This is a genomic window from Mycobacterium sp. shizuoka-1 (genome assembly GCF_002723835.1).
Lineage (GTDB): Bacteria > Actinomycetota > Actinomycetes > Mycobacteriales > Mycobacteriaceae > Mycobacterium.
Genome location: NZ_BEWG01000093.1, coordinates 1 through 56,247 on the forward strand (window position 1 = coordinate 1; position 56,247 = coordinate 56,247).

At 67.9% G+C, this 56,247-nt stretch carries 54 protein-coding genes, 1 tRNA gene and 1 pseudogene; 31 read left to right on the forward strand and 25 right to left on the reverse strand.

Annotation, left to right across the window (positions count from 1 at the left end):
• Positions 1–303 (reverse strand): annotated as a pseudogene (locus MSZK_RS23870) (SRPBCC family protein); the annotation flags it as partial.
• The gene (locus MSZK_RS23875) at positions 300–1,988 is read right to left on the reverse strand and encodes a thiamine pyrophosphate-binding protein (protein ID WP_099251020.1); all 1,689 of its coding nucleotides are present in this window, start codon (positions 1,986–1,988) and stop codon (positions 300–302) included. The gene MSZK_RS23875 and the pseudogene MSZK_RS23870, both read right to left, overlap by 4 nt.
• Before the next feature lie 803 nt (positions 1,989–2,791).
• On the opposite strand from MSZK_RS23875, the gene MSZK_RS23880 reads away from it, so the two are divergent.
• From MSZK_RS23880 to MSZK_RS23925, 10 genes are all read left to right on the forward strand, one after another.
• Positions 2,792–3,661: an ABC transporter permease gene (locus MSZK_RS23880; RefSeq protein WP_099251062.1), complete on the forward strand. Its 870-nt coding sequence runs from the start codon at positions 2,792–2,794 to the stop codon at positions 3,659–3,661.
• Positions 3,661–4,530 (forward strand): ABC transporter permease, encoded by an 870-nt coding sequence (locus tag MSZK_RS23885; protein ID WP_099251021.1) that lies wholly within the window; start codon positions 3,661–3,663, stop codon positions 4,528–4,530. The genes MSZK_RS23880 and MSZK_RS23885 overlap by 1 nt, the downstream gene beginning before the upstream one ends.
• A 3-nt stretch (positions 4,531–4,533) precedes the next feature.
• On the forward strand, positions 4,534–5,574 hold the full coding sequence (locus MSZK_RS23890) for an MlaD family protein (RefSeq protein ID WP_099251022.1): 1,041 nt from the start codon (positions 4,534–4,536) through the stop codon (positions 5,572–5,574).
• Positions 5,571–6,581 carry an MlaD family protein gene (locus tag MSZK_RS23895; protein ID WP_099251023.1) on the forward strand — a complete coding sequence of 337 codons (1,011 nt, stop codon included), beginning with the start codon at positions 5,571–5,573 and terminating at the stop codon, positions 6,579–6,581. The genes MSZK_RS23890 and MSZK_RS23895 overlap by 4 nt, the downstream gene beginning before the upstream one ends.
• Entirely contained in the window at positions 6,578–7,621 is a 1,044-nt protein-coding gene (locus MSZK_RS23900; protein WP_099251063.1) for an MlaD family protein, read from the forward strand. Before MSZK_RS23895 ends, MSZK_RS23900 begins: the two co-directional genes overlap by 4 nt.
• A gap of 1 nt (position 7,622) precedes the next feature.
• Positions 7,623–8,786, forward strand: coding sequence for an MlaD family protein (locus tag MSZK_RS23905; RefSeq protein WP_099251024.1), 1,164 nt, complete (start codon positions 7,623–7,625; stop codon positions 8,784–8,786).
• A complete protein-coding gene (locus tag MSZK_RS23910) occupies positions 8,783–9,823 on the forward strand; it encodes an MlaD family protein (protein ID WP_099251025.1) in 1,041 nt (346 codons plus the stop codon). Before MSZK_RS23905 ends, MSZK_RS23910 begins: the two co-directional genes overlap by 4 nt.
• Positions 9,820–10,785 (forward strand): MlaD family protein, encoded by a 966-nt coding sequence (locus MSZK_RS23915; protein ID WP_099251026.1) that lies wholly within the window; start codon positions 9,820–9,822, stop codon positions 10,783–10,785. The genes MSZK_RS23910 and MSZK_RS23915 overlap by 4 nt, the downstream gene beginning before the upstream one ends.
• 29 nt (positions 10,786–10,814) lie before the next feature.
• Positions 10,815–11,525, forward strand: coding sequence for a hypothetical protein (locus tag MSZK_RS23920; RefSeq protein ID WP_233211488.1), 711 nt, complete (start codon positions 10,815–10,817; stop codon positions 11,523–11,525).
• 117 nt (positions 11,526–11,642) lie between these two features.
• A complete protein-coding gene (locus MSZK_RS23925) occupies positions 11,643–12,383 on the forward strand; it encodes a hypothetical protein (protein ID WP_099251064.1) in 741 nt (246 codons plus the stop codon).
• Between the two features lies 1 nt (position 12,384).
• Here the strand turns inward: MSZK_RS23925 and MSZK_RS23930 are convergent, their stop codons facing one another.
• Complete coding sequence (locus MSZK_RS23930; RefSeq protein WP_099251027.1) at positions 12,385–12,753, reverse strand: hypothetical protein; 369 nt, start codon at positions 12,751–12,753, stop codon at positions 12,385–12,387.
• Between the two features lie 119 nt (positions 12,754–12,872).
• On the opposite strand from MSZK_RS23930, the gene MSZK_RS23935 reads away from it, so the two are divergent.
• The 3 genes from MSZK_RS23935 (at position 12,873) to MSZK_RS23945 (ending at position 16,696) form a co-directional block, all read left to right on the forward strand.
• Positions 12,873–13,778, forward strand: a complete 906-nt coding sequence (locus MSZK_RS23935; protein WP_099251028.1) for an MBL fold metallo-hydrolase — start codon at positions 12,873–12,875, stop codon at positions 13,776–13,778.
• A gap of 87 nt (positions 13,779–13,865) precedes the next feature.
• Complete coding sequence (htpG, locus tag MSZK_RS23940) at positions 13,866–15,791, forward strand: molecular chaperone HtpG (protein ID WP_099251029.1); 1,926 nt, start codon at positions 13,866–13,868, stop codon at positions 15,789–15,791.
• Positions 15,792–15,868: 77 nt separating this feature from the next.
• Positions 15,869–16,696 (forward strand): hypothetical protein, encoded by an 828-nt coding sequence (locus MSZK_RS23945; RefSeq protein ID WP_233211490.1) that lies wholly within the window; start codon positions 15,869–15,871, stop codon positions 16,694–16,696.
• Between the two features lie 15 nt (positions 16,697–16,711).
• Here the strand turns inward: MSZK_RS23945 and MSZK_RS23950 are convergent, their stop codons facing one another.
• Positions 16,712–16,999 carry a DUF4873 domain-containing protein gene (locus MSZK_RS23950; protein WP_099251066.1) on the reverse strand — a complete coding sequence of 96 codons (288 nt, stop codon included), beginning with the start codon at positions 16,997–16,999 and terminating at the stop codon, positions 16,712–16,714.
• Complete coding sequence (locus MSZK_RS23955) at positions 16,996–17,907, reverse strand: diiron oxygenase (RefSeq protein ID WP_099251030.1); 912 nt, start codon at positions 17,905–17,907, stop codon at positions 16,996–16,998. The genes MSZK_RS23950 and MSZK_RS23955 overlap by 4 nt, the downstream gene beginning before the upstream one ends.
• Positions 17,908–18,002: 95 nt before the next feature.
• Here MSZK_RS23955 and MSZK_RS23960 point away from each other — a divergent pair, with 95 nt between their 5' ends.
• A complete protein-coding gene (locus tag MSZK_RS23960) occupies positions 18,003–18,635 on the forward strand; it encodes a TetR/AcrR family transcriptional regulator (protein WP_099251031.1) in 633 nt (210 codons plus the stop codon).
• Between the two features lies 1 nt (position 18,636).
• On the opposite strand, the gene MSZK_RS23965 is transcribed toward MSZK_RS23960, so the two are convergent.
• Positions 18,637–18,996 (reverse strand): Rv2640c family ArsR-like transcriptional regulator, encoded by a 360-nt coding sequence (locus MSZK_RS23965; protein ID WP_099251032.1) that lies wholly within the window; start codon positions 18,994–18,996, stop codon positions 18,637–18,639.
• A 100-nt stretch (positions 18,997–19,096) separates the two neighbouring features.
• Here MSZK_RS23965 and MSZK_RS23970 point away from each other — a divergent pair, with 100 nt between their 5' ends.
• Complete coding sequence (locus MSZK_RS23970; protein ID WP_099251033.1) at positions 19,097–19,570, forward strand: ArsI/CadI family heavy metal resistance metalloenzyme; 474 nt, start codon at positions 19,097–19,099, stop codon at positions 19,568–19,570.
• Positions 19,571–19,616: 46 nt separating this feature from the next.
• Here MSZK_RS23970 and MSZK_RS23975 read toward each other — a convergent pair whose 3' ends face one another.
• The 3 genes from MSZK_RS23975 to MSZK_RS23985 all read right to left on the reverse strand — a co-directional run bounded on the left by MSZK_RS23975 (position 19,617) and on the right by MSZK_RS23985 (position 21,876).
• On the reverse strand, positions 19,617–19,943 hold the full coding sequence (locus MSZK_RS23975) for a nuclear transport factor 2 family protein (RefSeq protein ID WP_099251034.1): 327 nt from the start codon (positions 19,941–19,943) through the stop codon (positions 19,617–19,619).
• Between the two features lie 8 nt (positions 19,944–19,951).
• Positions 19,952–21,178, reverse strand: a complete 1,227-nt coding sequence (locus MSZK_RS23980) for a cytochrome P450 (RefSeq protein ID WP_099251035.1) — start codon at positions 21,176–21,178, stop codon at positions 19,952–19,954.
• A 98-nt stretch (positions 21,179–21,276) separates the two neighbouring features.
• Complete coding sequence (locus MSZK_RS23985) at positions 21,277–21,876, reverse strand: chloramphenicol phosphotransferase CPT family protein (protein WP_199203462.1); 600 nt, start codon at positions 21,874–21,876, stop codon at positions 21,277–21,279.
• 167 nt (positions 21,877–22,043) lie between these two features.
• Here MSZK_RS23985 and MSZK_RS32150 point away from each other — a divergent pair, with 167 nt between their 5' ends.
• Genes MSZK_RS32150 through MSZK_RS33215 form a run of 4 tightly spaced genes read left to right on the forward strand, consistent with a single transcriptional unit; the run spans position 22,044 to position 24,511 of the window.
• On the forward strand, positions 22,044–22,331 hold the full coding sequence (locus tag MSZK_RS32150; protein WP_142389995.1) for a hypothetical protein: 288 nt from the start codon (positions 22,044–22,046) through the stop codon (positions 22,329–22,331).
• Positions 22,332–22,366: 35 nt separating this feature from the next.
• Positions 22,367–23,473 carry a hypothetical protein gene (locus MSZK_RS23990; protein WP_233211491.1) on the forward strand — a complete coding sequence of 369 codons (1,107 nt, stop codon included), beginning with the start codon at positions 22,367–22,369 and terminating at the stop codon, positions 23,471–23,473.
• Between the two features lie 13 nt (positions 23,474–23,486).
• Positions 23,487–24,107, forward strand: coding sequence for a hypothetical protein (locus tag MSZK_RS33210; RefSeq protein WP_233211492.1), 621 nt, complete (start codon positions 23,487–23,489; stop codon positions 24,105–24,107).
• The gene (locus tag MSZK_RS33215; RefSeq protein WP_233211493.1) at positions 24,104–24,511 is read left to right on the forward strand and encodes a hypothetical protein; all 408 of its coding nucleotides are present in this window, start codon (positions 24,104–24,106) and stop codon (positions 24,509–24,511) included. Before MSZK_RS33210 ends, MSZK_RS33215 begins: the two co-directional genes overlap by 4 nt.
• A 195-nt stretch (positions 24,512–24,706) precedes the next feature.
• Here the strand turns inward: MSZK_RS33215 and MSZK_RS24000 are convergent, their stop codons facing one another.
• From MSZK_RS24000 to MSZK_RS24010, 3 genes are all read right to left on the reverse strand, one after another.
• The gene (locus MSZK_RS24000; RefSeq protein ID WP_142389996.1) at positions 24,707–26,347 is read right to left on the reverse strand and encodes a hypothetical protein; all 1,641 of its coding nucleotides are present in this window, start codon (positions 26,345–26,347) and stop codon (positions 24,707–24,709) included.
• A gap of 336 nt (positions 26,348–26,683) precedes the next feature.
• Positions 26,684–26,881 carry a hypothetical protein gene (locus MSZK_RS24005; RefSeq protein WP_142389997.1) on the reverse strand — a complete coding sequence of 66 codons (198 nt, stop codon included), beginning with the start codon at positions 26,879–26,881 and terminating at the stop codon, positions 26,684–26,686.
• A gap of 166 nt (positions 26,882–27,047) precedes the next feature.
• A tRNA-Met gene (locus tag MSZK_RS24010) sits at positions 27,048–27,121 on the reverse strand.
• 137 nt (positions 27,122–27,258) lie between these two features.
• Here MSZK_RS24010 and MSZK_RS24015 point away from each other — a divergent pair.
• Entirely contained in the window at positions 27,259–27,891 is a 633-nt protein-coding gene (locus MSZK_RS24015) for a hypothetical protein (protein ID WP_142389998.1), read from the forward strand.
• On the opposite strand, the gene MSZK_RS24020 is transcribed toward MSZK_RS24015, so the two are convergent.
• The 3 genes from MSZK_RS24020 to MSZK_RS24030 form a co-directional block, all read right to left on the reverse strand.
• The gene (locus MSZK_RS24020; RefSeq protein WP_099251040.1) at positions 27,888–28,799 is read right to left on the reverse strand and encodes a ribonuclease Z; all 912 of its coding nucleotides are present in this window, start codon (positions 28,797–28,799) and stop codon (positions 27,888–27,890) included. The genes MSZK_RS24015 and MSZK_RS24020 overlap by 4 nt on opposite strands.
• 20 nt (positions 28,800–28,819) lie before the next feature.
• A complete protein-coding gene (locus MSZK_RS24025; protein WP_099251041.1) occupies positions 28,820–31,822 on the reverse strand; it encodes a UPF0182 family protein in 3,003 nt (1,000 codons plus the stop codon).
• Between the two features lie 99 nt (positions 31,823–31,921).
• Positions 31,922–32,944 carry a PDZ domain-containing protein gene (locus MSZK_RS24030; RefSeq protein ID WP_099251042.1) on the reverse strand — a complete coding sequence of 341 codons (1,023 nt, stop codon included), beginning with the start codon at positions 32,942–32,944 and terminating at the stop codon, positions 31,922–31,924.
• A gap of 132 nt (positions 32,945–33,076) precedes the next feature.
• Here MSZK_RS24030 and MSZK_RS24035 point away from each other — a divergent pair, with 132 nt between their 5' ends.
• From MSZK_RS24035 to MSZK_RS24045, 3 genes are all read left to right on the forward strand, one after another.
• Positions 33,077–34,438, forward strand: coding sequence for a zinc-dependent metalloprotease (locus tag MSZK_RS24035; RefSeq protein WP_099251043.1), 1,362 nt, complete (start codon positions 33,077–33,079; stop codon positions 34,436–34,438).
• A gap of 65 nt (positions 34,439–34,503) precedes the next feature.
• Positions 34,504–35,307 carry a TOMM precursor leader peptide-binding protein gene (locus MSZK_RS24040; protein WP_099251068.1) on the forward strand — a complete coding sequence of 268 codons (804 nt, stop codon included), beginning with the start codon at positions 34,504–34,506 and terminating at the stop codon, positions 35,305–35,307.
• Entirely contained in the window at positions 35,301–36,677 is a 1,377-nt protein-coding gene (locus tag MSZK_RS24045; protein ID WP_099251044.1) for an AarF/ABC1/UbiB kinase family protein, read from the forward strand. The genes MSZK_RS24040 and MSZK_RS24045 overlap by 7 nt, the downstream gene beginning before the upstream one ends.
• A 20-nt stretch (positions 36,678–36,697) precedes the next feature.
• Here the strand turns inward: MSZK_RS24045 and MSZK_RS24050 are convergent, their stop codons facing one another.
• Both MSZK_RS24050 and MSZK_RS24055 read right to left on the reverse strand, forming a co-directional pair.
• Complete coding sequence (locus MSZK_RS24050) at positions 36,698–36,967, reverse strand: WhiB family transcriptional regulator (protein ID WP_099251045.1); 270 nt, start codon at positions 36,965–36,967, stop codon at positions 36,698–36,700.
• A gap of 139 nt (positions 36,968–37,106) precedes the next feature.
• The gene (locus MSZK_RS24055) at positions 37,107–37,295 is read right to left on the reverse strand and encodes a hypothetical protein (RefSeq protein ID WP_099251046.1); all 189 of its coding nucleotides are present in this window, start codon (positions 37,293–37,295) and stop codon (positions 37,107–37,109) included.
• Positions 37,296–37,495: 200 nt separating this feature from the next.
• Here MSZK_RS24055 and tpx point away from each other — a divergent pair, with 200 nt between their 5' ends.
• The 4 genes from tpx to MSZK_RS24075 all read left to right on the forward strand — a co-directional run bounded on the left by tpx (position 37,496) and on the right by MSZK_RS24075 (position 40,500).
• Complete coding sequence (gene tpx / locus MSZK_RS24060) at positions 37,496–37,990, forward strand: thiol peroxidase (protein ID WP_099251069.1); 495 nt, start codon at positions 37,496–37,498, stop codon at positions 37,988–37,990.
• A gap of 25 nt (positions 37,991–38,015) precedes the next feature.
• Complete coding sequence (locus MSZK_RS24065) at positions 38,016–39,488, forward strand: DUF1254 domain-containing protein (RefSeq protein WP_099251047.1); 1,473 nt, start codon at positions 38,016–38,018, stop codon at positions 39,486–39,488.
• 79 nt (positions 39,489–39,567) lie between these two features.
• Positions 39,568–39,993, forward strand: coding sequence for a hypothetical protein (locus tag MSZK_RS24070; RefSeq protein WP_099251048.1), 426 nt, complete (start codon positions 39,568–39,570; stop codon positions 39,991–39,993).
• 75 nt (positions 39,994–40,068) lie between these two features.
• A complete protein-coding gene (locus MSZK_RS24075) occupies positions 40,069–40,500 on the forward strand; it encodes a hypothetical protein (protein WP_099251049.1) in 432 nt (143 codons plus the stop codon).
• A 9-nt stretch (positions 40,501–40,509) separates the two neighbouring features.
• Here MSZK_RS24075 and MSZK_RS24080 read toward each other — a convergent pair whose 3' ends face one another.
• Positions 40,510–42,612: an ATP-dependent DNA helicase UvrD2 gene (locus MSZK_RS24080; protein WP_199203463.1), complete on the reverse strand. Its 2,103-nt coding sequence runs from the start codon at positions 42,610–42,612 to the stop codon at positions 40,510–40,512.
• A gap of 62 nt (positions 42,613–42,674) precedes the next feature.
• Between MSZK_RS24080 and MSZK_RS24085 the strand changes: the two genes are divergently transcribed.
• Positions 42,675–42,926: a mycoredoxin gene (locus MSZK_RS24085; RefSeq protein WP_099251051.1), complete on the forward strand. Its 252-nt coding sequence runs from the start codon at positions 42,675–42,677 to the stop codon at positions 42,924–42,926.
• A 72-nt stretch (positions 42,927–42,998) separates the two neighbouring features.
• On the opposite strand, the gene nudC is transcribed toward MSZK_RS24085, so the two are convergent.
• Together nudC and MSZK_RS24095 are read right to left on the reverse strand one after the other, a co-directional pair.
• A complete protein-coding gene (gene nudC / locus MSZK_RS24090) occupies positions 42,999–43,916 on the reverse strand; it encodes an NAD(+) diphosphatase (protein ID WP_199203464.1) in 918 nt (305 codons plus the stop codon).
• A 5-nt stretch (positions 43,917–43,921) separates the two neighbouring features.
• A complete protein-coding gene (locus MSZK_RS24095; protein WP_099251053.1) occupies positions 43,922–44,995 on the reverse strand; it encodes a TrkA family potassium uptake protein in 1,074 nt (357 codons plus the stop codon).
• Between the two features lie 72 nt (positions 44,996–45,067).
• On the opposite strand from MSZK_RS24095, the gene MSZK_RS24100 reads away from it, so the two are divergent.
• Positions 45,068–45,478, forward strand: coding sequence for a hypothetical protein (locus MSZK_RS24100; protein WP_099251054.1), 411 nt, complete (start codon positions 45,068–45,070; stop codon positions 45,476–45,478).
• On the opposite strand, the gene MSZK_RS24105 is transcribed toward MSZK_RS24100, so the two are convergent.
• Positions 45,453–48,683, reverse strand: coding sequence for an ATP-dependent DNA helicase (locus tag MSZK_RS24105; protein ID WP_099251070.1), 3,231 nt, complete (start codon positions 48,681–48,683; stop codon positions 45,453–45,455). The two genes, MSZK_RS24100 and MSZK_RS24105, sit on opposite strands and share 26 nt — an antisense overlap.
• Positions 48,680–51,808, reverse strand: coding sequence for an ATP-dependent DNA helicase (locus tag MSZK_RS24110; protein WP_099251055.1), 3,129 nt, complete (start codon positions 51,806–51,808; stop codon positions 48,680–48,682). Before MSZK_RS24110 ends, MSZK_RS24105 begins: the two co-directional genes overlap by 4 nt.
• A 47-nt stretch (positions 51,809–51,855) precedes the next feature.
• Between MSZK_RS24110 and MSZK_RS24115 the strand changes: the two genes are divergently transcribed.
• A complete protein-coding gene (locus MSZK_RS24115) occupies positions 51,856–52,653 on the forward strand; it encodes an alpha/beta fold hydrolase (RefSeq protein WP_099251056.1) in 798 nt (265 codons plus the stop codon).
• 2 nt (positions 52,654–52,655) lie between these two features.
• Positions 52,656–52,952 (forward strand): MGMT family protein, encoded by a 297-nt coding sequence (locus MSZK_RS24120; RefSeq protein WP_099251057.1) that lies wholly within the window; start codon positions 52,656–52,658, stop codon positions 52,950–52,952.
• On the opposite strand, the gene MSZK_RS24125 is transcribed toward MSZK_RS24120, so the two are convergent.
• The 3 genes from MSZK_RS24125 to MSZK_RS24135 all read right to left on the reverse strand — a co-directional run bounded on the left by MSZK_RS24125 (position 52,949) and on the right by MSZK_RS24135 (position 56,235).
• The gene (locus MSZK_RS24125; RefSeq protein ID WP_099251058.1) at positions 52,949–53,803 is read right to left on the reverse strand and encodes a TIGR02569 family protein; all 855 of its coding nucleotides are present in this window, start codon (positions 53,801–53,803) and stop codon (positions 52,949–52,951) included. The genes MSZK_RS24120 and MSZK_RS24125 overlap by 4 nt on opposite strands.
• 36 nt (positions 53,804–53,839) lie before the next feature.
• Positions 53,840–55,006, reverse strand: a complete 1,167-nt coding sequence (gene moeZ / locus MSZK_RS24130) for an adenylyltransferase/sulfurtransferase MoeZ (protein WP_199203466.1) — start codon at positions 55,004–55,006, stop codon at positions 53,840–53,842.
• A gap of 191 nt (positions 55,007–55,197) precedes the next feature.
• Positions 55,198–56,235, reverse strand: a complete 1,038-nt coding sequence (locus MSZK_RS24135; protein ID WP_099251060.1) for a DUF3152 domain-containing protein — start codon at positions 56,233–56,235, stop codon at positions 55,198–55,200.
• Between the last annotated feature and the right edge of the window lie 12 nt (positions 56,236–56,247).

Genomic DNA, 56,247 nt, shown 5'->3' on the forward strand with positions numbered 1-56,247 from the left:
GTCGTAGGCCAGCCAGAGGCCGTCCTCGTCGGTGGGGGTGAACCCGCGCAGACTGTAGGTCCACTCCTCCAGCGAGCGGGTGTCGGCCAGGTAGTCGAACAGCTCGTCGGGTGGGCAGTCCACGTAATCGTGGACGGTGCAGTATTCGCCGAACACCTCGTCGTGCGGATACACGGCGTGGATCATCTCCATGAGCACCGGGGTGGCCTTTTCGCGGGGCGACGTCTCGATCCGCATCAGTCCCGGAATCGGGTCGGCGCCGCCATGGTGAGCGGTGATGTCCTCGAGCGCGGGCAAGGTCATGCGTGTTCCCTCGAATCTGACTGGGTTGACGGGTCGAGAAAGGCTGTGAACGGCGGGATTTCGTCGGCGGAGCATTCCACCGCGACCACCGACGGTCCCTCGACGTCCACTGCGGACCGCAGCGCCGCGCCCAGGTCGCCGAGGTCGGTGACGTCGACCGCCGGCAGTCCGGGGAACATCGCGGCCAGGCCGGCACCGAGCCGGCTGGGGCCGAACCGGTTGTAGCTGTACCGGTCACCGAAGAACTGCTGCTCGCGGGTGACGCACATGGCGTGGGCGTGGTTGTCGAACAGCACGAACGTCACCGAAAGCCGATGGTGCAGCGCGGTGTGGATCTCCATGCCGTGCATGTAGAACGACCCGTCGCCGGCGACGACGACGGTGCGGCGACCGCGCGCGAAGGCCGTCCCGATGCCGCCGCCGAAGCTGTAGCCCATTCCGCCCATGCCGAGGGCGACGAGGAATCGGCCGTCGGGTCGGGCCGGCAGCCAGTGGATGGCGGCCGCGCCGACGTTGCCCGCGTCGACGACGATGTCGGTGCCGTCCGGCAGCACGGCGTCCAGCGTGAGCATGGCGTCCCGATAGCGCACCCCCGCACCCTCATGCGGCGGGGGCGACAGTTCGCCTCGCACCGGCTGCGGAGCCGGCGTCCGGTTCGGCGGTGCGCCGTCGGTCACCGCCACGGCCAACTCGGCCAGCGCGGTGCGGAGGTCATGGCTTTCGACGTGCACCGTTGGCAGATACGGAGCCTCGGCTCCGATCGACGCCAGCGGCACGGCACCCAGCGCCGCATCCAGCCCGCCACGTGCCATCAACGGAAGCCGGGTGCCGACCACAAGACACAGCGCGCTGTCGGCCAGCGCTTCAGCCACTGCCGGATGGCCCATCACCCCGGCCACGCCGAGCGTCTCGCCGGTCACATCCTTCGCGTCGGGCACGGTGGCCACATTCGCGCACAGGACCGTCCGCAGCATCTCCAGTTCGGCGCGGGCGTCGTCGCGAGCCACCTGGTCGCCGGCAAGAATCGTCACCGGTCCGTCGGTGTCGCGCAGCCGTTGTGCCAGTGCCGTGAGGTCGCCTGTCGCGCGGTGAGCGTCCTCGAGCACGTCGTCGATCACGGAATCGAGGACGGCCTGCTGAATGTCCTTGGGCAGCAACAGCACCGCTGGACCGCCGATCCTGGTCGCGGCCGAGATCGCCCGCGGCAGTGCGGTCAGGATCTCGTCCGGGGTCGTCACCCGAGCGCAGAAGACCGACACAGCGGCGAACAGCGCGTCGCCGGGCAGCGACCCGGCGCTGCCGCTGGTGTCCTGGAACGACCCGAGGCCGTCCGCGGCGGTCGACGGCTGCCCGATGAGCGCCAGCACCGGGACCCGGCTGGCGAACGACTCCCCCAGTCCCGGAATGGTGTTCAGCGCGCCGCCGCCGGATGTCGCGGCGACGACGCCGAGGCCGGTGCCGGCGCGGCTGTAGGCGTCGGCCATGGCCGCCGCGGAGAACTCGTGCTTAGCCACCACCGCGGTGATGTCCGGGCAGCTGTGGGCCGCGTCGTAGAGCTCCTCGATATTGGCGCCGTCGACACCGAAGAGATACCGCACGCCTCGCCGGGCCAGGTGCTCGATGACGTGATCGACTACTCGCGGGCGCCCACCCGATGCGCCGTTGGGCTCAGGGCTGACCGGCATGTCGTCCGGGCGCGGTCGGCCCCGGCACGTACCCGCACGCAGCGCTCGCCATGACCCCCGCCTAGTCGGTCTAACTTGCCGAAACCCTAATCCAGCGCCGCGCCTGTTCGCCGGGCTTTGGCGATCTGCCGGATTACCGCACCGGATCGTAGCGGTATTTGCCCAGACCGGGCGTCGGCCCGGCGTGCGCGAAATGTGAGCACGGCGATGCGCGATCACCCGACCCGACGGCGGTGCCCGGGCGGGTGCGCGCCGCCGCGATCCGGGTGGCGGTTCGATGTTCAGCTGGGTCGGCGCGTCACACTGTCAATTTTCCTGTACATCCCGTGGCCGCCGGCAAGCCGAGCACAGCGACTTCGCTGGGCTACTGGACGCGAAGCGGTGCTGATCGGAGCGAAGTTACGACGCGAGATACGGCCCGTCCCGCGTCCGTGCACGTTATTGACCCCGCCGCAACTGTCGACCCACTACGGCGGAGGCCGAACCGCGCCGGCAGACCTTGACGTTCATTTGTGGCGTACATCACACTGAACTTCTTTCCGTGAACATGCGCCTGCCGCCGCTGGTACAACGCACGTACTCGTACCGCTGGTAAACGCACGACATCCAAGCTCGAAATTTGCTGGGGGGAAGAAGCTTGCCGGCGACAAAGGAGGTGCCTGCCGTTGACCGCAGGTGTCCATGACGCGACTGCGGCCCAAGCAGCGACCGATCCCCACGGCGACGGTCTCGACTGCGTCGACGTCGACGCGAGCATCGCCACCGACGGCCTCACCGACTCCCCGGACGCGCCGGTTTCGACCATGCCCGAAGATGCCGAGCCGAACGCGGCGACGACGTCGACCGGCCGCGAGGTCGTCGGCATCCTGGGCAGGCCGGTCAGGCATGTGCTCGGCCAGATGGATTCCTCACTGCAGACGCTGGGCCGGTTCTTCGGTCTGGGTGCGCAGGCGTTCGGCTTTCTGCTCACCGACCTGATCCGGCTGCGCCACCCGTGGCGGGACACCATCAACCAGGCCTGGTTCATCATCAGCGTCACGGCCATCCCGGCGTTACTGGTGTCGATCCCCTTCGGGGTGATCGTGGCGGTGCAGGTGGGCAACTTCATCCAGCAGGTCGGCGCCTCGTCGGTCTCCGGTGCGGCCGGCGGCCTCGGCGTGATCCGGCAGGGCGCGCCCATGGTGGCCGCGTTGCTGCTCGGCGGCGCGGCCGGTTCGGCGGTCGCCACCGACCTCGGCGCCCGCACCATTCGCGAAGAGGTCGACGCGCTCCGTGTGATGGGCGTCGACCCGGTCCAGCGACTGGTGACGCCACGACTGGCGGCCATCGTGTTCGTCGCGCCGGTGCTGTGCGCCTTCATCATCTTCATGGGGCTGGCGGCGGGCTACGCGATCAACGTCGGCTTCCAGTCCGGCACTCCGGGCAGTTACATCGCCTCGTTCGCGTCGTTCGCCAGCGTCAGCGATGTCGTCGTCGCCATGGGGAAAACCTGGCTGTTCGGCGTGGTCGTGATTCTGGTGGCCTGCCAGCGCGGCCTGGAGGCCAGCGGCGGCGCGCGCGGAGTCGCCGATGCCGTGAACGCCTCGGTGGTCATCGGCGTGGTCGCGGTGTTCGTGCTCAACCTCATCATCACGCAGGGCGTGTCGATGTCCATGCCGCTGAGGATGGGCTGATGGCCAGGGTCGCCGCGCCGTCGCGCTATGTCCCCGGCGTCATCCGGGCACCGCTGTGGGTCGCCGAGCGGGGCGACTCGGTGTTCCAGCGCCTGGGACATCAGGTCAGCTTCCTGGCCCAGGTGCTCGGCGCCATCCCCCACACGCTCAAGCACTACCGGCATCAGACGGGCGTGCTACTCGTCGACGTGATGTGGGGTAACGGGTCGGTGATCGTCGGTGGCGGCACCATCGGCGTGCTGGTGTTCATGGGCGCGGCGGTCGGCGGGTCGGTGGGCATCGAAGGGTACAGCGCTCTGGACATGGTCGGGATGGGTCCGCTGACCGGATTCGTCTCCGCCTACGCCAACACCCGGGAGATGGCGCCGATGATCGCCGGGATCGGCTTCGCCGCCCAGGCCGGCTGCCGGATGACGGCCGAGATCGGGGCCATGCGTATCTCCGAGGAGATCGACGCACTCGAGGCGCTGGGCATCCGGTCGATCCCCTTCGTGGTCACCACCCGGGTGATCGCCGGGATGCTGACCATCATCCCGCTGTATGTGGTGACGCTGGCGTTGAGCTATGTGTCCTGCGCGCTGGTGGTCAACGTGCTGCACGGACAGTCCTCGGGCACCTACTACCACTACTTCGACTCGTTCATCCAGCCCTCAGACGTGGTGTTTTCGGTGCTCAAGGCAGTCATCTTCGTGACGCTGATCATCGCCATCCACGGCTACCAGGGCTATTACGCGGTCGGTGGCCCCGAAGGCGTCGGGCGGGCCTCGGGTCGGGCCATCCGGGCCAGCATCGTCACCGTGGTCGCCGCCGACATGGTGCTCACGCTCATGTTCTGGGGCAACAGCCCCGGGATTCGGATCTCGGGATAGGGCATGCCGGTAGTTGCCGATCAAGGAGGGCGGACCCCCAGCTCGCGCGCATTGCGAATCCGGGGTCTGATCGCCGCCGTGGTGCTGCTCGTCGCGGGCACCGTGCTGTACCAGCTGGGTACCGGCGGTTATGCCGACACCTTCAAGCTGACGGTGATGGCCGACACGCTGGGTGAGGGTCTGACACCGGGCGCCGAGGTGAAGTTCCGCGGCCTGACCATCGGATCGGTGAAGACCCTGCAATCGGCGGGCTTCAACAAACAGAAGATCACCCTGGAACTCGAGCCGCGCCAGGCTGCCGCACTGGCCGCCGACACGACCGCGAACTTCATGTCGTCCAACACCTTTGGCCTGGCGGCGGTCGAGTTGGTCAGCAGCGGATCCGGACCCCGGCTGCGGCCGGACCAGACGCTGATGGTGGACCCGAACGTGCGCTCGGCGTCCATCACCGGGCTGCTGCGCCAAGGCCAGAAGTTCGGCAGGATCATGGACTCGCCCGACATCGACCACATGATTGCGATCGTGCGCAAGCACGCCGACCTCACCGAGCCGGTCACCCGGTCCTATTTCGACCTGATCAAGATGGTCACCGACTCCCAGAAAGTGCCGTTCTCACAGTCGCTTTCGGTGCTCGCGTCGGTGGTCAACGGGGTCAGTGACGCAGTACCCCTGGTCAGCCTCGCCTACGACCTGCTCAACGGAATGGAATTCCTGGCGCACCCCGACGGGGTGGACCGGATGAACCTGATCATGGACCAGCTGTCGCAACTGCTGTTCACCACCGACGGAATCTTCGCCAAGCACATGACCTGGCTGGTCCCGCTGTTCGGCGGCACGATGAGCGTCCTGCTGCCGTTCTCGTACATGTACGGCAGCATGTCACCGGCCTACGACCGGATCTCGGGCCTGCTCGACCGCACCAGCACGGCGTTTCCGATCATCAACGGCAAGGTCCGCCTGAATCTCGAACTCACCCTGGACACCATGCCCGGGCTGGCGGCCGCGTTGCCGGCCGAAGCCCCGGCTCCCGGTGGTGGCCGATGAGAAGCGTCACGAAATCGGTGGTGTGGCTGACGATCTTCACCGCGGTGGCCGTGGTGTGCACCCTGATCGTGCTGACGGCCCTGCGCAGCCCGGTGACCGGGGCGCTGTCGCGCTACACCGCGACGTTCTCCGATGTGTCGGGGCTCTACGTCGGCGACGACGTCCGCATCTCCGGTGTGCAGGTCGGCAAGGTAGCGACCATCCGCCTCGACGGACGCGTCGCGAAGGTGGACTTCACCGCCCAGACCGACCATCCGGTGTACACCAACACCGTCGCCGCGGTGCGCTACCAGACCCTGATCGGTCAGCGCTACGTGGAACTCGTCCAACCGGCCAAACCGGACAACACGCTGCCGGACGGCGGCACCCTGCCGATCGGGCAGACGATCCCGTCCTTCGATGTCGCCAAGCTGTTCAACGGATTCCAGCCGATCTTCCAAACCCTGGATCCGGCCCAGTTCAACCTGCTTGGCGAGAACCTGCTGCGGCTGATCCAGGGCGACGAATCCGGCATCGGCCCGTTCCTGCACGACCTGGACGAGATCTCCAAGCTCGCGGTCGACCGGCAGCTGGTGATCACCACGATGATCCGCAACCTCAGCGCGATCTCGGTGGACCTGGGCGGTAAATCGGGGCAACTGTTCGAGCTCATCGCTCAGCTCAACGACGTGCTGGCGAAATTCGGCTCCAAGGCCGAGGAGTTCCGCGCCGCCTTGGACAGCGGACTTCCGGTGTTGCGCAGCACCACCCACGTCATGCAGTACTTCGAGCGCACCTTCGACGGGACGACCGGCCCGCTGTTCGACCTGAGCAGCCGGATGTGGCCGCAGACCCCGACGATCATCGCCGGTCTGTCCCTCGCGCCGTCGTTGATCCAGGGCATGCGGAACTGGCTGGTCGACGAAGAACCGGCCACCCCGACGTTTTCCTGCTCGCGCGGCGAAGTCACCCTGCCCGGGATCGGCCAGGTGTCGTTCGCGCAACAGAACCTGGTGCTGTGCCGATGACCGGACGCGGCGATCGACTCAGCACACTGCGCGCCAGGATCGGCGGCCGGCACAACTCGCTCGACGAACGCGCCACCGCAATGCGCAACCGCCGAAACGGCATCATCGGCGTGTTCGTCATCATCGCGTCGCTGGCCGGCACCGCGATGGCCTACCTGAACCCGTCCAACGAAGCCCCCTACGTCGCGCACATGCCCAACTCGGCCGGTCTGCGCGCCGGCGACCAGGTTCGAGTCGCAGGCATCGCGGTCGGCAAGGTCACCAGCGTTCGCCTGGACGGCGCCCTGGTCGAGATGAGGTTCGACGTCGACAACGCGGTGAAGGTGGGTGCGGACTCGACGCTGAACATCAAGCTGCTGACCCCGCTGGGCGGCCACTACGTGGCGCTCGACCCCAAGGGCACCCAACCGCTGGGCCGCAACGGGATTCCCCCTCAGCGGGTGACCCTGCCGTTCGAGGTCAACGACATCATCCAGGCCGCCACCCCGGTGGTCAAAGAAGTCGACGGCCAGGTCATCCACGACACGTTCGCCGAGGTCGCCAACGCCGCCAACCGGTATCCGGATGCGGTGCGCAACCTGCTCCAGTCGGCGGACAAACTGACCGAGTCGATGAGCAGATCCACCGTGGACTTCCACCGCGGCCTGGACTTCGTCAACGACGGCCTGCGCGCCATGACCGCCGGGCGCGCACAGCTCATCACGTTGTTCGAGCAGTTCGACATCCTCGGCAAGATGTACACCTCGAAGGCCGTCGACATCGTCGAGTTCTTCAGTCTCATCAAGGAATTGACCCGGGTGCTGGACCGGCTCACCATGTGGTACGGCAAGGACGTCATGCCCATCGCCGAGGGCATCGAAGACATCAGTGACACGCTGGCGGCCCATCCCGAGCGCTGGGGCATGGCGCTGGACGGGCTGGGGCAGACACTCAACATCGTGGGTCCGATGCTCAGCGGCAACGGCGTCACCTTCGACCAGCACAACCGGCTGGTCCCCGGCCAGGACCTGTGCCTGCCCAACCTGATGAAGACCTGCTGACATGGCAGCGGCATCGGGTATCGGCGCGCGGCTGCGGTCGCGCCGGGTCATCGTGCTGGTGGTGGCCAGCGTCGCCGTGCTGGCGGTCGCGGTGGTCGTCGGGGTGAAGGTCCTGACCCCCAAGATCAACCCGACCAAGGCGATGTGCGCCGAATTCACTGACGCGGTCGGGCTTTACCCCGGCAACAAGGTCGCGCTGCTGGGCATCGAGATCGGCTCGATGAACGCGATCGTCAACAAGGCCGACCACGTCGAGGTCGACTTCACCGTTCCCGCCGATCTGGTGCTGCCCGCCGACGTCGGGGCAGTCACCTACTCGCAATCGATCGTCACCGACCGCCACATCGAACTGACCAAGCCCTACACCGGGGGCCCGAAGTTCACCGGACCGGGCTGCATCAAACTCAAGTCGACCAAGACCCCGATCAGTGTCAGCGAGACATTCGCGGCCGTCGGCAGTCTCACCGACGCCATCCTGGGATCCGAGCCCGGCCAGGACCCGTCCAAGGCGCCCGGTGTGCAGGCCATCAACGACAGCCTGAGCGCGGCGAGCAACTCGCTGAAAGGCACCGGGCCCGGCATCAACAGGACCATGCGCAATCTGGTCACCATGCTCGCCGACCCGTACAAGGCCGACTCCGACTACCGGCAGCTGTTCGAGAACGGCGAGATCCTGTCCTCGGACTTCCTGAGGAACTGGGACAGCTTCGCCTCGGTCATCCGAACCCTGCCGGTCACCACCCAGTTGATGGAGGGCCTGTCGGACAATTTCGGCGCGGCGATGGCCTACGTCTCGCACCTGCTGCCGACCCTGATCGAGGCGCTCAACCGATTCGGTCCCCGGTGGTACGAGAAGTTCGACGCCCGGTTCGGCGGGCTGCGCGACCTGCTGAACCGGCACATCCCGGCCATCACCGCGATGATCAACTCGTGGCCCCAGTTCAGCAACTGGATCGCCGACATCTACGAACCCGCCTGGGGCACACACAATGTCACCTACATCCCGCCGCAGGTGTCGATCGCGCCGACCCAGGCCGGCGCCATCTGCCAGGGCCTGACGGAGCGCAACATCCCCGGTGCCGCGGCGGCGTGCGCGTCGGGTACCCCCACCGACCCGATCACCCTCGGTCTGACCAACCTGGTGCTGGGAGCGGCGCTGCCATGACCCGACTCCGCGTGCTCTGCGCACTCCTGGCCACCATGACCGTCGGCTTCACGGCGGCGTGCTCGCTGGATCCGACCCGGCTGCCGGTGCCGGGCGCCTACACCCCGCGGCACTCCTACGACATCAAGATCGAGTTCGCCAGCGTGCTCAACCTGCCGGCCCGGGCCAAGGTGGACGCCGGCGGGGTGCAGATCGGCGTGCTCGACCGCGTGCAACTGGAGGGCACCACCGCGGTCACCTATGTCGAGATCGCCGGCGACACCAAGCTTCCCGTCAACACCCGCGCCGAATTGCGCCAGGCCACCCCGCTGGGCGACATCTACATCGCGCTGCTGCCGCCCGACGACAGGTCCGGGCCGATCCTGCGCGACGGCGACACCATCCCGCTGCGCAACACCGCGCCGGCCGACAACGTCGAAGACCTGCTGCGGTCGATGTCGAACCTGGTGGCCGGCGGCGCGATCGGCACGCTGCAGACCACCGTGGTCAACGTCAACAAGGCGTTCCCGCAGGACCCCGGCGAGCTGACCCGCATGCAGCGCTCGGTGGCCGGCGTGCTCAACGACCTGGCCGCCAACCAGGACACCATCGACCAGATGCTCGACGGGATGGAGAACATCACGTCGGGGTTCGCGGCCAACACCGAGGTGTTCAACCGCCTGCTCGCCGAGGGGCCGGCCAAACTGCAGGGGTTGTCGGCGGTCACGCTGGCGATCCTCAACGTGGTCAACGCCTCTCAGGATGTCGGCAAGCTCGGCGGGGATCTGATCAATCCGATCGCCGGTGACCTGATGCAGATCCTGTCCTACATCACGCCGATGATCCACACCATGGCGACCGTGGACACCACGATTCCGGTGATCGCCGACAAGTTCGTCGCGCTGCTGCGCTACAAGCTGCTGGGGTGGTTCCGCGACGGCGGCCCCAAGTACACCATCACCGAACTGCACGCCCCCACCGGACGCGAGGGCGTGGATCCGGCGGACAAGGCCGACGCGGCGGTGCAGGCGATGCAGACGATGGGACTGGTGCCATGAAATTCAGTGCCCGCACCACGCTGGCCATCCTGGTGGTGATGACACTGGCCGGCGCGGCGTACATGTCGTTCGGGGTCCTCGACATCGGCCCGACCAAGAAGATCACCCGACTCACACTGTTGCTCAACTCTTCTGGCGGGCTGATGCCGACGTCGGAGGTGACGATGCGCGGCATCAAGGTGGGCCGGGTGAGCGGGATCCAGACCACCAATACCGGCCTGGCGGTGTCGATCGACGTCGACAGCCAGCACCAGGTGCCCGCCGACAGCGCGATCAGCGTGGAGAACCTGTCCGCCGCCGGCGAGCAGTACATCGACTTCCGGCCCAGCGTGATCGCGCCGCCGTATTTCGCCGACGGGGCGGTGATCCCCGCGGACCGGGTGGCGCCGATCGTGACCGCGAGCGATCTGCTCACCAAGGCGAATGTGTTGTTCACCGCGCTCAACCTGGATCAGATCCAAGGCATCATCAACGACATGTCGCAGGCCTTCGCCGGTAACGACGAGACCATCGACTCCCTGGCCGTCACTGCCGGGCTGACCGCCAAGGTGATTCGCGACGACAAGGAGATCCTGGCCACCCTGTTCGGCAATGTCTCGCAATTCACCACCAACCTGGGCGATCTCAATGCCGGTCAGATCATCAGCGAGACCGGCAAGATCCTGCCCGAGTCGGTGCCGGCCTTCTTGGCGCTGATCCACGAGATCGAGATCTTGTCGCACACCGGAATCGGCGTCATCGGACCGCAGGACCCGGCCGGAATCCTGGTCGCCAAACTCGGCGAATGGCTCGACATGCTGGCCGGCCCGCTGGGTACCTTCGCCACCATCTTGGCGCCCGCGATGGCGCCGTTGCACGACGTTAAGGTGGACGCCGGGCACTGGCTGGACTTCTGGGAGTCCACCTTCAACGACACCGGCGGCGTTCGGGTGCAGCTCAACGTACCGGAGTGGCATCAGTGACCGCGCCCAACACCGAGGAAAGATCTGACATGACCGATTCACCTGCGGGCGACGAGGACACGGTCGAGGCCACGCCCGACGACACCGCACCCGCGGCCGATGCGACGGACGAGCCGCGGCACTGGGCCAAGAGCCGTGGGCTCTGGGTGGCTCTCCTGGTGGCGGCACTGGTGATCGGCGGCGGGGTGTTCGGGTTCGTCAAGTACCGGCAGGTGAGCGACCAGCTGGCCCAGCTGCGCCAGGCCCAGGCCGACCGCGCGGCCGCCGCCCAGCTGGCCAGGGACTACGCGATGAAATCGCTGACCTACACCTTCGAAGATCCCGACGCGTTCTTCCGCGCCGTCGAAGACGGTGTGTCGCAGCAGCTCAAGGACAAGTACGTCAACGCCACCGACCTGCTCAAGGCGGTCATGCTGCAGGCGCAGGTCAGTTCCAGCGGCGAGGTGCTGGCCACCGATCCCGTGCTGCAGCCCGACGGCTCCTACGAGGTGGTGGTGTCGGCGCACCAGACCACCCGCAACTTGCAGAACCCGACGCCCAAGGTGTCGATCATCCTGCTGCGGGTGACGGTGAACAAGGTCGGGGACGGCTGGCAGGTCACCGACATCGGGCCCAAGACGGGTACCAAGGCCCCCGAAGAGCAACAGCTGCCGGGAGCCGCTCCCCCGGCGCCCAGCGGTGGGCCCGGCGCGGGTCCGGCGCCCGCGCCCGCTCCCACCAAGCCCGCGCCGCGTCCGTGACGGCTCGCTGCGGTGCCGAGTGTGGGTGATATGCACGAAAATCAGCCGGAATCCGTGCATAGCACCCACACTCGGCGCGCGGCCGGGCGCTGGCCCGCGCTGGCCGGCGTCCTGGCGATGGTCGCGGCGGCTGCGGTTGTCGCCCCAGCGGCCGCGGATACCACGCTGCCGCCGTGTCCTCAATCGAATCCGGTGATCACGCCGACCGGCACGTCGCCGCTGGTGGACTGTTCGCTGCATTCCGGCGATCTCGATTTCGCCGTCGAGTACTGGAGTGTGCCGGAATTGCCGCGCCCGAGGGCGGTCAAGGTCACCGTGACCGACCCGACGGGGGCGGTGGTACAGACCATCGACGAGCTGCTGGAGCCGTCGACACCCGGCGGCGTCGGGCTGCAGGACGTCGACGGCGACGGCCGCGACGAGCTGATCATCCCGATCTCGCAGAACCTGCTCAACGGCGCCAACGCCAACACCCGGTTCGCAGTGTGGCGCGCACACGGCGACAGCCGGCACTACGAGCGCACCCAAATGGTCGGGCAGGCCGCCTATCCCAGCGGCGACGGGTATCTGGTGACCAACGGTGGCGGGCCGGCCAGCCGGGACCTCACGTTCTATCTGCCCACGGGCGCGGGGTACACGCTGGTCGTGGTGTTGACCATCGAGGTGCTGGAGGCCGATCCGGCGACCCATCGCGTGTTGACGGTCAATTGCCGGGCCCACCAGGAGGACGGCCTGCACGCGATCGACATGGGCATCCGCCAGGCCGAAGACTACTTCTGCAATTCGCCTGCCGCCAAAGCTATTTGGCCCGATGCAGAGCGCGTGCAGATCAAGCGCTGGGGTGTGTTCGGAAACTGAGCTACGGGGCGCAGTAGTCGCGAACCGCCACCAGCAGAGCCCGAGCCTTGGCGAGGTCGCTGGCGAGGCGCTGCGGGGTCGCGGGCCGGTACGGGTCATTGTTGTCGATCTGCGACGCCACCATGTTCGACCGGATCCGTAGATCGATCCCGGGCGGGCTGCTGAGGTTGTGCAGCGGACTCAGCGGCGCCCGAACCTGCGCGGCGACCCACGGCGGCGTGCCGGTCGGGGCGATGGTGTCGAACACGGCTTCCAGCTTGTCGGCGGCCGGCAACAGCAACGCGCAGTCGTCGTCACGGGCCGCGGCCACCGGCGCTGAGACCAGCAGGACCGTGGCGGCCGCGAGCAGCACGCTGAGTATGTGACGCATCGGCTCTACCTTCGCATCGCGCCGACGCTCCCGTGGTCGTCTTGGTGCAGCTGCCGGGATGAGTTTTCCCGCGACCCCGCGTTTGGGTCGGAGAACATTCCGGAGTCAGGAGAGCAGACATGAGCGTGGACAACATTTCCCGGTTGGGCAGCGACGAACTGGTGCCGTCGCGTTATGCGGTAGCCGTCGGCGACATCGACGTGCTGGTGATCAGCGACGGGGTGCTGCCGATCACGGCCTCGACGTTGGGCACCAACGTGACCTCGGCGGACCTCACCGGCTGGCTGGACGAGCAGTTCCTGCCCCGGGACGTCGTCGACTGGCCACTCAACGTGGTGGTGGTGCGCACCGGCGGCCGGACGATCCTGGTCGACGCGGGACTGGGCGTGGAGTTTCCGGATTTCCCCCGGGCCGGGCAGACCGTGCAGCGGTTGGCGGCGGCCGGGATCGACCCGGCTTCGGTCACCGACGTGGTGCTCACCCATCTGCACATGGACCACATCGGTGGACTGCTCACCGACGGGCTCAAGGCCCGGCTGCGCCCGGATCTGCGGATCCACCTGGCGGCCGCGGAGGCGGAGTTCTGGGAGGCGCCCGATTTCTCCCGCACCGTGATGCCGCAGCCGATACCGGAGGTGTTGCGGCGCACCGCCACCCAGTTCCTCGGCGACTACCGCGGCAACCTGCGGCCGTTCGAGACCGAGTACGAGGTGGCACCGGGTGTGCTGGTCAGCCGCACCGGCGGTCACACCCCCGGGCACAGCATCGTCCGGCTGGAATCGCGCGGCGACCGGCTGACCTTCGCCGGTGACGCAGTGTTCGCTCCCGGGTTCGACAATCCCGAGTGGCAGAACGGCTTTGAGCACGATCCGCAGGAGGCGGCCCGGGTACGGGTGGAGCTGCTGCGCGAGGTGGCGGTGACCGGCGCGTCGCTGGTGGCCACTCACCTGCCGTTCCCGTCGGTGTGCCGGGTGGCCGCCGTCGGCGACGCCTTCCGGTGTGTGCCGAGCGTCTGGGACTACTGATCGCCCCACCCTTGCGGTGAAGCCCATTCGGGCAGATCGCTATGATCCCTGCCGGCATCAACTGTCGTCTGCTCGAATGGATTCACCATGACTGAACACGTCGAACATCTGGAGTTCCAGGCCGAGGCCCGCCAGTTGCTGGACCTGATGGTCCACTCCGTGTACTCGAACAAGGACTCCTTCCTGCGGGAGCTGGTCTCGAACGCCTCCGATGCGCTGGACAAGCTGCGCCTCGAGGCGTTCCGGAACAAAGACCTCGAGGTCGACACGTCGGATCTGCACATCGAGATCGACATCGACAAGGCCGCCCGGACCCTGACGATCCGCGACAACGGGATCGGAATGACCCGCGACGAGGTCGTCGGCCTGATCGGCACGCTGGCCAAATCCGGCACCGCCGAGCTGCGCCAGCAGCTCAGGGAGGCCCAGAACACTGCCGCGTCCGAGGAGCTGATCGGCCAGTTCGGGATCGGCTTCTACTCGTCGTTCATGGTGGCCGACAAGGTCACCCTGCTGACGCGCAAGGCGGGCGAGAGTTCGGCGACCCGCTGGGAGTCCAGCGGCGACGGCACCTACACCGTGGCCGCGGTCGACGACGCGCCACAGGGCACCTCGGTGACGTTGCATCTCAAGCCGGAGGATACCGAGGACGAGCTGCACGACTACACCGCGGAGTGGAAGATCCGGTCGCTGGTCAAGCAGTACTCGGACTTCATCTCCTGGCCGATCCGGATGCAGGTCGAACGCCGCAGCCCGGCCACCGAGGAGGGCGGCGAGGAGCAGGTCACGGTCGAGACCGAGACCGTCAACTCGATGAAGGCCCTGTGGACCAGGCCCAAAGACGAGGTCAGCCACGAGGAGTACGTCGAGTTCTACAAGCACATCGCGCACGCCTGGGACGACCCGCTGGAGGTCATCCCGATGAAGGCGGAGGGCACCTTCGAGTACCAGGCGCTGCTGTTCATCCCGTCGCACGCGCCGTTCGACCTGTTCCAGCAGGACGCCCGGGTGGGTGTGCAGCTGTATGTCCGGCGGGTGTTCATCATGGCCGACTGCGAGGAGCTGCTGCCGCCGTACCTGCGGTTCGTCAAGGGCGTGGTCGACGCGGCCGACATGTCGCTCAACGTGTCTCGCGAGATCTTGCAGCAGGACCGCCAGATCAAGGCGATCCGGCGGCGACTCACCAAGAAGGTGCTCTCCACGATCACCGAGATGCAGAAGGACCGGCCGGACGACTACCGCACGTTCTGGGGGCAGTTCGGCCGGGTTGTCAAGGAGGGCCTGCTCTCCGATGCCGACAACAAGGACACGCTGCTGGCGGTCTCGTCGTTCGCCTCGACGCACAGCGACGAGGAACCCACCACGCTGGCCGGGTATGTCGAGCGCATGAAGGACGGCCAGGAGCAGATCTTCTACGCCACCGGCGAATCGCGTCAGCAGCTGCTCAGCTCACCGCACCTGGAGGCGTTCAAAGCCAAGGGTTATGAGGTGCTGCTGCTCACCGATCCGGTCGACGAGGTGTGGGTCGACATGGTGCCCGAGTTCGACGGCAAGCGGCTGCAGTCGGTGGCCAAGGGCGAGGTGGATCTGTCCGGCGAGGAGGACACCAGCGAGGCCGAACGCTCGCAGCTGGAACAGGAATTCGCCGGTCTACTCCAGTGGCTGAAGGAGACGCTGTCCGATCAGGTGAAGGAGGTGCGGCTGTCGACCCGGCTCACCGAGTCGCCCGCCTGCCTGATCACCGACAGCTTCGGCATCACCCCGGCTTTGGCGCGCATGCTGCAAGCGTCCGGGCAGACGATCCCCGCAGAAAAGCGGATCCTGGAGCTGAACCCGGGCCATCCGCTGATCGCCGGCTTGCGGGCCGGGTTCGATTCCCGGGGCGGTGACGCGGCACTGGCCGAGACGGCTGAGTTGCTCTACGGCACAGCGCTTCTGGCCGAAGGTGGCACGCTGGAGGATCCGGCGAAGTTCGCCGGCCTGCTGGCAGAGCGGTTGGCCCGGACGCTGTAGGTCTCGGGGCCACCGCCCGGCGCTGGGCCGACAGTTCTGGCACAGTAACCGTGGGAGGTCGGTATGGGATACCTGGCATGACGAACGATGGCGCTTTCCCGGGCGGCCCGTTGCAGTGGATCCTGCTGCCGTTCCAGCTGACGGCATACAGTTGGTGGCTTCGGATAATCAACCTTCGGACCCGGCAACCCGTCGTCGGCACCTGCGACGCCGATGTGTCGCTGGCAAGTCACGGGCTGCGGGTTCACACGGCGTGGAAGACGATCGAGACGATCGGCCGTGGAGCCGAACGGCCTCGCCGGTTGATCCTGTGGTTGTCCGACGAAGCCACGGTCAAGAAGCCGCCCCGCACGCTGCGCCGGCTGGTGCGGCGCGGCCTCGAGATCAACCACTGCGGGGATTTCGGTCCGCACAACAAGTACTTTCCCTACGTCACGGCGGACGAACCGACGCGCACTCTGGTCACCGCCGATGACGACGTCTATTACCCGCGGAATTGGCTGTCGCAGTTGGTGGCCGCGCATCGCGCCGGTGAGGTCACCGCTTATCGCGCGCGGATCCGCTCCGACGCGCCCTATTCACAGTGGCCGATGTGCCAGACCGACGAACCCTCGGATCGAGTGTTCGCAACCGGCGTCTCCGGCGTCGCGTATCCGCCGGAACTGTTGTCTGTGCTGCGGCGTCGCGGCGACGGGTTCCTCGCGGTGTGTCCGCATGCGGACGACGTGTGGCTGCATTTCGCGGCGGTGGCCAGCGGAATTCCGGTACGCCAGGTGTCGACCTCGCCAGCGAATTGGTGGCCGCAACTGGCAGTGGCCGCCATCGGATTGTGGCCCCAGAACGTGATGAACCATGCCAACGACGAGGTCATCGAGCCCACCCGCCGCGCGTGGTCGCACGGGTAGCGAGTATGAGACTGGTCAGCTTGGCAGCAGGTCGTACGGCGGTGAGCCGACGCCGCTGACCATGAGCTGGCCCGACGGGATCTTCTCGACGAGTCGCACTGCGGCGCTGCGGCTTCCGATCCGCAGTTCGGCCGTCCGGCCGGCTTCGAGGTCGTCGGGCGCGCCGTAGGCCAGACCCTGCCAGTGGTAGCGGCCGTCGATCGGGCTGAGATGGCCTGCGAGGCGGACTCGCACCGGGCAGCACCTCCCGGCGACGTCCAGTTCGGCGGCGCCGTCGAACACCCCGCGCTCGTCGATGCTCACAGGAAGCCGCTTCGCGTCCACATCCGCCGGCTGATCCGGTTCATCAAGCCGATCTCTTCGAGGAACGCCGCCAGCGGCGCGAACCCAAGGCGCATGGTCTCGTGGAAGTGCGGATTGGCGCGGGCCTGGCGGCGGGCTTCCCGGCCGTCGAGTCCGGCCCGCCGGTACACCGCGCTATTGGTGAACAGGTAGCGGTAGAACGGGCCGCCAGCGCCGTGCACCGTGGCGAGCAGAAATCGGTTGCGGCGCCGCATCATCGGGACGTCGCGGCGCGCGCCGTCGCGGGCGAACTGGATGTGGCGCGCCTCTTCGGTGACGTGGATGCGCATGATGCGGCGCACGATCGGCTGCAGGTCGGGATCGTCGAGGATCTGGCGCTGCAGGGCGTCGAAGATCTCCTCGCCGACCAGAGCGGCGATCCACAGCACCTGCTTTTGGAACACCAGCGGCAGCGCGTTGATGATGGTCCGCTGAAGTCGGTTGGGCTGGAATGGTTTACCGTCGACGGCTGCGATGGCGCGACCGAACATGACCATGTGGCGGGTCTCGTCACCGAGTTCGGTCAGCGAGTAGTGGGTGGACGCCGACCGGACGTCGGCGTGCATGAGGCCGCGCAGCAATGCCTGATTGAGGATGTTCTCGAACCACACGCCGGCCGACAGCAGGTTGATGAACTCCTGGCGCGACAGTTCGATCTGCTGCTCGCGAGTCATCGCCGCCCACATCGGCGTGCCGTACAGCGACACCACCTGAGGCGGCAGGAAGAACGTGTCGGGCTGGACCGGCGCATCCCAGTCGATGTCGACGACCGGCGCGTAGGACTTGCGGGCCGACCCCTTGAGCAGGCGATCGGAGAATTCCTCGCGAGTCGGTGGCGTCGCCGTCCGCGTCGATGCAACCGTGGCCATGAGAAGCCTCCTGTGGTGTCAGAGCCAGTGAAACCGAAGATACATTCCGAGTTCGTTTGTATCAATAGCGGTTATGCAGGCTCTACACTGCAGCCATGAAGTACAGCGGCCTGCTCGCCAAGGCGGTGCAGCGGTTCGGGTCGCCGAGCGTGGAGGGCAACGCCGAGCGGATCCTCGACGCGGCGCTCAAGCAGTTCGAACTGTTCGGGATCCGCCGCTCGACCGTGGAGGACATCACCCGAAGGTCCGGGCTGGCCCGGGTGACGCTGTATCGCACGTTTGCGAACAAGGACGCGATCGTCGAGGCGGTGCTGCTGCGGGAGCTGGAGAAGTTCCTGTCGGACCTGGCCGCCGAGGCCGGCAGCTACGCCGAGGCCGAAGACAAGCTGGTCGAGGGGTTCGTGTTCACGCTCAACACCATGCAGGGCCACGCGTTGCTGCAGCGGTTGCTGGCCACCGAGCCCGAGACGGTGTTGCCGTTCCTGACCGTCGAGGGCGACGGCGTGGTGCAGACGGCGTCGTCATTCCTGGCGCATCAGCTCGCGGTCGCCCTGCCGGACGACAAGCGCACCCAGCTCGAGCTTCTCGAGGTCGCCGAGGTGACCGTGCGGGTGATCGTGTCGTTCGTGCTGACCCCCTCGCAGAACGTCGCACTGGGCGACGACGACGCCGCACGGTCGTTCGCCCGGCGGTATCTGGTGCCGCCACTGCTGGGGCTGACGGGCTAACTCAGCTGCAGCAGTTGGGATTCAGCACGAGACACAGCGCGGCCAGCGCATCGCTGTGCGCCCGGTGGTACACGTTCATTCCGCGCCGATCCGACTCGACGAGACCCGCGCGCCGCAGCTGGCCCAGGTGGTGGCTGACAGTCGACTCGGTCAACCCCAGTGCCGTCGCGAGCTCGCCGCTGTTCTCCTCCCCCGTCGTCGAGCTGAACAGATAGGACATGATCTTGACCCGCGCCGGGTCGGCAAGTGCCTTGAGCCGCAACGCCACCGCGAGCGCGTCGTCGTCGCTCATCGGGCCTGCGGCGACCGGGGCACAGCACACCGGGGCCGAGATGTCGATCGTCGGCAGCGACTTGGGCATGATCCGATCCTGCCATGGATATTGACATATATCAAAAAGGTGGCATGGTGGCGGTAGCGCGCTACTTCGATATATGTCTCACACGTAGAGAGGAATCCCCATGTCCCGCGTACAGCTTGCCCTCAACGTCGACGACCTCGACGAGGCCATCGCCTTCTACTCCAAGCTCTTCAACACCGCGCCGGCCAAGGTGAAGGAGGGGTACGCCAACTTCGCGGTCGCCGAGCCGCCGCTGAAGCTGGTGCTCCTGCAGAACCCGGGCAAGGGCGGCACCATCAATCACCTCGGGGTCGAGGTGGGCTCGAGCGACGAGGTACACGCCGAGATCGCCCGACTGGCGGGCGCGGGCCTGTTCACCGAGGAAGAGATGAACACGACGTGCTGCTTCGCGACGCAGGACAAGGTCTGGGTGACCGGTCCGGCCGGCGAAAAGTGGGAGGTCTACACCGTGCTGGCGGACTCGGACACGTTCGGCGTCAGCCCCGCGCACACCGAGGGCGGCACCGCCGATGGTGGCGTCTGCTGCGGCGGCTCGGCCGCCGACGAGCCCGCCGCCACCACCTCCTGCTGCTGACCGAACGGCGCTGACGTCGTTCATCCACTGTTCGCGTGGGCGTGAGCTAGCGGTAGTAGATGTCCAGCCGCTCGATGACGCCGTCAGCCACGGTGAACACGTCGACGGCATAGACATACTTGCCCGGCTCGCCCAGCGGACTACTGGCGCGGATCTGGATGATCTGCGCGTCCTGATCCGCGAACTGCCGCTCGATCACGGTCACCGCCTGTCCGGCGAACACGATCGACGTGTAGAAACCCGAGATCTCCTCGGTACCCGAGTAGGTCCCGGTGGGGTGCGCGAGGGTCGCCGTAGGCGCGAAAAGGGCCATGAGAGTGGCGATGTCAGCGCGGTTGACGGCGTCGATGTACTGCTCGGCGATGGTGGTCATGTCTTCTTTCAGCGTGGGTCGATCGTCACGGGCATGTGCCGCACTCCGGCGTGTTTGTTGCTGCGGACATATTCGATCGGACCGGTCAGGGTGATCGTGTCGACGCGATCGAGCAGGGCGTCGAAGATCACCCGCATCTCGATGCGCGCCAGCGTGGCGCCGAGGCAGAAGTGCACTCCCCTGCCGAACGTCAAATGCGGATTCGGGTTTCGCTCGATGTCGAAGGTGTAGGGGTCGGCGAAGACGCGCTCGTCACGGTTGGCGGAGGCCCACCACAGGCTCACCTTGTCCCCGGCGGCGATGCGCTGGCCGTGCAGCTCGACGTCGCGGGTGGCGGTGCGGCGGTTGTACGGGGTCGACGACGCCCACCGCAGCATCTCTTCGACGGCGGTCGGCAGCAGGTCGCGGTTGTCGCGCAGGCGCGCCCAAGCGTCCGGATGTTCACTGAGCGCGGACATTCCGATCGCGATCGAGTTGCGGGTGGTCTCGCTGCCGGCGGCGATGATCAGGCTGAGGAACAGGCGCTGCTCGTTTTCGCTGAGGGGCTCGCCGTCGACCTCCGCGCGGGTGATCACCGAGAGCAGGTCGTCGGCGGGGTGGGCACGCTTGCGTTCCAGCAGTGCCGTGCCGTAGGCGAACATCTGGGCTTGTGCCGCGACCACGCGGTCGTTGACCTCGCCGACCTCGCGGTCTTCGTAGTCCAGGGTGACGTTGGCCCAGTTCATCAGCTCGTGGCGGTCCTCCTGTGGCACGCCGGCCAGCTGGGCGACGGCCTGCAGCGGCAGCTCGGCGGCGACGTCGACCAGGAAATCGCACTCCCGCTTGGCAATTGCGGCGTCAACGATGCCGGCCGCGCGCGCCTGCAGGTCCTCCTCGATCACCCGCAGGGCGCGTGGTGTGGTGCTGGGGGTCAGCAGTTTGCGGATTTTGGCATGCCGTGGATCGTCCATCATGTTCAGCAGCGCGCCGACGGCGAAACCCATCGGCATGTCCTCCAGCGTGGTACCGCCGCCGTCACGGTTGCCGCCGGTTTCCGAAGAGAACGTCTCGTTGTCGGTGGCCGCGGCGACGATGTCGGCGTAGCGACTGAGCACCCAGAAGCCCTCGCCGCCCGGGGTGTGTGCGGTGGGCGGGTGAAACCACACCGGCGATTCACGGCGCAGCTCGTCGAAGACGTGGTGCGGGAATCCGGTGGTGAACCGGTTCAGGTCGGTGAGGTCGACGTCGTCGTGCATAGGACTGGCACCTCCCCTGGCGCGGGTTTTGGACATCATGACCATACAGTCGTCGGTGAGTGTCGGGTCGGGGGTTCAGGGGGCGGGCCTACGGAAAGTCACGACGTGACGGTGCCGTCCCCTGAATCTGCCACGCCCCGCAGAGTGTCGAAGGCGCGGACGGCCGGCGGCGGATGCCGGAGCAGGTAGCCGCGGATTCGCGCCGAACACTCCTCAACGGATTCGATGCTGGTGTCGACCTCGACGTCGTAGGTTGCGTGGGCGTGGACACGCGCGAGCTGGTCGACGGCGGAGCCGGGCACTCGATCGCCACGTGCCGCTTCGCGGCGCTCCAGCTCGCCCCGATCGCAGTGGACCCCGACACAGACCACGTCGATGCCGACTGTCACCGTCAGTAGATCGGCCAGTCGCCACGGTTCGCTCAAGACATGATCCATCACGATGTCGTTGCCCGCCATCGCCATTCCGGCAACTGCACGATGGAATCCGGCTCGGGTGCGGCGCAGCACCGCACTCAGGGCGTCGGCATCGAGTTCGTGGGTCCGGGCTTCTGAGCGCATCGCCCCGAACATGTCGACGCTCATGTGGAACCACGGGCTCGGGAAGTCAGCCAACAGCTGTCGAGCGATCGTGGACTTACCCGAACTGGTGACACCGTTGAGCAGGATCACCTGCCCCGGTGCCGGAGGTTCTGCCACTCCACCATGGTGCACCGCGCGGCTGGCCTCACGGCCGGCAGCAGCTCCACTGGCTCGTCGATGTCGAAGTCGCGCGGGCCGACCGCCAGCCCAACGCAGTAAACCCGACGTCATGGCCGTCGACGCGTGAATACCGGAGCCGCGGGAGCCGCTCATATACTCGCGTCGTGGACGCCATGAACGTCGACCCGATCGCACTCCGAGCGCTCGCCGCGACCTGCCAGGGCTGGTCCGCTCAGTTGGCAGCAACGTCAGCGCCGGGCTCGTCAGCCATAGCGTCGCAGGCGAGCGCGGCAGCGCTTGCCGCCGTGCACGCAGATACTCGGCTCGCATCGGCTAGTTTCTCGGCGCGGATGCAGTCGACCGCCGCCAAGGTGGTAGCACGCTGCGCCGAATACTCCTCAAACGACGAGGCGTCTGCGTCGCGTCTGACCACCCTGGCCGCGGACCTGTAGTGCCTCCGAGCGGCCCGATTCCTACGCTTTCCGCGGTGCGCGGATGGGATACCACTCATCTCACCGAAGCCGCGAGCCACTGGACGAAGACCGCCACCATATGGGAAGACACCTTCACGCAGCTCTCGCAATCGATCAACAACCCTGGCGGAACGCCGTGGCTTGGCCACGCTGCCGACGCAGCCCAGCACCGCGCGTATACCGACCGACTGGCGGTCATCCGCGCCGCCGATCAGTTGCACAGCGCGTCAGCGGCCGCACGTACGGGAGCTGACGAGATCCGCTCGGCCAAGGAGGCAGCACTTTCGGCGGTGGAGCGTGCGGAACAAGCCGGTTTTGCTGTCGGAGAAGACTTCTCAATTCGCAGTCGCAAGACTGGCAGTCCCGCCATGTTGGCTGCCCGGCAGGCGCAAGTAGTGACACTCGGCGCCGACATTCGTGCTCGTGTTAGCGAGCTCATTGCCGCTGACCAACATGCTGCCGGCAAGATCGCAGCGGCAGCGGAGGGGCTCGACGGCGTCAATTTCACCGATCGCGATGCCACGCCGGAAATCCAGAAGCCATCGATTCAAATGGTCGATAACCATGAAGGTCGGGACCAATCACCTCAACCACCAGCGCGAGGCTTACCCCCCGAGGGTGTGCAACCACCGGTCGAAGGCCCGCTCACACCGGGACCCGCCAGCCGCCCCAGCGAAGCTGGGAAGGGCGGCCAAAGCCTATGGGACAAGGACGGCGGGGAGTGGCGCTACTTCCCCGGGGACAAATGGCACAACCCGCACTGGGATTACAACGGACACGCGAACCCAAAATCGCCATGGGACAACATCCCCATCGATGACCTGCCGCCCCGGATTGTTGAGGCACCGCCGATTATCTCTGGCTTGCCGCCATGGCTGCTGAGCCCCGCAACGCCTGGGGTTCCCGGGCAACCACAGAACCCTCTTTTGACGCCGTTCCCTGGTGCAACGATGCCCAGCCCCGCGCCCGCTCCTGCCCCGGCCCCTGGAGCGGGACTCATGCCGCACATTGAGATTGGTGCTCCCAGCTCGGGCGATCTGCAAACCGCCAGCGGTGAAACGGCGATGGTCGGCGGTGGCGCCCTACTGTTGTTGATCATCGGAGCGATGGCACTGGCATGAGTAGTGACTCGCGATGAACTTCTCCTTTGGAACCAACACGGCGTCGTCATTGGCGGAGGTGCTAGCGGGATGTGTTGGGGACGTCGAACTTGTCCCACCGGAACATTTGCCACTGTGGCTGCCGGATCTCGGTGTACCCCGCCTATGGGTAGCGACCGCCCCCAACGGAACTGTCACGCGAATGCTGCTGCGTGGAATTCGCAGCGAAGAACGCTGGGACGCTTGCGAAGTCATCAATCTGTACCGAATCGCGGGAGCCATTCCCGCGCCTCTTGTGCATGAACAAATCGCTCGAACATTACGCGACAGCGGCGCACGGGCGATCCAGAGCCATCGTGTCGACGTTGCGGCGCAGTACAACGTCGTCGCTGCACAAGCCGCCGGGTTGCTCTCGATCAAAGACGGCGTCCTGCGCTGTCAATACACCGATTTCGCTGTGAACACCGCATCCGGCGGCGCACTCATCGAGCAGATAATTCTTGTTGCAGGCAAAGCATTTCCGCTCCTGGAAAATGAGCTGACAGCTCTTTCTACCGAGTTGCAACGTGCACTACTAGCCAGCATCGATCGAGCGTCCCCATCCGACGCACGATCTCAGATACCTACGAGTCGGCCCAGCCAGGGAGAGCCATGAGCGTCGTGCGCGTCAACTTCCTTCCAGAGTTCCACTTCGGTGACGACGCAGTGCTCCTAACCGTCGACGGCGACGGCCTCAAGACCTTCATGTCGGCCTTGGAACAGGCAATGCGCACTGACTCATCGCAGCTTCTCCACGACGGCGTCGAGCACCAGTTCCACATCGAACCCGGCACAGCAAGCGCCGAGCTAAGTCCCGGGCGGGTGGTGTGGCGTCTCGACGCGGCCAAAGCGGCTGAGATCGCCGACGACTTGGCTGCGCTGAGCGCCCCACGTGACGGTGGCAAGACAGCCGGCCATTTCTACGTCGACATGACCACACCCGCGGACACTCTTGTCATATCCCGGGACGAGTACACCGACATCACCTATCCGTGGGTGTCGCCACCGCAGACACTTTGATTACGAACAGCCGCGGAAGCATAAGGGCCGTTCTCGCTAGTAACCGGGAACAGGATTCGAACTTGCGACCTCTGGGCTACGAGCCGTCATCTCGATAGTTTGCTACATCCGTTAAGTCTCACTGGCGCAGGCAAAGGCTATTGACATTCCGGACCGTTTCAGGGCGACTCGGTATCTTGGCGTCGGTCAAGATACTCACAGCTGAAAGCTATGGGCCTTGCCACTTGCGCGACGCTTTACGGCAGGGCGTCCGACGCCCAAGTAGTTCACCTGCGCCACCCGCACATCGGCTCGGATTGCGGAGACATACATAACCTTTGACAGCGCAGCCACGCCCTCGTCTCCGCTCCGAGCCCGGGCAGCACGACCTGCACGGTCAGAGGCGTCCATCGGCCGGTCGAGATGCGGCACGAGGACGCGCAACCCGCTTCCGGTCTCTAACGGCTCTTGCCACGCCAGAGGCCGACCAAATTTCGCGACCGCGATGAGGAACTTTTCGTCAAACAGGTCGGAGCCTGGTGATGAACACCCAATGAGAAAGCGGGCGTAAAGAGCGTGTTCAGGATAGTGGTCGTCACCCTCATATCTGTCGTCAGTGATGGGTGTGCCGTCCGTCTCGCGGCCGACAAGTCGACGCAACTTGGGAGTGCCAGGATCCCTGCCGCCAAGAGTGAAGACTGAAATCGGGACTTGGTCTGTGCCGATTAGCGCGGTGTGCCAGATGGTCCAGGTACTGAGGTGTACCTCGCTCCAAGCCTTCGCAAGAAAGTCCACAATGAACCCGATAATCGCGTTAGCAGCCGCCGTGATCAGCCCAAGGAGCGGATGGACGAGCGCCAAAGGGATGTGTGCCGCAGCTAGAGCATTGTGAACGCGCTGCTCCGACCGCTTGATCAACGCACCGACGTGGTCCTCCAGTTTGTGGTGCTGGCGCCGCAGCAAACGAGGCATTTTCGTTAAGATCCCCGCCTCGGGTCCTTCAACCAAGTGAAGCGCGTAACCCCATCCCGATAGTCCCGCATCGAGACCCATTGCGTCTCTACCTATTACGCCATAGAACGGTGAGGGGGTCTGCTCAGACAAACTGACCCGGTACCCTCCACCATCCCCTAGCTGCCCGACAGAATCCATGTCATTTCGGACCCGACCCTCGAACGAGGATTCGGCCGACCCGGTGTATGTCAATTCATGCACTCCGAGATGGGTACCTCCCGCAACCCACCGATGGCCACGACGTGCGCAGTAAATAGGAACCCGTCCGCCCAAGACATCCGGCTGCTCTAGCGAGCAAATGGCCGTCCAGCGAGGGACTGCGCCCGCCGCGACAGCCTGCCTCACCTGATCCTGCATCTGGCCGTACTGCGCGCCACCGTTCCGCTTAGCTACGTGTGGTGAATCGACGAACGCCTTGATGATTTTGTCCACGAACGCCATCGGTTGTGGATCGTCCGGTTCAGAGTTAGCGAACCCCTGTAGCACGTCGTCAAAGGCATCAGACATCTGCAGCGCAAACGCCTCAGACGTGAACGGAAGAGCGCCAGTACTCAGAGTCTGCGCAACTTCATCAAATCCACGATCAGACAGGCCGAGAACATCGCCGAGGCCACTCACCAAGGAGGGGACCTCCGCCTCCAGAGCAGCGCGAACGACGTGCTCACCCATCACCATAAGGCCTGCAATGTCTTGGTCGCTGTCGGCAACAACGTCGGCTATTGCCAACCAACCCTCGAGTGGAGGCGCGAATATGGGGACGGAGCCGACTAGGCCGCGCCTTAGGTCGACAGGGTTGGCTGCAGCATCCCGCGCGGCCGCAGGCTCATTTTCACTTACGGTCACCTTGCCTCCTCCAGGACGCTCTTGCCGACTCGGAGGCGCTTTCACCGAAAGTCGAACAGCTTCCTCCGGTATCGCTTCTGCGGAATCCACATCGGCGATGTGCTCATCGAAGCCGCGCGCCCCCAAACTCCAGCCCTCGACTCACGTCAACCAACTACGGAATCGGATGAGCTCCAGTAAGCGTGGTCACCAACATTGATTGAGAGCCTGAGAAATCTCCTGATACGTCAATAGTAGAAGTGCGGATGGTGACCCACACAGGTAATGGACCACTCGAAGTATTCACATGGCATCCGGGGGCTACTCGCAGCCCGATGCTGAACCTAGGCGTCGTCCTCACCCGTTGATGACAGCGGCAAACCGGCAGTCGAGCAAGCCGACCCAGCAACCCGCATCGACACCCACAACCGCGTCCGCACCGACCGCGTCGACCAAACCGGATCCATCACCCTGCGCGTCAACGGCCGCCTGCACCACATCGGCATCGGCCGCCACCACTACCGAACCCGCGTCCTGATCCTGGCCCAAGACCACCACATCACCGTCATCAACGCCGCCACCGGAGAAGTCCTCCGCGACTTCACCCTCGACCCCACCAGGGACTACCAACCCACCGGCGCCCCCAAAGGCCCCAAACGGAAAAAGCCCTGAACCCAAAGTAGGTTCAGAGCTATTCCGATGTCTTGCGACATCACACTAGTAGCGGGGACAGGATTCGAACCTGCGACCTCTGGGTTATGAGCCCAGCGAGCTACCGAGCTGCTCCACCCCGCGTCGGTGAACGCAACGTTACCGGGCGTCGAGCAGAGCTTCCAAATCGGCAGCTCAGAGGCACAATCGCGGGTCAGGTTGGTCACACGAGATGGCTATTGGCTTGCTTCTCGCGGCCAAAGTCGACAGGCTCGATGGAGATGACAAGACAACACGCCACCCGCTGCGCCGCGATCGCGATGATCGCCGCCGTCGCCTTGGGCGCCACCGGCTGCGACAACGAATCCGGTGTCAGCCCAACCAAACCCGCTGCGACGATTCCCGCGCTGCCCGGCGTGTCCACCACCACGACAACAACCAAGCCGGCCGCCGCAGCCGTCGACTACACCCGGCTGCTGCTGCAGGCCGGCGACATCTCCACCACCGGCGACGCCTACGTGGCCGCGCCGCCGACCGCCAACCCCGACAGCCGCCCCGGCGCCGAGGTGCTCTTCGTCAACCAGGAGCAGACCAAGGCCGTCAGCATCCTGCTGGTGGCCCTCGACGACCCCGCCGCCGGCCCGTCCGCACTGGCCGAGGCCCAGGCCGGCCTTGCCAAATCGGTGACGCCCGGCCCGCCGCGGCCCTCCATCGTCGGCACCGGCGGCACCGTGGTCTCCGGCAACTCCCCCGACGCCACCAAGTCGGTGACCGTGCTGCTGTTCACCCAGGGCGCAACCCTGGCCCGCATCGAGTTCGACGGACTACCCGGCCAGCCGGCCGCCGCCGACTTCGTCACCAACGTCGGGCAGAAGCAGGCCATCGCGCTGCGCGTCGGCCTGCCCACCCCCTAACGCCGCGGCGGCACCGGCACCCGCATCAGATCCTGCGCCACCACGATCTCGCCGCTGAACTCCGCGGCCGCTTCCGCCAAGTACCGGTCCGCGGCGTCGGGATAGCGCTGCGAGAAGTGCGTCAGCACCAGCGTGCGCACCCCGCACTCGGCGGCCACCCGGGCCGCCTGCCGAGCCGTCAGGTGCCCGTAGCGCTGCGCCAGATCCTCGTCCTGGGCCAGGAACGTCGCCTCGATCACCAACAGGTCCGCGCCGTCGGCCAGCTCGTACACCCCGTCGCACAGCCGGGTGTCCATCACGAACGCGAACCGCTGGCCCGGCCGCGGCTCGCTGACCTCCGCCACGTCGACCACCCGCTCCCCCACCCGCAGCGACCCGGACCGGTCGAGCTGGCCGACGGCCGGCCCGCTGATCCCGAAGCGCGACAACAACTCCGGCACGAACCGCCGGCCATCGGGCTCGACCAGCCGGTAGCCGAACACCTCGGTCGAATGCTCCAACGCAGCAGCTTCGAGCACGCCGAACGCGCCCCGCGCGACAACGCCACCGGCCGCGATCGGCTCCTCCCGCACGTCGGCGGTGTCGTAGAACACCGACGCATGCCGCAGCCGATCGAAGTACTGCTGACCGGAGGCTGGAAAGTGCGCGACCAGAGGGTGGGCCACCCGGTCCAGCGACGCCCGCTGGATGACACCGGGCACGCCGAGGCAATGGTCACCGTGAAAGTGCGTCAGGCACAACCGGTTCACCGCGCTGGCAGCCACCCCGGCCAGCACCATCTGGCGCTGGGTGCCCTCACCCGGGTCGAACAGCAACCCCTCGTCGTCCCAGCGCAGCAGGTAGCCGTTGTGGTTGCGGTAGCGGGTGGGCACCTGGCTGGCGGTACCGAGCACCACCAACTCACGCATGACCGCTGACCGCTACTCGGCTATTTGGTGGCCTCGTACTTCTTCATCGCATCGTCGAGGCGCTGCAGCGCATCGCCGTACTCGGCGAAGTTGCCGCTGCGTTGCGCTTCCTGCACCGCACCCAGGGCGGTCTCGACATCCTGTAGCGCGGCCGCTTTAGGTCCGGACAGGCTCGTCGGCACGCCCGGGTTTGCGGGCACCGCCGCGATCGGCGTCGGAACTTCCGGTGCGCTGCCCGGCGCCGGGGCGGGCGCTGCCGCCGGCGGGCGACTGCCCGGCGGCTGACCGCCCGGCGGCGTCGCCGGCGCCGGACCGGTGGCCGTCGCTCCCGCTCCCGCACCGAAGATGCCGTCGAGCGCGGTACTCACCGTCGGGCCGTAGCCGACCTTGTCGTTGTACATCATCGCCACCCGGATCAACCGCGGATACGACGACGCCGCGTCACTGCTGCCCGGCGAGGCATACACCGGCGATACATAGATCAGCCCGCCCTGCCCGACCGGCAGGGTCAGCAGATTGCCCCACCGTATTCGGTTCTGATTGTCCCGGCCGATGACGCCGAGATCCTGGCTCACCGCGGTGTCGGTGCTGATCGCGTTGAACGCCAGCTTCGGACCGTTGACCTGACCGGGGATCGTCAGCACCGTGATCCGGCCGTAGGTGTCGGGATCGGAACTCGCGCTGATGTAGGCCGCGAGGAAGTCGCGGCGGAACCGGTTCATCGCACTGGTCAACTGGAACGACGCCGAATTGTCGTTACGCGCCAGATCTTTGGCCACGATGTAGTACGGCGGCTGGTAGCTGCTGGCTGTCGGGTTCGGATCCAGCGGCACGTCCCAGAAATCCGACGTGGAGAAGAACGTCACCGGATCGTCGACGTGATACTTGGCCAGCAGCATGCGCTGCACCTTGAACAGATCCTCCGGATACCGCAGGTGCGCAGCCAGATCCGGGGTGATCTCACTCTTCGGCTTCACCGTGCCCGGGAACACCTTCATCCACGCCTGCAGCACCGGATCGCTCTCGTCCTGGGCATACAGCGTCACGGTGCCGTCATAGGCGTCGACGGTGGCCTTGACCGAGTTACGGATATAGGACACCTGCTTGTCCGGCGCCAACCGGTTGACCGCCACCTCGTTGGAGTCGGCGGTGGCCGACGACAGCGACGTCAACTCCGAGTACGGGTAGTTGTCCAGCGTGGTGTAGCCGTCGATGACCCACACCATCTTCTTGTTCACGATCGCCGGATACACCGTGCTGTCGGTGGTCAGCCAGGGCGCCACCGCCTCGACCCGCTCGGCCGGATCACGGTTGAACAGGATCTTGCTGTTGGAGCCGATCACGTTGGAGAACAAGAAGTTCCGCTCGGCGAACTTGGCGGCGAACACGGTGCGGGCCAGCCAGTTGCCGATCGGCACCCCGCCGCTGCCGGTGTAGGTGTAGTTCTTGGTCTCGGTGTTGGTCTCGTAGTCGTATTCGCGGTCGTTGCCGTTCTTGCCGACGATCGCGTAGTCGGCCGAGGTGTTGGAGATGACCGGACCGAAGTAGACGCGCGGCTGATCCAACGGAGCCGGCCCGGGCGAGACGACGCTGCCGTTGGCGCCGACCACGCTGGCCAGGAACTCCGGGTAGCCGCCGTTCTGGTTGGGATCGTTGGCGATTCCGCGCACCGTGTTGGCCGGCGAGGCGATGAAGCCGTTGCCGTGGGTGTAGACCGTGTGCCGGTTGATCCAGTCCCGCTGGTTGTCGATCAGCCGGTCCGGGTTGAGTTCACGGGCGGCGACGACATAGTCGCGCAGCTCGCCGTCGGGACCCGCGTAACGGTCGATCGACAGCTGGTCGGGGAAGTAATAGAAGTTCTTGCCCTGCTGGAACTGGGTGAACGCCGGGCTGATGATCGTCGGGTCGAGCACCCGGATGTTCGAGGTGGTCGCCCGGTCGGCGGCCACCTGCTGCGCGGTGGTCGGGGCGGTGCCGCTGTAATCCCGATAGGTGACGTGGTCGTTGGTCAGGCCGTAGGCCTGTCTCGTCGCGGCGATACTGCGACTGATGTATTCGCTTTCCTTCTGCGCCGCATTCGGTTTGACACTGATCTGCTCGACGACCAACGGCCAGCCCGCCCCCACGATCAGCGAGCTCAGCAGCAGCAGCACCAGGCCGATCGCCGGAATGCGCAAGTCGCGCAGCACCAGCGCGGAGAACACCGCGGCCGCACAGATCAGCGCGATCGCCATCAGGATCAGCTTGGCCGGCAGCACCGCGTTGATGTCGGTGTAGCCGGCACCGGTGAACGGCTTACCGCCGCGGGTGTGGCTGAGCAGTTCATAGCGGTCGAACCAGTAGGCGACGGCCTTGAGCAGCACCAGCGTGCCGATCAGCGCGACCAGCTGAATCCGGGCCGGGCGGCTGAGCGCGCCGCTGCGACCGGCCAGCCGGATACCGCCGAAGATGTAGTGGCTGACCAGATTCGCCAGGAACGCCAGGAAGACCGCGGCGAACAAGAACGACAAGACCAGTCGGTAGAACGGCAGATCGAAGGCGTAGAACCCGAGGTCCTTACCGAACTGCGGATCGGCGACCCCGAAGTCGCCACCGTGGAGGAACAGCTGGATCGGCGCCCAATAGCTCTGCGCGACGATACCGGCAAAGGCGCCGATGATCGTCGGCACCAAGATGCCGAACAGCTTGAGCCGCGCCATCACCGCGGTGCGGTAGCGCGCCACCGGGTCGTTGGGCCCGGCGGTCGGCACGAACACCGGCCGGGTGCGGTAGGCCAACGCCAGTCCGGCGAAGACGATCGCCCCGAACAGCGCGGCGACCACCAGGAAGACCACGATGCGGGTGATCAACACGGTGGAGAACACCGAGCGGTAGCCCAACTCCCCGAACCACAGCCAGCTCACGTAGGCGTCGACCAACCGGGGGCCCACCAACAACAGCAACACGACCGCCAGCGCAACGCCGATCAGAATCCGGCTGCGCCTCGTCAGCTTCGGCATCCGGGCGCCGGGCCGCATACTCACCTGTCAGGCTCCTGAGTTTTCGGGCGGCCGCGCCGCCGTGGCAGCAATACGGCCCCAACTCTACGCACCACCGTCGCAGTGCTGTTCTGCCTCGACGCGCTAGCAGCTGGGCGGACGCCCGCCGGAGGTCAGGGTGTGCAGCGAGTCGACCGCCCCGGCCAAGGTGTCGACCTTGACCAGCTCCATGGAGTCATCGCGCATCGACTTGGCCTCGTCGCAGTTGTCGGCGGGCACCAGGAACACCGTCGCCCCGGCTTCCTGGGCGGCCAGCATCTTGTGCGTGATGCCCCCGATCGGGCCGACCTTGCCGTCTTCGTTGATCGTTCCGGTGCCCGCCACGAACTTCGAACCGTTGAGGTCACCGGTGGTCAGCTTGTCGATCACGGCCAGGCTGAACATCAGCCCCGCCGACGGCCCGCCGATGTTGGCCAGGTTGAAGTCGATGCTGAACGGCGCCCACGGCGCGTCCAGCACCGCCACCCCCAGATAGCCGTAATCCCGATCGGGATTGGTGCCCAAGGTGATCCGCGCGGTGCCGGCCGGGGCGTTCTTGCGGCGGTAGTCGATGACGATCTCCTGGCCCGGCTTGGTGGCCTTCAACAACCCGGTGAACTCGGCGACGTTGGCCACCTTCGTGCCGTCGACCGCGTCGATGGCGTCACCGGCCTGCAGCTTGCCCGCCGACGGCCCCGGGTCGTTGACCTTCTCCACCCGCACCGCCTCGGGGTATTTCAGATACCCGAGCGCGGCGTATTCGGCGCTGTCCTCGGAACGCTTGAAGTCGGCGTCCTGATCCTTTTCGACGTCCTCCCGCGACTTCTCCGGCGGAAACACCAGATCCCGCGGGACCAGCTGCTCGCGACCCGACACCCACAGCGTCAGCGCCTGCCCCAGCGTCAGCCCGTCGCGCTGGGCGACGGTGGTCATGTTCAGGTGCCCCGAGGTCGGCTGGGTGGGAGTGCCCTCGATGGCCACCACCTGCTTGCCGTCGACCTCGCCGAGCGTGTCGAAGGTCGGCCCCGGGCCCAGCGACACATAGGGCACGGTCACGACCGCCAGCAGCACACCGAAGACGACGATCGGCACGAGCGCCGTCATCAGCGTCAGAATCCGCCTGTTCACGCCGCCAAGAGTAGATCCGGCGGGCAGGAGCGAAGCGACCCGGGGAACAGACGGCGGCCCCCACGTGCCCGGTTCACTGACAGCGTGATCACCAGTTGCCCGCTGTCGGCGCCCGGTGAGTACGGTTGAGACATGGCTGACCTGCCCTTCGGCTTCTCCGCGGGAGACGACCCCGACCGCGACAAGCCGAAAAAGGACCCCAATCCCGGCCCCGGCGACCCCTTCGGCTTCGGCGGCGGCGACTTCAACATGGCCGACCTCGGCCAGATCTTCACCAAGCTCGGCCAGATGTTCAGCGGCGCAGGCAACCCGCTGGGCGGCGGGTCGTCGGGGCCGGTCAACTACGACCTGGCCCGCCAGCTGGCGTCGAGTTCCATCGGTTTCGTCGCGCCCATCCCGTCCGCCACCAGCACCGCGGTCGCCGACGCCGTGCACCTGGCCGACACCTGGCTCGACGGCGCCACCGCGCTGCCCGCCGGTGCCACCAAAACCGTCGCCTGGACCCCCAACGACTGGGTGGACGGCACCCTGGAGACCTGGAAGCGACTGTGCGACCCGATGGCCGAGCAGATCGCATCGGTGTGGGCGTCGTCGCTGCCCGAGGAAGCCAAGGCCATGGCCGGCCCGCTGCTGGCGATGATGACCCAGATGGGCGGCATGGCGTTCGGCTCGCAGCTCGGCCAGGCCCTCGGCAAGCTCTCGAAAGAAGTGCTGACGTCGACCGACATCGGACTGCCGCTGGGCCCCAAGGGGGTCGCCGCGCTGCTGCCCGAGGCCATCGAAGCGCTGTCCGAGGGACTCGAACAGCCCCGCAGCGAGATCCTGACCTTCCTGGCCGCCCGGGAGGCCGCCCACCACCGGTTGTTCAGCCACGTCCCGTGGTTGTCCAGCCAGCTGCTCAATGCCGTCGAGGCGTACGCCAAGGGCATGAAGATCGACATGAGCGGTATCGAAGAGCTGGCCCAGGGCTTCAACCCGGCCGCGCTGGCCGACCCCGCCGCCATGGAGCAGCTGCTCAGCCAGGGCATGTTCGAACCCAAAGCCACCCCCGAACAGACCGCGGCGCTGGAACGGCTGGAAACCCTGCTGGCCCTGATCGAAGGCTGGGTGCAGACCGTGGTCACGGCTGCACTCGGCGACCGCATCCCCGGCACAGCGGCCCTCTCGGAGATGCTGCGCCGCCGCCGGGCCACCGCCGGACCGGCCGAGCAGACCTTTGCCACCCTGGTCGGCCTGGAACTGCGGCCCCGCAAGATGCGGGAAGCCGCCGTGCTGTGGGAGCGGCTGACCGACGCCGTCGGCATCGACGCGCGCGACGCCGTCTGGCAGCACCCCGATCTGCTGCCCAGCTCTGCCGACCTGGACGAGCCGGCCGGGTTCATCGACCGGATCATCGGCGGCGACACCAGCGGCCTGGACATCGACGCTGCGATCGAAGAGTTCCAGAAATCAGAGACGCCCCCCGAGGATCCCGACGGGCCTGTGGATAGCTGAGTCGCGCGGCACACCTGAGGTGCCACAGTCGGCGGGTGAGCCGGCTCTATGCGCTCGACCCGGCGATGCCGGTGCTGCTTCGACCCGACGGCGCGGTGCAGGTGGGCTGGGATCCGCGCCGCGCGGTATTGGTTCAACCACCTGAGGGCACCACCCCGGCGGCGCTGGCCGCGCTGCTGCGCGACATGGCAGTCCCGCTCGGGATCGCCGAGCTGCGCCGCCTGGCCGGTCGGCACGGGGTTCCCGACGTCGACCAATTACTGACGGCACTGGTGAGCCGCGGTGTGGTCCACGACCGCGCCCGCCGGTCGGCGCCGCGGGCCCTGTCGATCCGGGTGCACGGCTGCGGCCCGCTATCGGATCTGCTGGTGGAGGCGCTGCGGCGGTCTGGGGCGCGGATCGCCCAGACCAGCCACGCCAACGCCGCGGTGTCGGCGGCCGGCGCCGACATGGTGGTCCTCAGCGACTATCTGGTCACCGACCCGCGACTGGTCCGCGAGCTGCACACCGCCGGGGTGCCGCACCTGCCGGTGCGGGTGCGCGACGGCGCCGGGCTGGTCGGGCCGCTGGTGATCCCCGGTGTGACGAGCTGCCTGTCCTGCGCCGACCTGCACCGCACCGACCGTGACCGGGCCTGGCCGGCGGTGGCCGCGCAACTGCGCGACGTGATCGGCAACGCCGACCGCCCGACCGTGCTGGCAACCGCCGCGATCGCGTTGGGCCAGCTGCAGCGCATCATCACCGCCGTCCGCGGCCAGGAGGCCGCCGGTGCCCCGCCGGCCACGCTGAACACCACCCTTCAAGTCGATGTCACCAGCAACACCATCTCGGCTCGTCGCTGGTCACGCCATCCCAACTGCCAATGCTGACCATCGGTGGTTGCCAGCAGGGCGGCGTCAGGGATGATGGTGACGTGGCAGACATCAAGCGCGGCCGCGCGGCCCGCAACGTCAAGCTGGCGACCATCCCGGTCGGCTTCGCCGGCAGGGCGGCGCTGGGCTTGGGCAAACGACTGACCGGCAAGTCGAAAGACGAGGTCACCGCCGAGCTGATGGAAAAGGCCGCCAACCAACTGTTCACCGTTCTCGGTGAACTCAAGGGCGGCGCGATGAAGGTGGGCCAGGCGCTGTCGGTGATGGAGGCCGCCATCCCCGAGGAGTTCGGCGAGCCCTACCGCGAGGCCCTGACCAAGCTGCAGAAGGACGCCCCGCCGCTGCCCGCCGCCAAGGTCCACCGGGTGCTCGACGGCCAGCTGGGCACCAAGTGGCGCGACCGTTTCACCTCGTTCGACGACACTCCGGTCGCGTCGGCCAGCATCGGCCAGGTACACAAGGGCGTGTGGTCCGACGGCCGCGAGGTCGCGGTCAAGATCCAGTACCCCGGCGCCGACGAGGCGCTGCGCGCCGACCTGAAGACCATGCAGCGCCTGGTCAGCGTGTTCAAGCAGCTCGCCCCCGGCGCCGACGTCCAGGGCGTGGTCGACGAGCTGATCGAGCGCACCGAGATGGAGCTGGACTACCGGCTCGAGGCCGACAACCAGCGCGCGTTCGCCAAGGCCTACGACGGTCACCCGCATTTCGTGATTCCGCACGTGGTGGCCAGCGCGCCGAAGGTGATGATCACCGAGTGGATCGACGGCGTGCCGATGTCGCACATCATCCGCGACGGCACCGTCGACGAACGCGACCTGTGCGGCACCAGGCTGATCGAGCTCACCTTCGACGCCCCGGCGCGGCTGGGCATGATGCACGGCGACGCGCATCCGGGGAACTTCATGATGCTGCCCGACGGCCGGATGGGTGTCATCGACTTCGGCGCGGTCGGCCCGCTGCCCGACGGGTTGCCGATCGAGATCGGCCAGATCATCCGGCTGGCCCGCGACAAGGACTACGACCGGCTGCTGCCCACCATGGAGAAGGTCGGTTTCATCCAGAAGGGCGAGCAGGTCTCGGCGCACGAAATCGACGACATGCTGCGCCAGTACGTGGAACCGATCGAGGTCGAGGTGTTCCACTACACCCGCCGGTGGCTGCAGAAGATGGCGGCGGCCAACATGAACGTCTCGTCCGAGCAGATCAAGACGGCCCGGGCGATGGACCTGCCGGCCAAACTAGCGATCCCGCTGCGGGTGATCGCGTCGACGGTGGCGATCTCATGTCAGCTCGACGCCCACGTGCCGACGCAGGCGCTGGCCGCGCGGCTGGTCCCGGGATTCGTCGAAGCCGAACCCGTGCACTGAGTCCGGCTTCGACGACACCCTCAAGCGGCGATCACGTCCTTGCGAGGACGCCCGCGCGGCCGCTTGCGCGCGACGATGCTGCCCCGCTCGACGATCTCGCCGCCCCAGACACCCCAGGGCTCTCCGCGGTCCAATGCGGCGGCCAGGCACTGCCGCCGGATCGGGCATTCCCCGCACAGAACCTTGGCGCGTTCGAGGTCGACGGGACTATCGGCGAACCACAGGTCGGGATCCCCGACGTGGCACGGCAACACCGGCAGCTTCTCCTGGCGGACTGTCGATGTCGACATGTCTGCCTCACCTGCTTCCTGGTCGAATGGCTGTATCTCTTCTCAGAGGGATCCGGGGCCAGGACTCTGGTGAAACACAAAGGCCACGGATCCTTTTGACTTCGGGTCCGTGGCCAGTGGCTCTTATTTGGAAGCTTCCCTAGATGAAGCTCCTGTCCACGGACGCGAAGGTCGGGGCGGCGTTGGCGCGGCGCTTACGCTGCGCCGCAATAGCGGCGGCCGCACCGGCGGCATGAGCGGAATGCGCGGGAATCGCCATGATGGCCGGGACGGGCCATGCGTGATACGCCATGCCAGCTACGCCAAAATCAGCTGTGGTGGTGATCATCGTCAAGCCCCTCCTTTCGGCACGCTGCCCTGTCGCCTTCGATCGGCACAGGAAGTTCGGATTCGAGGCTAAACCCTAGCACGTTTTCGCCACAAGCGATTTTCTGACCAGCACGTTTAGGCCCCCGAAGCGCTATGCGGCAGGCAGATTCGACCGACCCGGCCAGCGGCCGTCGCACCCGACTTGAGAAACTACTTTCCATGGCACAGATAACCCTGCGGGGAAACCCGATCAACACCGTTTCGGACCTGCCCGCCGTCGGCGCTCAGGCCCCGGCTTTCAGCTTGACCGGCACCGATCTCGGCGCCGTAGACAGCAGCCAATACGACGGTAAAACCGTGGTGCTCAACATCTTTCCGTCGGTCGACACCCCGGTGTGCGCCACCAGCGTGCGGACGTTCAACGAGCGCGCCGCGGCCTCGGGCGTTCCGGTGGTCTGCGTGTCCAAGGACCTGCCGTTCGCGCTGAAGCGGTTCTGCGGCGCCGAGGGCATCGAGAACGTCGTCTCGGCATCGGCGTTCCGCAGCAGCTTCGGCGAGGACTACGGCATCACGATCACCGACGGCCCGATGGCCGGACTGCTCGGCCGGGCCGTCGTCGTGGTGGGCGCCGACGGCAAGGTCGCCTACACCGAACTCGTGCCCGAGATCGGGTCCGAACCGGACTACGACGCCGCCCTCGCCGCGGTCAGCTGACCGACGCGAAATACACCGCACAAGGATGCCGATACCGCATCCTTGTGCGGTGAAGTCGCGCGTCGTTCTTGCTGTCCTTCTCCTTCTGGTGACCGCCGGCTGTTCAGGAGCGAACACCACCAAATCCACGACCAGTTCGTCGGCACCACCCTCCACCACCGAAACGCAGGCCGCCGTGACACCTGAACAGGCCAGAGCCATCGCCAAAGAGGCCTACGTCTACGGCTTTCCGATGGTGGACAGCTACCGCGTGCAGTACTCCTACTTCGTCGACTCGCACAGCCCGGAGTACAAGGGCGACTGGAACCAGGTGCACAGCATCGCCCGCGTCTTCACCCCGGCCGATACGGCCATCCAGACGCCCAACTCCGACACGCCCTACTCGATGCTCGGCGCCGACCTGCGCACCGAGCCGCTCGTGTTGACCCTGCCGCCGATCGAGCAGGACCGCTACTTCTCGGTGCAGTTCGTCGACGGCTACACCTACAACTTCGCCTACCTGGGCAGCCGCACCACCGGCAACAGCGGCGGCAAGTACCTGTTGGCCGGGCCGGGCTGGACCGGGGAGAAGCCGGCGGGCATCGACGAGGTGATCCGATCGGACACCGAGTTCGCCCTGGCGATCTACCGCACCCAGCTCTTCGGTCCCGACGACCTGGAGAACGTCAAGAACATCCAGGCCGGCTACACGGTGCAGCCGCTGTCGGCGTTCCTCAACCAGCCCGCCCCACCGACCGCGCCGGCGGTCGACTTCCCGGTGCCGCTGACCCCCGACGAGCAGAGGACCTCCCCGAAGTTCTTCGACCTGATGAAGTTCGTGCTGCGCTACGCACCGGTGCTGCCCTCGGACAAGGCCGTGCGCGACCGCTTCGCCACCATCGGGATCGCGCCGGACGGAACCTTCAACGCCGCCGCGCTCAATCCGGAGATGCAGAACGCGATCACCGACGGGATGGCCGACGCCTGGGCCGAGCTGGAGACCTTCAAGAAGGACAAGCTCGACACCGGCCAGGTGACCTCGGGTGATCTGTTCGGCACCAAGGACGAGCTCAAGGACAACTACCTCTACCGGATGGCCGGTGCCGTGCTCGGGATCTACGGCAACTCCAAGGCCGAGGCGATGTACCCGGTCTACGCCACCGACGCCGACGGGCAGCCCCTGACCGGGGCCAACAACTACACCCTGACCTTCCCGGCGGGCCAGCTGCCGCCGGTGAACGCGTTCTGGTCGCTGACCATGTACAAGCTTCCGGAAAGCTTGCTGGTGGAAAACCCGATCAACCGGTATCTGATCAACTCCCCCATGCTGCCCGGTCTGGTGAAAAACCCCGACGGCAGCCTGACGCTGTACCTGCAGAACCAGTCCCCCGGCCCGGACAAGGAAGCCAACTGGCTGCCTGCTCCGCCGGGACAGTTCACCGCGATCCTGCGGCTGTACTGGCCCAAGCCGGACGCCCTGAGCGGAGCCTGGCAGGCGCCGAAGCTGGTGAAGGCCTGAGCCGAGACCGGGCCTGTGCCACATATGGTTTCGGTATGAGTCTCGTGACCCGCGCGGATTCCGGCGCCATTGTTGAAGAATGGCATCCGACGCACGAAATGGCTTCACGCGCAATCTGATCGGAACTGTCGCGGTGGCCGCGGCGATCGCAGTGATCGGCGCCCCCGCCGCTGTGGCCGACAACCACGGCGACGGTGAATCGGGGGCGGTCACCGGCGCGGGATTCGAACCGACGCTCGGCGTCGGCGACGCTTCGAGTTACACCGGCGGCTCGACGTCCACCGGCCTGTGCCGGCACCACTGCCCGGCGGCCACGCTCGGAGTCGGCGGGCCATCCAGCTACAGCGGTGGCGCCACCGTCAACCACCCGGCCGGGACGGCCACCCAGGGCGTCGGAGACGTCAACAGCTACACCGGCCAGGCCACCTCCGGCGCGCCGGACAACGGCACCCATCCGACCACCCGGACCGGCAACTACGGTCCCGGCCACCCACCGGCGGGTTGATCACGAGTTGCCACCCGAGACGTCGCTGCCGGCGTACCCTGAGTGAACAATAGGTGAACGAAGGGGTGCAAAACGATGAACGTGAAGCAAATAGCCCGGATCGGCGCGACGGCCGCGGTGTCCGCCGCACTCTCGTTCGGCATTTCCCCCGTCGCGACGGCCTGGGCCGACGGCGAATCAGGGGCGGTGACCGGCGCCGGCTTCGGCCCCACCCTCGGGGTCGGCGACGCGTCGAGCTACACCGGCAACTCCACGTCGAACACTGTGTGCGGCGGGCCGATGCCCTACACCGGCGGCGCCATCAGCCAGAACTGCGCGGCCGGCACCCTCGGCGTCGGCGACGCGTCCAGTTACACCGGTGCCGGCACCACCAACAGCGCGGGCGGTACCGCCAGCCTCGGCGTCGGCGACGTCAACAGCTATACCGGCGGCGGCACGCCCGGCATCGCGGACAATGGGACCAACTCGACCACCAGGACCGTCAACTTCGGCCCCGGCCACCCGTGACCTGAGCCGTCATCGGCGCGCGCGCACCAGCTCGAGCACATCGGGACCGAACTGCTCGAGCTTGCGCGCGCCGATGCCGGGAATCGCCACCAGGGCCGCATCGTCGTCGGGCAGCGACTCGGCGATCGCGATCAGGGTGTTGTCGGTGAACACCACGTAGGCAGGCACTTTCAGGTCCTTCGCGGTACGCAGCCGCCAGTCCTTCAACTGAGCCAACAGCTCGTCGTCGATGTCGACCGAACAGGTTTCGCAGCGCCGCAACATGATCGACGGCGCGGTGGTGAGCACGGCATTGCACACCCGGCAGCGCGGCGTGGCGCCCTTCTGCCGGCGCGGCTTGTTCGGGGTCGGCTCGGCCTGGGTCTGCGGCGCGATGCCGTTGAGGAACCGCGACGGGCGTCGGCCCTGCCTGCCGCCCGGCGTGCGAGCCAATGCCCAACTGAGTTCCAAATGCACTCGGGCCCGGGTGATTCCGACGTAGAGCAGGCGGCGCTCCTCTTCCACCGCCTCACTGTCGGGCCCATGCGCCAGCGCGTGCGAGATCGGCAGCGTGCCGTCGGCGAGGCCGACCAGGAACACCGCATCCCACTCCAGACCCTTGGCGGCATGCAACGACGCCAGCGTCACACCCTGCACCACCGGTGGGTGCCGCGCATCGGCACGCACCCGGAGCTCGGCCACCAACGCGGGCAGGTCCAGCTGCGGGCGCGCGGCGACCTCGTCGTCGACCAACTCGGCCAGCGCGGTGAGTGCTTCCCACCGCTCACGGGCCTTGGTGCCGGCCGGCGGTTCGTCGGTCAGGCCGAGGGGTTCGAGGATCTGGCGCACGACTTCGGGCAACGACCCTTCCGTGTCCGCGCCGCGTTCGGCCGCGCGCTGCAACGCCACCAAACTTTGGCGGATCTCCTGGCGGCTGAAGAACCCTTCCCCGCCGCGCACCTGGAACGGGACGCCGGCCTCGGTCAGCGCCTCCTCATACGCCTCGGACTGCGCGTTGATCCGGTAGAGCACCGCGATTTCGGCTGCGGCCGTGCCGGATTCGATGAGCCGCTTGATCGAGCGCGCGACTGCCGCTGCCTCGGCGACCTCGTCAGGATGCTCGCGAAACGTCGGCGCCGGGCCGGGGGCGCGCTGACCGATCAGGTGCAGCTTGCTGCCTGCGACCCGGCCGCGCGCGGCGGCGATCACCCGGTTGGCCAACGACACCACCTGCGGGGTGGAGCGGTAGTCGCGTTCCAGGCGCACCACCGTCGCCTCCGGGAACTGACGGGAGAAATCGAGCAGGAAGCGCGGTGAGGCGCCGGTGAACGAGTAGATGGTCTGATTCGCGTCCCCGACGACGGTCAGGTCGTCGCGGTTTCCCAGCCAGGCGTCGAGCACCCGCTGCTGCAGCGGGGTGACGTCCTGGTATTCGTCGACGACGAAACACCGGTAGCGGTCCCGGAATTCGGCGGCCACCGCCGCGTCGTTCTCGATCGCCCCCGCGGTGTGCAGCAGCAGGTCGTCGAAATCCAGCAGCGCGATCCCGTCGCGATTCGCCTTGAGCTTCTCGTACCCGGCGTAGACGGTCGCGACCTTCTCGGCATCCAACGGAATGTCGCGCTGGACCTTGGCGACCGCCGCGGCATAGCCCTCGGGGCTGATCAACGAGGCCTTGGCCCATTCGATTTCGCCGGCGAGGTCGCGGACGTCGTCTGTGCTGACCTGCAGCCGGCTGCGGCTGGCGGCCTGCGCGACCACCGAGAACTTGGTGTCCAGTAGCTGCCAGCCGGTGTCGCCGACCACCCGCGGCCAAAAATACTGCAACTGGCGACGAGCGGCGGCGTGAAAGGTCAGCGCCTGCACCGTGCCGACCGGGGTGCCGGTGCCCTGCGCGTCCATCGCCCGCAGCCGGGCACGCATCTCACCGGCGGCCCGCGACGTGAACGTGACAGCCAGCACCTGGCCGGCGGCGACGTGCCCGTTGGCCACCAGGTGGGCGATGCGGTGGGTGATGGTGCGCGTCTTGCCGGTGCCGGCACCGGCCAGCACACACAGCGGCCCGCGGGCGGCCAGCACGGCTTCACGCTGTTCGTCGTCGAGTCCGGTCAGATGGTCGACGGTCACCGGCATGGGCTCCATCTTGGCAGGGGGTGGCGACAATGCACGCTGACGCTCCGCTAGGTTCGACTCTCATGAGTGGCAACGATCCCCAGCTCACCATGTACAGCACGGTGTGGTGCGGCTACTGCAAGCGACTGAAGACCGCGCTGAAGTCGGCCGGGATCGCGTTCACCGAGATCGACATCGAGCACGATCCGGCCGCCGCGAAATTCGTGATGTCGGTGAACAACGGCAACCAGACCGTCCCGACCCTGAAATTCGCCGACGGCTCGGCACTGACCAACCCCAGCCTCAAAGAGGTCCAGGCCAAGCTGGCGTCCTAGCCAGCTCGTCGAGATTGACGAAATGGCGGGTTCTTCTCGCACTTTCGCGCCCGTTTGTGGGTTTGGGCGCAATTAGGCGTGGGCCCAGGACTCGATGATCTCGCGGGCGATCGAGATCGAGCCCGGCAGCAACAGTTTCGACGACGAGTCACTGCTCCAGTCGCCGTGCTCGAGCGCCTCGCGCACCTCGGCACGGGTGAACCATGCCGCCTCGGCGATCTCGCCGTCGTGGAAGGCGAACTCCTGCTCCGGGTCGCCGATCGCGTGGAAGCCCACCATCAGCGACCGCGGGAACGGCCACGGCTGGCTGCCCAGATATTCGACATCGGTGACCGAAAGTCCGACCTCCTCGGCGACCTCGCGCACCACGCACGACTCGAAGGACTCGCCGGCCTCGACGAACCCCGCGAGCAGCGAGAACAACCGCTGCGGCCAGACGGTCTGGCGAGCCAGCACCGCCCGGTCGTGGCCGTCGTGGATCAACACGATGATGGCCGGATCGATGCGGGGAAATTCCTCGTGGCCGGTCAGCGGGTTCACCCGCGACCACCCCGCCTTCGCCGACCTGGTCGGCGAGCCGTCAAGCGCGCTGTAGCGGGCCTGGTCGTGCCAGTTCAGCAAGGCCAGCGCCGAGGCCACCAGCTGCGCACTGGCGTCGTCGATCAGCTGACCGCCCCGGCGCAGATCCGACACCTCGCCGGGGCCGCCGTCCGCGGGGGCCTCCAGCGCGCCCCGCACCGCCCACACATGCCGGTCGTCCGGCAGCCGGCCCAAGAACACCGCGTCGGCCGGTGGCCTGTCCCCCAGCGTGGCCGCCGCGCCCAGCAGCACCCGGCCGTCGGCGACCATCACCTGGTTGCGGTGATCGACCCGCAGCAGGGCGGCGTCGGACCAGCCCGCGATCGCGGCGTCGATGTCGGTGCGCAGATGGTCGGCGCGATCGGCACCCACCCGGGACAGCAACGGAGTGTTGCGCAGTCGGAAGGCCACTGCGGTCAGTCTCCGGTGGAGCGGACGTAGAGCAGCCGGTCGGTGGACTCCAGGGCATCGACGCTCGGGTCGTCGACGCGCAGCAGCTTCCCGTCGCGCATCACGCCCAAGACGATGTCGGGCAGATGCCGCGGCGAGCCGCCGACCTCCTTGTGCTCGACCTCGCGCTCGGCGATCGCAAAGCCGGCGTCCGGGGTCAGCAGATCCTCGATCATCTCCACGACGCTCGGCGCGCTGGTCGCGATGCCGAGCAGGCGCCCGGCGGTCTCTGAGGACACCACCACCGAATCGGCACCGGACTGGCGCAGCAGGTGCTGATTCTCGGCCTCGCGGACCGCGGCGATGATCTTGGCCTTCGGGGCCAGCTCGCGCGCGGTCAGCGTGACCAGCACCGCGGTCGGGTCGCTGTTGGTGGCCACGATGATCGAGTTGGCGTGCTGGGCGCCGGCCAGCCGCAGCACATCGGACTTGTTCGCGTCACCGCGCACGGTGACCAGCCCGGCCGCGTTGGCCCGGTCCAGCGACGCCTGGTCGGTGTCGACGACGACGATGTCGGCGGGTGCGACACCGTCACCGACCATCGCGGCCACCGCCGTCCTGCCCTTCGTCCCGTAGCCGATGACGACGGTGTGGTTGCGCACGGTGTTCCTCCAACGCTGAATCTTGAGAGCCTGCCGCGACGCCGTGGTCAGGGTTTCGACGGTGGTACCGACCAACACGATCAGGAACGCCACCCGCAGCGGGGTGATCACCAGGACGTTCACCAGCCGCGCGGTCTCGGTGTAGGGCGTGATGTCGCCGTAGCCGGTGGTCGACAGCGACACCGTGGCGTAGTACAGGCAGTCCAGGAAGGTCAGCGGCCCGTCACGGACGTCGCGATAACCGTCGCGGTCGAGGTAGACGATGATCACCGCGGCGAACAGCGCGGTCAGGGCGTAGATCAGCCGGCGGGCGATGCGGCGGCCCGGGCTGACGAACTTCTCCGGGATGTGCAGATAGTCGACGAGCGCGCTGTCCGGCTTGGCCGCAAGGTTCTCGTCGATCGCCTCGAGCCTGCGCCGCAACCTACCCTTGGCCACGCGACTCCGTCATCGTGCCTGTCGCCTTCACATTCGTCGGCCTGAGCGCCACCACTGAAGCATTATGTACCCATGCCGACGACGACGACCGAACCCGAACCCACTCGCAAGGCCAGCCAGCTTCCCGCCTACCGCACCGCAGCGATGCTCATCGGCATCGGCGTGGGGCATTTCGTGGCCCCGAAGCCGTTCGACGAGATCGTGCCCGCCGAGCTGCCGGGCGATGCCCGGTTCTACACCTACGCCTCGGGAGTGGCCGAGGTCGGCATCGGCACGATGCTGCTGGTGCCGCGGACCCGCCGCGCCGCGGCGCTGTTCGCGATCGCGCTGTACCTGGCGGTGTGGCCGGCCAACATCAACATGTGCCGGCTGTGGTGGGACAAGCCGTGGCCGATGAAGTTGGTGGCCCTGGCCCGGTTGCCGTTGCAGCTGCCGATGATCACTCAGGCCATCGCGATCAGGCGCAACGCTCCGCGGTACTAGAGCGGGCCAGCAGCGCCACCAAATCCTGCGGCCCGGGCAAGGTTTCGGGCCTCACGGTGGTGCCCGCGCGCACGTAGTGGAAGGCCGCGCGCACCGTCGACTCCGGGCAGCCCTTGAGCGCGGCCCAGGCCAAGCGGTAGACCGCGAGCTGGATCGCGGCGTGCCGCTGCGCCTCGGCGTCCGCCGGCGGCTCGCCGGTCTTCCAGTCCACGACGGTCATACCGCCGTCCGCGTCGGCGAACACGGCGTCGATGCGGCCGCGCACGACCGTGTCACCGATCGCCATCTCGAACGGCACCTCAACGTCGACCGGGGTACGCGTCGCCCACGGTGACGCGGTGAAGGCCGCCTGCAAGGTGGCCAGCTCCTCGGTCTGCCCCGCCGCGCCGTCGACGGCGCCGGGCAGATCGTCGAGGTCGAACAGCCGCTCGGCGCCGTAGAACCGCTGCACCCATTCGTGAAACGCGGTGCCCAGAATCGCGTGCGGGTCGGGGCGCACGGGCAGCCGGCGGGTCAACCGCCGCAGCGCCGCCGGATCACGGTCCAACTCCACCAGCGCGCTGACCGACAGCTGCCCGGGCAGTTCGGCCGGCGGCGGCGCCGCGATCCGAGACCGCTCGGCCAGCAGTGCATCGACGTCGGCGGCCCAGCCCTCCGGATCCGCACCGGCGTCGGCCAGGTCGCCCGCCAGTGCCGCCCGCACCAGCGCGGCCCCCCGTTCGACGTCGCCGCGCAGGCGGCCGAGCGGATCGGCCGGCCAGATCGCTTCACGGACGCTGTCGCGCAACGGGTTCGGGTCGCCGTCGGCCGGCGGCGGCGCCCACTGCTCTACCACGCCGCACGGCTCGCCCGCTGCCGCCGCGTCCTCGATGATGGCCTTGACCTCCTGCAGGAAATCCGACGGGCCACGGGGCTTGGTGTCGCTGGCACCCCAGTGGTGACCGGAAAGCAACAGGGTGTCCTCCGCCCGGGTGATCGCCACGTAGAGCAGCCTGCGTTCCTCGTCCAGGCGGCGCTGCTCGAGCTGATTGCGGTGGGCCATGATGGTGTCGGACAAGCCTTTCCGATCACTGACCGACGCGGTGTCCAGCACCGGCACCCCGTGCAGACCGGCGGCCGCCCGGTCACCGCGCAGCAACGGCGGCAGATCCGCCGGATCGGTCAGCCAGGTCCGCGTGGACGCGGTCGACGGAAAGACCCGGGCCGACAGGTGCGGGACCGCCACCACCTGCCATTCGAGCCCTTTGGCGGCATGCACGGTCAGCACCTGCACCCGCCCGGTGGCCACGCTCACCTCGGCGGGGGCCAGTCCGTTCTCGACGACAGCGGCCGCGTCCAGGAACGCCAGCAGACCCTCGACGCACGCCCCGGGGCGGGTGGCGTACCCGGCCACCACGTCGGCGAGCCGGTCGAGATGCTCGGCACCGGCCCACCCGCCGGCGACCGGCCGAGCGGCCCGCACCTCGACGTCGATGCCCAGGGTCCGGCGCACCTCGCCGACGAGTTCGGTGACGGGATGGCCCAACAGTGTTCTCAGCCTTGCCAATTCACCGGCCAGGTCGGTGATTCGTCGGTAACCGTCGGGCGAGTAGGCGGCCGCGGGTCCCGGGTCGGCCAGCGCGTCGGCCAGGCTCGCGGTGTCGGCGTCGGGTGCGGCGACGGCAATGATCTCCTCGGCGCTCGCCGCAGGCCGCGCGCCGTCCAGCATGACCGCACGTCGCCACAGCGCGGCCAGATCGCGGGCACCGAGGCGCCACCGCGGCCCGGTGAGCACCCGCATGGCCGCCGGACCGGCCGCCGGGTCGGCAACCAGGCGCACCATCGCCACCACGTCGGCGACCTCGGGGATCGACAACAGCCCCGCGAGCCCGACCACTTCGACCGGGACACCCCGGGCCGTCAGCGCCTCGGCGATCGGACCGGCATCGGCGTTGCGGCGCACCAGCACCGCGGCGGTCGGTGGGGTGGCATCGGCCGCGGCGGCCTCGGCGTAGCGCGTCGCCAGATGGTCGGTGATCCAGTCCCGCTCGGTGGCCACATCGGTGAGCAGCGCGCAGCGCACGGTGCCGGGCGCGGCCCCGGGCCGCGCCCGCAGCGCGCGTACCGCCACCGACCGGCGGCGGGCCTCGGCCGAGACGGCATTGGCGACGTGCAGCACCCTCGGCGGATTGCGCCAGCTGGTCCGCAGCTCCAGGGTCGGCGCCGGCGAGCCGTCCGGGCGCGGGAAGTCCGTGGTGAAGCGCGGCAGATTGGTCGCCGAGGCGCCGCGCCACCCGTAGATCGACTGGATCGGGTCACCGACCGCCGTCAGCGCCAGCCCGTCGTCGGCACCCGCGCCGAACAGCGAAGACAGCGCGATCCGCTGCGCGTGGCCGGTGTCCTGGTACTCGTCGAGCAGCACCACCCGGTAGCGCTGCCGCAGCTGCTCCCCCACCTGCGGGCATGCCGCGGCCAGCCGTGCCGCCGCCGACATCTGCGCACCGAAGTCCATCACCTTGTCGGCGCGCATCCGCGCGTGCAGGGCGTCGATCAGCGGCACCAGCGCGGTGCGCTGGGTCTGGGTGGCCAGCATGTTGAGCAGCCACTGACTGGGACCGCGGTCGCGCTGGTAACGCCCAGCAGGCAGATGGTGCACCAGGCGGTCGAGTTCGAGGTGGGTGTCCAGCAGCTGGCCGGTGTCCACCAGGTGTTCGGCCAGCTCACCGGACAGCCGCAACACCATCGCGGTGACCCCGGCCGGATCCTTGCCGGTGTCCAACGGCCCGGGATAGCCGCTCACCACCTCGAAAGCCAGCTGCCAGAGCTCGGTTTCGCTCAGCAGCCGGGCGTCGGGCTCCACCGGCAACAGCGGCCCGAACTCGCGCAGCAGCGCTCCGGCGAACGCGTGATAGGTGCTGACCGTCGGGGCGCCCTGCTGTGCACCGGCGCCCAGGTGGCCGGCCAGCCGGGCCAGCCGGGAACGCACCCGGCGCAGCAGCTGGCCGGCCGCCTTGCGGGTGAAGGTCAGGCCGAGCACCTGATCGGGATCGGCGAATCCGTTGGCCACCAGCCACACCACCCGCGCGGCCATGGTCTCCGTCTTGCCCGCACCGGCACCGGCGATCACGACCAGCGGCCCCGGCGGAGCGGCGATCACCGCGGCCTGCTCGTCGGTAGGTGTCGGAAGACCAAGGGCCGCAGCCAGTTCGGTGGGGCTGTAGGTCATGACTGCTCCGTTCGTGGCGCGGTGTGCGCGGGGCAGGCGGCCCGCATCGGGCAGTGCGTACAGCCGTCGTTCACCCGGGCCAGGAACTGCGGACCCGCGGTCGCGCCGGCCGCCTGCCGCACGGTTTGCCGCCACTGATCCGCGCCGTCCGGCGTCAGCGGGGACTGCTCGCGCTCGGTCGCCCCGGACGCGTTCGGTTTGGCGACGTAGACCAGCCGCCCGCCGCCGGGGTGGTCGCCGTCGGCGATCGCTCCTTCGGTCACAGCCAACTGGTAGAGGCCGAGTTGGGCGTGGCGCTGCGCCTGGTCCTTGGTGACCGGGCTCTTGCCGGTCTTGACGTCGACGATCACCAGCCGGCCCTGCGCGTCACGCTCGAGCCGGTCGACCCGGCCGCGCACCCGCACTCCGGGCAGCCCCTCACCCGGCTCGGCGATCACACCGTCGACGTCGATCTCGGTGCCGATCTCGGTCAGCTCGTGCCGCGTCGCCGACCGCCACGCGACGAACGCCGCGAGCATCTCCCGGTGCCGGTCCAGTTCGTTGTCGGCATACCACGACGACTCGAACGGCAGTGTGCTCCAGAGGTTTTCCAATTGCTCGACCAACCGCTCCGGGCTGCTCGCCGAGTCGGCGATCAGCGCGTGCACCACCGAACCCAGGGTGGAGCGCAGGTCCCGGCGGTCGGTGCCGCCGTGGCGTTCGGCCAGCCAGCGCAGCGGGCAGTCGGTCAGGGTCTGCAGCGTCGACGGGCTCAGGGCGACGGTGTGCTGGTCGTCGCTCCACAACGGCTCCAGCGTGCTCAGCTCGGTCATGCCGTACCACTGCGCGGGGTCGGCACCGGGTACGCCTTGCGCCGCAAGCCTGGCCAATTGCACTGCGGCGGTGGCACGCTCACCGTCGCTGACCGCACCGGCCGGCGCGCACACCACCGAGCGCAGCCGGCCGACGACCGCCGCCGGTGCGAGCACCGGCGGCGCGGCGGCCGGCGCGGCCGGCTGGTCGGCGGCGCCGGTGGTGAGCTCCGCCAGCTCGGCGACGAACGGCGACGGCAGCGCCGCCTCGTCGCCGGCGTCGCTGTCGACCGCGGTGATCACCAACCCGCGCCGCGCCCGGCCCATCGCGGCGATCAGCAGCCTGCGCTCCTCGGCCAGCAGCGGAGCCCGCGCCGACACGTCGTCGCCCAGGCCGTCCAGCACGTCGAGCAGCCGCTGCGTGCCCAGCACCCCACCGCGGGGCGTGGTGTTCGGCCACAGGCCGTCCTGTAACCCGGCGATGACCACCAGGTCCCAGTCCCGGTCCAGTGCCGCATGCGGGCTCAGCACCGCGACAGTTTCGGAGGTCGGCCGCGAGCCGGCGTTGACCGGTGGAAGTTGCAGCCCCGCAACATGATCGAGCAGTCCGCGCAGCGACGCACCGGTGGTCCGCGACACGTAGTCGTCGGCGATGTCGAACAGGGCGGTGACGGCCTCGAGGCTACGGTCGGCCAACGCACCCTCGGTGCCACCCCGCTCGGCGGCGGCCAGCCAGCGCCGCTGCAGCCCGCTGCGCTCCCAGGCCTGCCACAGCGTGTAGCGGGGATCGCGGTGCCGCCGATGCCCACGAGCTGCCGCCGCCAGCACCGCACGCACCCGGTTGACCGGACGGGCCAGCGTCGCGGGCAAATCCACCGGGCCGCTGGTGAGCGCCGCGACCAAGTGCTCGCCGAAGTCGCCCGAGCCGCCGCGGCGCAGCGCACGACGCAGCTGACGCAGGGTCACCGGGTCGACCCGGCCGATCGGCCCGGTCAGCAGCGCCACCGCCCGTGCACCATCGAGGCCCTCCACGGTGGCGCCCAGCACGCCGAGCAGCGCCTGCGCCGCGGCGTGCTCGGCAATGGGCGCGGCCACCTGCGTCGCGGCGACCGGGACACCGGCGCCGGCGAGCGCCCTGGGCAGTGCCGCGGCGGCCGAGGGCGAGCGGACGATGACAGCCAGCTGCGACCACGGCACCCCGTCGACGAGGTGTGCGCGCCGCAGCGCATCGGCGATCAGCGCCGCCTCGGCGTGAGCCGAGCCGGCCACCAGCACGCGCACCGAACCATCGTCACCGTCGTTGCCCGCAAGCCGACGCCAGGCGGCGTTGCCGGGCAGGCCGGCGGCCAGCCCGCTGATCGCGGCCGCCACCGCAGGCGCGCACCGGTGCGACCGGGACAATTCCAGCGCCGGAGTATCGGCGGAGGTCAGCAGCGTCGGGTCGGCGCCGCGGAAACCGAACACCGCCTGGTTGGGATCCCCGGCCAACAGGGTGAGCTCGGCGCCGGCGGCCAACACCCGCACGAGCCGAGCGGCCTGCGGATCCAGATGCTGGGCGTCGTCGACGAGTAGCAGGCGGACCCGGGACCGTTCGGCAGCCAGCAGATCGGCATCAGCGGCCAGCGCCTCCAACGCCGCGCCCACCAACTCGGCCGCCCCCAACGCCGGCACGGTGGCCTGCGGGGCGGCGGTGCCGACGGCCGCGCGCAGCAACATCACCTGCTCGTACTGCTGGGCGAACCGGCCCGCGGCAGCCCACTCGGGTCGCCCGGACAGCCGCCCGATCCGCTGCAGCTGCAGCGGATCCACGCCCCGTTCGGCGCAGCGGGCCAGCAGGTCGCGCAGCTCGGTGGCGAACCCGGCGGTGCTCAGCGCGGGCCGCAGCTGGTGCGGCCAGCGCGATGCCGACACGTCCCCGTCGGCGAGGTCACCGGCTAGCAATTCGCGGATGATGCCGTCCTGCTCGGCGCCGGTGACCAGACGCGGCGGCGGATCGCCGGCCCGGGCGGCGGCCTGCCGCAGCACCGCGAACGCGTAGCTGTGCACCGAGCGGACCAGGGGTTCGCGGACCACCGCCCGACACGGCTCGCCCGAGCGGGCCGCGAGCAGCTCCCTGGTGAGCGCGCTGCGCGCCGACCCCGCCAACCGGCCCGAACCCGTCAGCAGCAGAACCGATTCCGGACCGGTGCCCGCGCCGATATGGGCCGCAGCCGCCGCCACCAACAGGCTGGTCTTGCCGGTGCCCGGGCCGCCGACCAACCGGACCGTGCCGCGCAGCTGCGGGCGCAGCACGTCGGCGGGCTCGGTCACCGGGGCCAGCAGTGCGGTGGTCATGCCGGGAATGACACCAGAAGCCTCCGACAAAAACGCGAACTGGCAGCATGAAGCCCGTGCCCCACGACCTTCACGTCCACCGCTTCGGTCCGACTGGGCCCATCGCAGTCCTGGCCATCCACGGCCTGACCGGCCACGGCCACCGCTGGCGCACGCTGGCCACCGAACACCTCCCCGAAATCGCCGTGGCCGCACCCGATCTGATCGGACACGGCCGCTCGTCGTGGGCTGCGCCGTGGACGATCGACGCCAACGTCGCCGCGCTGGCCACCCTGGTGGAGAACGACGCCGACGGTCCGGTCCTGGTGGTCGGACACTCCTTCGGTGGCGCGATCGCCCTGCATCTGGCGGCGGCCTGCCCCGACCTGGTGTCCGGGCTGGTGCTGCTCGACCCCGCGATCGGCCTGGACGGGCAGTGGATGCGCGAGATCGCCGACGCGATGCTGCAATCCCCGGACTACCCCAACCGCGACGAAGCCCGCACCGAGAAGTTCACCGGATCGTGGGCCGACGTGGATCCCGCCGAACTCGACGCCGACCTCGACGAGCATCTCATCGCCCTGCCCGGTGGCCGCGTCGGATGGCGCATCTGCGTGCCGGCGATGATGTCGTACTGGAGCGAGCTGGCCCGCGATATCGTGCTGCCGCGCACCGGAACCCCGACGACGCTGATCCGGGCACAGTGGACCGATCCGCCATACGTCACCGCCGAACTGCTCGACGGCCTGTCGGGCCGGTTGGGCGCGGACTTCACCCTCATCGACTTCGCCTGCCAGCACATGGTGCCGCACGCCAAACCGGAAGAGACCGCCACAGTCATCCGCGATCTGCTCCGGGCACGCTGACGATGGCGCCGGTCACCGACGATCAGGTCGAGTTGGTGCGCCGGCTGGTGGCATCGATCCCGGCGGGCCGGGTCGCCACCTACGGTGACATCGCTTCGGCCGCGCAGCTTTCCAGCCCGCGGATCGTCGGCTGGATCATGCGCACCGACTCCTCGGACCTACCGTGGCACCGAGTGATCACCGCGTCCGGCCGCCCGGCCGCCCACCTGGTGACCCGTCAGCTCGAGCTGCTGCGCGCCGAAGGCGTGCTTGCCGACGACGGCCGGGTCAACCTGGCGCGCGTCCGTCACCAGTTCTAGAGGACGAGCCGGATCAGCGCGGCGGTGCGCGCCAGACCGGGGAACGCAGCCGCCGTCGACCGCGGATGCAACGCATGAACGGCGAGCCGGAACATCAAGGCACGCAACAACATCTGTGACCACTCCGGTAGCGCGTCCCAGCGCTCGATCAACCCGTCGTCGGCCTCGCCCCAGGCCAGCGCGTCGACGACCACCACCCCGGCCGCCCACGACGCGGGCCGCCAATAGGGAGTGATGTCGGTGATCCCAGGCGCCGCCGTCCCGGCGAACAGCACGGTGCCGTACAGGTCACCGTGGACCAGCTGGTTGGGGCTCTTGGTCGGCCGGCGCAGGCCGGCCAGTTGGTTGATCAGATCGATCGACCGCTCGCCGTCGGCCGAACCGGGAGACACCAGCGCCCCGGGCGGCAGCGAGTGCAGCGGCCGCTCCTCCCAGGCTGCCCGGTCGGCGGCGATGAACACGTCGACATCGCTCCACGGCGCCACCGGAGCCTGCGTCAGGAACCGCGGCCGCTCCAGTTTCGCCGTGGCCTCATGCAGCCGTACGCCGGCGGAAACCACCTCGTCGTGGCGGGGCTCGGGCGTGCCGGCGACGAATGTGTCTGCCCGCCAACCCGACACCACGTAGCGGCCGTCAGTCGACCGAACCGGGCGGGCCAGCCGAACCCCGTCGACGAACAACGTCTCGCGGGCCTTCGCCGACCAGGCGGCCCTGGCGTGGTCGGCAATCACCGACAACACGACCTCGCCGCACTTGAAGCCGCCCTCCCAACCGGCACCGAGCGGTTCGGGATCGTTGCCCTTGAGACCGAACGCTGCCAGGACATGCTCAGGCGGGCGCTCGTCAGTCACCCCGACAGCCTAAATTGTCGCGACGCAAAGTAGCCGTCAGTACATCACCATGTCGGGATCGATTTGCTTTGCCCAGGCCACGATGCCGCCCTGCAGATGCAAGGCATCGGCGAAGCCGGCCTTCTTCACCACGGCCAGCGCCTCGGCCGAACGCACACCGGTCTTGCAGTACAGCACCGGGACGCGGTCGTGCGGCAACTTGCCCAGCCCCTCGCCGGATTCGATCACCGACTTCGGGATCAGCTCGGCGCCGGTGATGTGGTTGATGTCCCACTCCACCTGCTCACGGACGTCGATCAGCGCCAACTTCTTGCCCGAATCCAGGAGCTCGCGCAGCTCCAGCGGGGTGACCGTGGAATCGGCGGCGGCCGCCGCGGCGGCGTCGGACACCACCCCGCAGAACGACTCGTAGTCGATGAGCTCGGTGATCTTCGGCGTCTCGGGGTCCTTGCGGATCCGGATCGTGCGGTAGGTCATGTCCAGCGCGTCGTAGACCATCAACCGGCCCAGCAGGGTGTCGCCGATCCCGGTGATCAGCTTGATGGCCTCGGTGCCCATGATCGAGGCGATCGAGGCGCACAGAATGCCCAGTACCCCGCCTTCGGCGCAGGACGGCACCATTCCCGGTGGCGGCGGCTCGGGGTACAGGTCCCGGTAGTTCAGGCCCAGGCCGTCCGGGGCGTCCTCCCAGAACACCGATGCCTGGCCTTCGAAGCGGTAGATCGAGCCCCAGACGTAGGGCTTGTGGGCCAGCACCGCGGCGTCGTTGACCAAGTAGCGGGTGGCGAAGTTGTCGGTGCCGTCGAGGATGAGGTCGTACTGCTCGAACAGGGGCACCGCATTGTCGGGTTCCAGCCGCATCTCGTGCAGCCGAACGGTCACCAGCGGGTTGACCTCGAGAACCGAGTCTCGGGCGCTCTGCGCCTTGGACCGGCCGATGTCGGACTGGCCGTGAATGATCTGGCGCTGCAGGTTGGACTCGTCGACCACGTCGAACTCGACGATGCCGATGGTGCCGACGCCCGCGGCGGCCAGGTACAGCAGGGTGGGCGAACCGAGGCCGCCGGCGCCGATCACCAGCACCTTGGCGTTCTTCAAGCGCTTCTGCCCGTCCACGCCCAAGTCCGGGATGATCAGGTGGCGGCTGTAGCGCGCGACCTCTTCTCGGGTGAGCTCGGCGGCTGGCTCGACCAGCGGCGGCAACGGAGACACCGGCTACTCCTCAGGATCGGCTCGGCCCGATGCGGGCGCACATCCATCTCAACAGCTGGCCAGATCAACGGCAAACAGCCGGCAATACTTCCCGTGAGGCACGCCGACAGTGCGTGTCTGCACACGGACACGCCGCTATGCCGTGCACTCCGTGCACGGCCGCGGCGCAGCGGGTCAGGTCGTCAGGCGATCGGATACGGCCAGGGGTTGAACCGGCAGGTCTTTCCGTCGGCCTTGACGTACTCCGGGTCGAACCGGGACGCGTCGTCGTCGGCGGTGGAGAACGTCTGCTGCATCATCACCGGGGCCAGGCCGCCGTTCTCATCGCATGGCTCGTGATGCTGATAGCCGATGGCGTGGCCCACCTCGTGGTTGATCAGATACTGCCGGTAGGAGCCGATGTCGCCCTGGAAGGGCACCGCGCCGCGCACCCAGCGCGCCTCGTTGATGAACACCCGGGGCTGGGTGTCGGGGCCGTAGGCCGGGTTGTAGCAGGACGACTCGAGCGGGATCTCGTAACCGCAGCCCTCGCGCACCGTCATCGGCGACGTCAGCGACACCCGGAAGTCCGGCTTGACGTCCGGCGCGTCGATCCGTTCGAAGGCGAACTGCGGATTGTGGATCCAGCTCTTGGGATTGCTCAACGTCTCGGAGACCATCCGGGCGAAACCTTCGTCGCCGCCGAACGACGTCGTGTCGACGCCGTCCTCGACCTCGACGGTGTAGGTGAAGGTCTTCGCGGTGCCCTCACCGACCTTGGGTGTGGTGCCCGGCACGATGTGCCAGGTCTTGGCTCCGGCCTCGGTGAACGCACCGCCCTCGGGCAGGATGCCGGTCGGCAGATTGGCGTCGAAAGCAGTCAGGCCGCGCGGCGGGGCGCCGATGATCGACGTGCCGCTGGAACCGATCGTCGGCGGCCCTTCGACGCCGCCGTGCGCCGTCGGCTGGGTCGCGGGCGCGGCCGTCCCGGTGATGGTCTGATACAGCACCACGCCGGTGAGCACCACCAGTACCGGCAGCGCATAGGCACGCCAGCCGTAGGTGGAGATGAAGCGGCCCAGCCAGGACTGCTTGCGCCATTGGCGGCGCTGCTCCCGGTTGGACCGGACCCGGCCGGATTCCTCGGCGAGCGGGTCGCGCAGGGCACGCAGCGGCTCACGCCACTCGTTGCGCAGCACCGGCATACGACCGCCGCCGCGGTGCCCCGGGTCGTAGGTCACCGCCCCAGGATG

Excerpts from the sequence above, each read along its gene's own strand:
- MSZK_RS23875 (WP_099251020.1), bottom strand. The coding sequence starts at position 1,988 with ATGCCGGTCAGCCCTGAGCCCAACGGCGCATCGGGTGGGCGCCCGCGA.
- MSZK_RS23880 (WP_099251062.1), top strand. The coding sequence starts at position 2,792 with ATGCCCGAAGATGCCGAGCCGAACGCGGCGACGACGTCGACCGGCCGC.
- MSZK_RS23885 (WP_099251021.1), top strand. The coding sequence starts at position 3,661 with ATGGCCAGGGTCGCCGCGCCGTCGCGCTATGTCCCCGGCGTCATCCGG.
- MSZK_RS23890 (WP_099251022.1), top strand. The coding sequence starts at position 4,534 with ATGCCGGTAGTTGCCGATCAAGGAGGGCGGACCCCCAGCTCGCGCGCA.
- MSZK_RS23895 (WP_099251023.1), top strand. The coding sequence starts at position 5,571 with ATGAGAAGCGTCACGAAATCGGTGGTGTGGCTGACGATCTTCACCGCG.
- MSZK_RS23900 (WP_099251063.1), top strand. The coding sequence starts at position 6,578 with ATGACCGGACGCGGCGATCGACTCAGCACACTGCGCGCCAGGATCGGC.
- MSZK_RS23905 (WP_099251024.1), top strand. The coding sequence starts at position 7,623 with ATGGCAGCGGCATCGGGTATCGGCGCGCGGCTGCGGTCGCGCCGGGTC.
- MSZK_RS23910 (WP_099251025.1), top strand. The coding sequence starts at position 8,783 with ATGACCCGACTCCGCGTGCTCTGCGCACTCCTGGCCACCATGACCGTC.
- MSZK_RS23915 (WP_099251026.1), top strand. The coding sequence starts at position 9,820 with ATGAAATTCAGTGCCCGCACCACGCTGGCCATCCTGGTGGTGATGACA.
- MSZK_RS23920 (WP_233211488.1), top strand. The coding sequence starts at position 10,815 with ATGACCGATTCACCTGCGGGCGACGAGGACACGGTCGAGGCCACGCCC.
- MSZK_RS23925 (WP_099251064.1), top strand. The coding sequence starts at position 11,643 with ATGGTCGCGGCGGCTGCGGTTGTCGCCCCAGCGGCCGCGGATACCACG.
- MSZK_RS23930 (WP_099251027.1), bottom strand. The coding sequence starts at position 12,753 with ATGCGTCACATACTCAGCGTGCTGCTCGCGGCCGCCACGGTCCTGCTG.
- MSZK_RS23935 (WP_099251028.1), top strand. The coding sequence starts at position 12,873 with ATGAGCGTGGACAACATTTCCCGGTTGGGCAGCGACGAACTGGTGCCG.
- htpG (WP_099251029.1), top strand. The coding sequence starts at position 13,866 with ATGACTGAACACGTCGAACATCTGGAGTTCCAGGCCGAGGCCCGCCAG.
- MSZK_RS23945 (WP_233211490.1), top strand. The coding sequence starts at position 15,869 with ATGACGAACGATGGCGCTTTCCCGGGCGGCCCGTTGCAGTGGATCCTG.
- MSZK_RS23955 (WP_099251030.1), bottom strand. The coding sequence starts at position 17,907 with ATGGCCACGGTTGCATCGACGCGGACGGCGACGCCACCGACTCGCGAG.
- MSZK_RS23960 (WP_099251031.1), top strand. The coding sequence starts at position 18,003 with ATGAAGTACAGCGGCCTGCTCGCCAAGGCGGTGCAGCGGTTCGGGTCG.
- MSZK_RS23965 (WP_099251032.1), bottom strand. The coding sequence starts at position 18,996 with ATGCCCAAGTCGCTGCCGACGATCGACATCTCGGCCCCGGTGTGCTGT.
- MSZK_RS23970 (WP_099251033.1), top strand. The coding sequence starts at position 19,097 with ATGTCCCGCGTACAGCTTGCCCTCAACGTCGACGACCTCGACGAGGCC.
- MSZK_RS23975 (WP_099251034.1), bottom strand. The coding sequence starts at position 19,943 with ATGACCACCATCGCCGAGCAGTACATCGACGCCGTCAACCGCGCTGAC.
- MSZK_RS23980 (WP_099251035.1), bottom strand. The coding sequence starts at position 21,178 with ATGCACGACGACGTCGACCTCACCGACCTGAACCGGTTCACCACCGGA.
- MSZK_RS33210 (WP_233211492.1), top strand. The coding sequence starts at position 23,487 with ATGAACTTCTCCTTTGGAACCAACACGGCGTCGTCATTGGCGGAGGTG.
- MSZK_RS33215 (WP_233211493.1), top strand. The coding sequence starts at position 24,104 with ATGAGCGTCGTGCGCGTCAACTTCCTTCCAGAGTTCCACTTCGGTGAC.
- MSZK_RS24015 (WP_142389998.1), top strand. The coding sequence starts at position 27,259 with ATGACAAGACAACACGCCACCCGCTGCGCCGCGATCGCGATGATCGCC.
- MSZK_RS24020 (WP_099251040.1), bottom strand. The coding sequence starts at position 28,799 with ATGCGTGAGTTGGTGGTGCTCGGTACCGCCAGCCAGGTGCCCACCCGC.
- MSZK_RS24035 (WP_099251043.1), top strand. The coding sequence starts at position 33,077 with ATGGCTGACCTGCCCTTCGGCTTCTCCGCGGGAGACGACCCCGACCGC.
- MSZK_RS24040 (WP_099251068.1), top strand. The coding sequence starts at position 34,504 with ATGCCGGTGCTGCTTCGACCCGACGGCGCGGTGCAGGTGGGCTGGGAT.
- MSZK_RS24045 (WP_099251044.1), top strand. The coding sequence starts at position 35,301 with ATGCTGACCATCGGTGGTTGCCAGCAGGGCGGCGTCAGGGATGATGGT.
- MSZK_RS24050 (WP_099251045.1), bottom strand. The coding sequence starts at position 36,967 with ATGTCGACATCGACAGTCCGCCAGGAGAAGCTGCCGGTGTTGCCGTGC.
- MSZK_RS24055 (WP_099251046.1), bottom strand. The coding sequence starts at position 37,295 with ATGATCACCACCACAGCTGATTTTGGCGTAGCTGGCATGGCGTATCAC.
- tpx (WP_099251069.1), top strand. The coding sequence starts at position 37,496 with ATGGCACAGATAACCCTGCGGGGAAACCCGATCAACACCGTTTCGGAC.
- MSZK_RS24065 (WP_099251047.1), top strand. The coding sequence starts at position 38,016 with ATGCCGATACCGCATCCTTGTGCGGTGAAGTCGCGCGTCGTTCTTGCT.
- MSZK_RS24070 (WP_099251048.1), top strand. The coding sequence starts at position 39,568 with ATGGCATCCGACGCACGAAATGGCTTCACGCGCAATCTGATCGGAACT.
- MSZK_RS24075 (WP_099251049.1), top strand. The coding sequence starts at position 40,069 with ATGAACGTGAAGCAAATAGCCCGGATCGGCGCGACGGCCGCGGTGTCC.
- MSZK_RS24080 (WP_199203463.1), bottom strand. The coding sequence starts at position 42,612 with ATGCCGGTGACCGTCGACCATCTGACCGGACTCGACGACGAACAGCGT.
- MSZK_RS24085 (WP_099251051.1), top strand. The coding sequence starts at position 42,675 with ATGAGTGGCAACGATCCCCAGCTCACCATGTACAGCACGGTGTGGTGC.
- MSZK_RS24100 (WP_099251054.1), top strand. The coding sequence starts at position 45,068 with ATGCCGACGACGACGACCGAACCCGAACCCACTCGCAAGGCCAGCCAG.
- MSZK_RS24105 (WP_099251070.1), bottom strand. The coding sequence starts at position 48,683 with ATGACCTACAGCCCCACCGAACTGGCTGCGGCCCTTGGTCTTCCGACA.
- MSZK_RS24110 (WP_099251055.1), bottom strand. The coding sequence starts at position 51,808 with ATGACCACCGCACTGCTGGCCCCGGTGACCGAGCCCGCCGACGTGCTG.
- MSZK_RS24115 (WP_099251056.1), top strand. The coding sequence starts at position 51,856 with ATGAAGCCCGTGCCCCACGACCTTCACGTCCACCGCTTCGGTCCGACT.
- MSZK_RS24120 (WP_099251057.1), top strand. The coding sequence starts at position 52,656 with ATGGCGCCGGTCACCGACGATCAGGTCGAGTTGGTGCGCCGGCTGGTG.